A 57,671-nucleotide genomic window follows, 5' to 3' on the forward strand; every position below is an offset into this window, starting at 1 on the left:
AATTAGGGCTGGAGAGTTCACTGCTACCAAGCGCATGGTGATTGTCAAATAACGATTTCTATGATGGTGCCCTAGATCTTCTCAAAGGCAAAGAAAAATTTTCTGGGGGATTCCATTTCGGTGGGAAAAAACGGAAATGTAATCCCACAAAAATGAAATCCTCCAGAAATCAGGTGGTCTGGCACTTATCCTTTTCGCAAAGAATTGCATACGCTCGGAAAAAGGGATGAGGTATTTTTGAAGCCTGTCAATTCTGAGCCCAAAGATTTGATCTTTTTTCCCCAAGTAAACTATTGGCGCCGCGCCTTTAAATCCTGCTCGATCTTCATCATCATCTTATTGCTTAATGGATAGAAAATCATGAGCGCGGCACCGATGAAAGCTGCGATCGCTGGATAGATGCTCATCACTAAGCGAATGCCCAGCAAACTGGTCGCTGATTGCGCTACATTGGCTTGAAATCCATAAGCCGCAAGGATCCAGGCCAATAGTGCTCCACCGAGAGCAATCCCCAATTTCAATGCGAAAAGTGAGGCGGACATCACCAGTCCTGTCGCCCTCCGTCCCGTCCTCCATTCGGAATAATCAGCAGTATCCGTGTACATCGCCCATTGCAATACAGAGACCGGTCCCATGGCGAACGATGTGAAGAGCTGAAGGATAAACATTGGAATGAGATCATGTGGTTTTAGCGCATAAAATAAGGCGGTGGTGATTCCTGCGAGCGTCAGACAACCATAATAGCAGCGCGACTTCCCAACGTTTTTGCTCAACCAGTTCGCTAAAATCGCACCGATGATGGTGACAATTGTACCGAAGAGCATAAAGGTCGAGGCCAGCGATCCAAAGGAAAAATTATATGTTGTTCCAAACAAGGTCAATTGCTGATCTTGAACAAAATATTTGAAATAATACATGATGCTGCCATTGCGAATGACGATGTAGATCAACTGAAAAATGGTGGCACCGCCGATGAGTAGCCAGGGGACGTTATGAAAAAGATCGACCAAGTCCTGTTTCAGCGGGTTCTTCTTTTGTTGGAGCGGCTTGACCCGCTCCTTGGTCGTTGCGAACGTGGTGAGGAACAAGATTACGGCCAAACCAGATAGGACAGCCATAGCCCATTGCCAGCCCAGTGCTTCGTTTGGCCCACCGAAAAATTTTACCAACCTGAGAATCGAAAATTGAACGATAAACTGTCCCACGAAAGCCGCGACGAAACGGAACGAAGAAACGACCGTGCGTTCTTGAGAATTGGGCGTGATGACGCCCATCAGGGCGGAATATGGAACGTTGATCACAGTATAGATCATCATCATTAAATTGTAGGTGACAAATGCGTAAATCACCTTGCCTGTGGCACTGAAATGGGGGGTAACAAACATTAGTGCTCCTAAAACACCAAAGGGCACAGCGAACCACAATAAATAGGGCCGAAATTTTCCCATCCGCGTGTCGGTTCGATCTGCGATCATGCCCATCATCGGATCGTTCACCGCGTCCCAAATGCGGCCAACCAGAAATATTGTTGCAACTGCGCTCGCAGAGATCCCGAATACATCTGTATAAAAATAAGTCAAGAATAAAATGAATGTCTGGAAAAAAAGATTAGAAGCAGTATCGCCCAGACTATAACCGATTTTCTCTTTGATCGAAAGCTTGTCTGAATTGATTAGCACGATGTACTCCTGTCGCTTGATTTCTTTAAATTGGCTTTTGCCAGAATTTAAGACGAAATTGAAAAAATACTAAAAACATCATAAACCGGGATCAAAGCTGAAGTGAACCGATTTGGATGCGAATTCTCGCTCTTTTTCGATAATTAAATCTCTTTGGCGCTATTGAAATCGCAGAATTGCAGTATTTTTGGGTTCGATGAGACCAATGGCAACCATATTTAGCGTAGAACTAACAAGGCCAATTATGCATTTGGAGTCGAACCAGGCAATGTTTCTTGTCTTACTTCTCCTGAAAATACACCTCCAATTTGTCTCGCAAATCCAGCGCAACTGACAAAGCGATCGGATCTGGAAAATTATAAGGTTGCAGCTCAATCAATCACATGCAAAATTACGCGGTTCAAATCCTCGTCTCGTGACGAATTTCCGACCATGATTTCAAATTCACCTGGCTCGACCTTGAATTCCATGTCGATATTGGTGAACGCCAGATGCTCAGGAGTGATGGGAATCGAGACGGTTCGTGATTCGCCAGGTTGTAGGAATATTTTTTGGAAACCCTTCAGCTCTTTAATTGGACGAGTGACCGAGCTGATGAGATCACGAATGTACATCTGGACTACTTCCTGACCGGCGCGCTGACCAACGTTTTTTACCTCGACCAATACATGGGTCGATTCATTCCAATGGATCGTCTCCTTTTCCAGCCGCAGATTGCTGAATTGAAATTGCGTATAGCTTAATCCATATCCAAAAGGATAAAGCGGGGAGATTTCGCTATCCAAATAGCCACGCCGTGCTGATGGCTTGTAATTATAATAACAGGGGAGATGCCCCGCTGATCGAGGAATGGAGATCGGCAGTTTGCCACCAGGGTTGTATTCGCCGAACAACACATCAGCCACAGCGATCCCTGTTTCCTGACCAAGATACCAGCATTCAAGTATTGCAGGCACATGCTGTTGGATATAATTGATTGAATTGGGTCGGCCGTGCAACAGCACCACGACCACCGGTTTTCCGGTTTCAACGATCGCTTTTGTCAGATCGTTTTGCATCCCGAATAGCTCAAGACAAGATCGGTCACCCAGATGATTTCGGTTCCAGGCCTCGCGCGATGTTTGTTCATTCCCGCCCAGGGCCAATATAACGATATCCGACTGACGAGCCACCTCAGCCGCCGTTTTGATCAATTGTAAGTTCTCCGCAGGATCGGGAAGAATGACAGCATCCTGATCCCAGGAACCACCAACAGTGATTTTACATCCTTCACTATATAGGATCCGAGACGTTTGCCCGATCCTTTGCCGAATGCCTTCAAGCACCGATGTATAGTGCCTGGGTTTGCCGCTATAACCTCCCAATAGCACGCGATCGGCATTGGGCCCGATCACAGCAATGGTGCGTTTGGCGTTTGGATCTATTGGTAATAACCCTTGTTCATTCTTTAGCAATATGATCGTTTCTCTTGCAGCCTGAAGTGCCAGCGAACGATCGCACTCCAGTTTTTGCTCAAGCTGAATAGCGTCAGGATCAACATAGGGATCATCGAATAGGCCTAATATAAATTTGCATTTGAGGATCGGCGCGACTAAGGCATCGATAGTTGACATTGCTAATTTCCCCTGTTGGACCAATTCAACCAACAACGGGTAGCAATCTGGGTCGGGGAGCTCAATATTCACCCCAGCTAACGCAGCTAAAAGCGCCGCCTCGCTTTTATTCTTCGCCACTCCATGGCTGGTCGCCTCCGCCCGACAGTTCAATTCGGTAATGGCATAATAGTCGGACACAACAAGCCCCTGAAAGCCCCATTCCTGGCGCAGGATATTTGTTAGCAGCCAGCGATTGGCATGAGATGGTACGCCATCGATTTCGTTATAAGAAGCCATAACGCTTAGCGCATTGGCTCTTTCGATAGCTTGTTTGAATGGGTAGAGGAAAATATCCCGCAGCAACCGTTCCGAGACATTGGTTGGCGCGCAGTTGGTACCCGATTCCGGCTGACCATGGGCAGCGAAATGTTTCAATGTGGCGATGACATGGTCCTTATTTTTGAAACTCGCATCGCCCTGGAAACCTCTGACTGCAGCAATACCCATTTGCGCTACCAGATAGGGGTCCTCCCCAAAAGTTTCTTCCACTCTCCCCCATCGCGGATCGCGTGCCACATCCAGCACCGGGGTTAACGCCTGATGCGCACCGCGACTTCGTGCATCCTTGGCAATAGCGGAGTAAATGGCTTCGACCAATATAGGGTTGAAGGAGGAAGCCAGTCCGATCGGCTGAGGATAGCTCGTGGCATCTCTGGCAGCCAGACCATGGAGGCATTCTTCATGAAAGATCACTGGGATCCCCAATCGTGTTTCTTCAATCAGAAACTGCTGGATCGCATTGGCTAATTTAGCCATTTCCACAGCGCTCAATCCTGAACCGCAATCGCTTAATCGAGCAATCTGACCAATACCATGTTTGAGATGCTGGCGCATTCGATCGAAACTCAACTGGCCATTGTCATCAAATAGCATGGTTTTCTTTTGCCCCCAAATGCAGAGCATCTGAGCAACCTTTTCTTCGAGGGTCATTCGCGCTAACAGATCAGCGAGTCGTTCGTCAATTGATAAGGACGCATTTTTATAAGCAGGAAGATCAGTGGCAGGGTGGCGCTCATGAGGCTTGGGTTCTTTCGTCATGATCCGATATCCTGAAAGGGAGTTGTCTCAATATTATTTAATTGATTAAATAATTATTGAACCGTTTCAAATATATAAATTATTTTCAAAAAGTCAAGCGAAATTTTTCACCAACAAAAGATTTTCGGCTCTCTCCAATATTGAGCACCACAGATGATACCACTGGCATGGGAGAAGGATGGATCTTTTCCTTTCAAAAGGATGATTTCATGCATGAAAAATTTTCAACGCCTATCAATTGCCGCTTATTTGATATAGAATGAGAATAATGATTTTCATTTAAAGCTTCATAGGAAATCGAGCAATGGCTGGCTTAGTTCGAATGAATGAAATGGTCTAAATTCGGATCAGTACATCATGAATGAGCTTTAAAAACTGAAATCATCCGAAAAAAATTAGTGCACGCTTTTCAAGCGTAAAGATCAGATTTCAGCTCGTTTCATTTGCGGTACGAGCAAATTAAAAATCACCCATGCAAGGAGATAGGCAGATCCACAGATCAAGAACATGACATAATAGCCAGTCTCGATAGTGCCCAGCGCTTTGTAATAATCTAAAATCAGCCCTGCAAATTTGGAGATCAACATTCCTGTCAAACAACCTGCCATGGTTCCGATACCGACGACCGATGCCACGGTTTTTTTAGGAAACATATCCGATACTGTGGTAAAAAGATTAGCAGCCCATGCTTGGTGCCCAGCGGTAGCGATTCCGACGATCAGAACGGCATACCAATAGCTGTATTGTCCCAGCGCTTGCGCGGCAACTACTGGAAGGGCAAATAGAGCAAACACCAGCATGGCGATGCGACGGGCTCGATAAGCTGGCCAGCCGCTCTTAATGAAGAATCCCGATAGCCAGCCTCCAAAAATACTGCCGATCGTTGTGATGGAGTACACAACCGCAATTGGCAGTGCCAGTTCGGTTCTGGTCAGGCCATATTGCTTATTTAAAAATGAAGGTAGCCAAAATAGATAAAACCACCAAACAGGGTCGGTCAATAATTTGCCGATCAAAAATGCCCAGGTTTGGCGAAAGGTCAATAATTGAATCCAGCTCTGTTTGGAGGATTTTGTTTCATTGAAAATCGCTTCGTCTTTATCGCTATGAATATATTCGAACTCAACTTTGTTCAATCGAGGATGCTTTTGGGGGATTTCATACAAAGCAAACCAAAAGATGAGCCAGACCAACCCGAGCGCACCTGTTAAAATAAAAGCCCATTGCCATCCCAAATGCATGGCAATCAACGGTACAGCAAGGGGCGCCACAATCGCACCGATATTGGTACCAGAATTGAAGATGCCCGTTGCTAATGCGCGCTCCTTTTGGGGAAACCATTCGGCTACTGTTTTCACTGCGGCTGGAAAATTGCCCGCCTCGCTGAGCCCCAGAATCCCACGCGCCATTATAAAACCAAATGTGCTGCGGGCCATGGCATGGCCCATCGCCGCTAAGCTCCAAACAGCCAGCGAAATCGCGTAGCCCAATTTTGTGCCGACTTGATCGATGAACCAGCCCATGCCCAGCATTCCAATCGCATAAGCTAATTGGAAAGCAATCACAATATCGGCATAATCGGATTCGCTCCACTGAAAAATCTTTTCGAGATAATCATCCTTTAATAAGCTGATCACCTGACGATCGAGATAGTTGATTGTGGTTGCAAAGAAAATGAGCGAAAGGATGAGCCAGCGGAATTTGCCAATGGCAATAGCTCGATTAGTGCCCTGGGTTTTCAGAAGGATTTTTGGGTTGAACATCTATTGCTCCTGTTCCTAAATAACGATTGGAGGATTTTGGTCGATTTATGAGAGATCTGGGATTGTCTCGGGACTGAAAAACAGTTTTGAGAGTTTTTCATTTTGATCGGCAAAAACAAATTTTATCCAGCAACAGAACGCGTCGTTAATTTGTCAAGTGGTGTTTCACAGCGTGGATGAAAGCCCGTAGGTTCTCACTGCTCACCCCTGGCGGCATCCCTCCCCCACAAGATAAAATCGTTCGTGATTTATCTTCCAGAGAATCTAATAATTCGTTGACCGCGTTGCTCACATCTGCTGGGCTTCCATTGGCCAAAACATCTCTGGGAGGGATATTGCCGAGCAATGTTACCTGATAATCGGTCAGTCGCTTCAGCTCATTAAGTGAAACATCGAAGCCCATATTGAACAAATTTACGCCCATTTCTGCGAGATATGGAGCGGAGACTCGGCAAGCGGCGTCATTGTGCAAAAACCGAATGGCGACCGGCGCGTGAAATAATTCCTTGAAATACGGCAATGCAAATTGGAGAAATTCAGCTTCACCGATGAATCCGATAATATCATCTAACAAGAGTATGCCATCGATCGTCGGGAAAGTCTCGATTTGCAGTTCTAACCAATCCTTGAGAAAATCCGTTATCTTTTTTATGAGCAATGTCGCTTTTTCTGGGAGGCGCATCATCGTGGTGAGAAATTCGGTCGTTCCCATGAGAAAACTGGCGATATTCAATGGCCCTCGCGCAACGGCGAATCGGATCTTATGCCCTGCTGCTTCGATTTTTGGTTTGGCTAATTTCAAACGGTTTAATACGAACGGCAATAACCCATCTGTCTTCGGATTTGGCCGAGGGAGCGATTCGATGTCATCCATCGTACGGATGATTTTATGGGCATGTGGAAATTCATTCGCTGGAAAACTACAGCGCGATCCAAATGCCGAAGGCTCGGTGCACATCCCAAATTCAGACCAAAAGCCCGGTAAAAACATGACTTCAGGAAATTCCTGGATCGCTTTCCAATTGGCCTGAAACCATAATTCATCATTGCTGAAATAATCGAGAATCTGGATGCCGTACCAATTTGGTAGCCAAGGGCTATCGATGATGAAACCGACAGGCAATGGTTTTAGAATTTCTCCGGTTATGATTTTTTGAAGCATTTCCCATTGTTGGTCTGTCATTTTGAATATCCTTTATTTTAAATTTGCATGATGACGTTCATCGGTCACTTCGAGTGAGCAATCAATTACAGCAGACAAAGTTTTTCTGAGGACGGATTAAAACCTTTACAAGGGTAGTCTCGTTTACTCGGATTTTAGAACTTTATTCTTCCTGAGAAATTCTCTGATCGCAGCATAGCTTTCTACTAACGCTTGTCGATTAAAACCTCCGTGTCCAGCTCCTTTAATCGTTACCAGTTGATTCGGAACGCCTGCTTGGTCCAATGCTGCATGCAATCGTTTGGCGTGACTATATGGCACAATGATGTCTTGATCGCCATGGATGGTGATCATTGCCGGCAGACCTGGCCTGACATGGTGGATGGGGGATAGCTGGCGTGCCAATTCCTCTCGATTGCTCATGCTGCCGAACCATTCGATCGCATAATGCTTGGCATTTGGGCCATCAAGCAAATCCGCGACATCCGTAATGCCGAACCAGTTGACAATCGCCGCAACTTTTACTTCGGGAACCATCCCAGATCGCCAGCGAACGCTATCCGGTGTGGGGCAGGCACGATCAAAAATTGAATTAGATGGTAACATGCCAGTGATCAACGCCAAATGACCGCCAGCCGAAGTGCCAGTCAAAACAAATCTTGAAGGATCCAGATTGTACTGCTCGGCATGATAGAATGCCCATCGAAGCGCACAGCGACAATCCTCCACTGCTGCTGGTGCCAATGAGTTTGGTGCTGTCCGATATTCCACATTGATGGCAGCCCATCCCATGGACAAGTAAGGCAATAGGTATAAGATGTTCCGCTCCTTCTGTCCTGCGACCCAGCCGCCACCATGAAATAAAATGAGCGTTGGATGCGGCTGGCTTTTATCTTTTGGCAAATAGAGATCGAGCTTCAGTTCGGTATTGTTGGCAATGGCATAAGTAATGTTTGGCAGAATGTCGTAATCGCCAGAAGCGTAATCGACCCAATTATCAGCACCTGGAATTTGCGGTGAGCAGTAACTCGGAGTCCAAACAATCAGCAGGATTATCAAGGCGAAGATGATATAATATCTTCGGATCATAGTACCTCCATGAATATGCAAAAAACCAATGAAAAATAATTAGCGCCCATAATAAATGGCAAGTGGTCATTCACAGCGAAGCGAAGAATCACTGAATTTTTTAGATCTCTTACTCCAGTACCTGCCGGTTAGAATGACAAACCTAAATTTGGATCAGTTTCAATAAAATTGAATTAAATGGCGCGATGAACGATTGAAGTTAATATTTCAGCAATCAAGAACTCCAATATTCCAATCCCCACTTCTACCAATAATGATGCACCAATTTCCGAATGTGGTTATTGTAAATTTCCCGTACATGATTCATTGTTTCCACAGCGATCGGTGGCAAATCGGCAGCGCTGACATTTTCTTCGACCTGTGACGGGCGTCTTGCCCCAGGAATCGCGCAGGTAACGGCATCGAACATCAAAATCCAGCGTAGCGCAAATTGGGTCATGGTCATTCCGGGGGGACAAATCTTCTTTAGCTTTTCTACTACCTCGAGTCCCACATCATAATCCACACCCGAAAAGGTCTCACCGCGATCAAACGCCTCCCCATGGCGATTGAATTGTCGATGATCATCGGTGGCAAATGTAGAATTTTTTGTCAGCTTGCCAGTGAGCATCCCAGAAGCCAAAGGAACTCGAGCAATGATGCCAACTTTTCGTTGTTTCGCTTGTTCGAAGAACAACTCCGCTGGTCGATGCCGAAACATATTGAAGATGACTTGCACTGATTGTACATTAGGATATCCGATGGCTTTGAGCGCCTCCTCCACCCGCTCGACGCTCACGCCATAATACCGAATTTTACCCGCTTGGACCAAATTGTCAAGTATATCGAACACCTCAGGCATATAATAGACATCGGTCGGTGGGCAATGAAGTTGAAGCAGATCGATGGCCTCTGTGCCCAGATTTTTTAGGCTGCGGTCGACAAATGCGGTCAGATTTTCTCGGTTATACCCTGCGGCAGTGTGTGGAGTGAGCCGACGTCCTGCTTTGGTAGCGATATAAATGGTTTCTTTATGCTCTCGTCGCAGTTGTCTGAGCAGTCGTTCGCTGTGACCATCGCCATAGACATCGGCGGTATCGAAGAAATTGACGCCACGCTCAACTGCTCGGTGCAAAGCGGCGAGTGATTCATTGTCATCAACTGGTCCCCAAGTGCCGCCAATTGCCCAGGCACCGAAGCTAATCGTAGATATTTTCCAGCCAGTGCGGCCAAATTCTCGGTATTGCATTGATCTTCCTCTGTCAAAAAAAGCTCGTTAGAGCTCGATGTAGTCACGTTGGAAGTGGACCACATCTTTGCTCAATAGATTTAATCCCATTTTGAAATAGACTACATCTTTATGCTCTCTGGGGGGCCTAAATAACTCGGCTTAATTTCACCAGTCTCCACAACCAGTTTTTGTAACACCACCCCTGGATCAACCATCCAAAATTTCAAAACGTGCCGACCTGATTCGTTAATGACATGTTGAGAAATCTCCACGGTGATATTGTTGCGCACCGATTCTTCCCAATCTTGAAAAGTCTTATTCTCGTGGATATTGATGACTTGAATGGGGTCGTCATCGAACGAAATCCCGTAGCGCAATCCTTGGGTGTTATGGAAATTTAGCGTCGGAGATAGATAAGCTTTGACCTTCACCTCTCCTTGGCTGAACAGATAAGTATCAAATTCCAATCGCGGTCCAGTAGCGCTTGCCGGCTGAGATGGTGCAGTAACTGGAAATATCGTCATGCCCGATAGCGTCCGCCCCAAATCGGGGATGCGTTGCCAATTAAGGGGTGGATTTGCAACAGCGCGCGAATAGTGCTCAGCCTCTATTGAAACATAATTATTGCATTCAATAAAGCAACCTTGCAGCTCAGACTGGGGGATAGCTGGATTCAAAATTTTTGCATGAACCACTATGCGGCGGCGGTGAGGCCCAGCGACCAGGATTTGCCCATTCTGCTCTCCTTCTGGTACTTTTTGCCAATCTATTTTCACCCATAGCCGCTGCTCGGTCCGAATTTCGCCAGATGTGGGATCGACTTTGATCCAAGGCTTGTCTGTTTTAATGGAATATTTAAAAGGTTTTTTGCCCCGGTTGAATAGCTCGATATAGTAGCTTTGTTGATGATATCGATCGAAGGTCGGCAAAATTGCCATGCCAGGCGCGTTGGGCCACCAGCAATCGGAACCCTCAACAGCAACTCCCATTTCCGCCGTCTCTGGAATTGATATTTCTTTGACCTCTGGCATGACATTGGTCTCCGGTTGCTGCCAATAGGTGTAACCAATATGGGTTTGATCCATCATGTGGTTCCATTTGCCGTTGGCCATAATTTTATTGTAGTAATTGGTGATTTCTGCGTCCCGAGCGAATAATTGCTTCGCCTTTTCTGCCAAGCTGTTGGTCGCTGCTCGTCCCTGTTTAGCATAAAGCCGATTTTTTCCCACGGTGACATAAAGCTCATTCAAATTGGCACAGGCTTCCACTGGATGAAGCACCAGTTGATAAAAGGCATCTTGATATTCAGCAGGAAGAGCGTCATAAACCGTTCGGGCTTGTTCTTCTAATTTTTTATAATCGGATACAACTGTCTCAGCTTCTCGGTAGTTGACCAGACTATATGTGTCTGGGGAAAGCAATTCAGGCTTTCGGCGGGAATTGAATTTGGTATAGCTGGTTAAGATGTGAGCGATCTCTTTTGCGTACCGTAAGCCGAATTGTTTTTCCGACCAAAGTCTGGTATACTCGGGCAAATATTCAGCGGGAAAAATTTCTGGATTCCAGGCATAATCCAGAAAAAAGCTAATGGGAAATTCCATTGGTTTAATATCCCCCACATTGACGATCCAGATTTGCCTCGCGTCATATTCATACGCCAGATGCATTTGCTCCCACACCCGAGAAATTTGGTTGGTATTGAGCCATTTAAAATTCCTCGGTCCGCCTACATAATCGTAATGATAATATATGCCGTAGCCACCAGCACGCGGTGGATCGTCCAACTTGGGCAGTTTGCGGATATTGCCCCAATTATCATCGCACAGCAGCAAAGTCACATCATCGGGAACGCGCATCCCTTTGTCGTAATATTCCTGCACCTCTTTATAGAGTGCCCAAACTTGGGGAATGGTGGTGATGTCTTTGCCAGTCACCTCTTTTAAAATTTCTCGTTGATCTTTAACGATCCTCTGAAGCAACTCGATATTCGCCTCTTCACTCATGGGCTCATCGCCGTCGCCGCGCATGGCCAGGGTCACGATGCTTTCGTAATTGCCCATCCGGCGAATTCCTTCGGTCCAAAATTGGCGCAACTTGGCTTCATTCTTTTCATAATTCCAAGGCCCAGAGCCATATCGGCGCCATTCATCATGCGCCCGCATCATCGGCTCATGATGCGAAGTGCCGATTACTACACCGTATTCATCCGCCAATCGAGGATTTTCAGGGTCATCGTCATAAAAGGCCCTCCCCCACATGGCTGGCCAGAGAAAGTTCCCTTTCAATCTCAAGATCAGCTCAAACACATGCTCATAAAATTTGGCATTAAACCCTCCGAACTTCTCATAAGCCCAGCCAGAAAGTGCAGGCGCTTCATCGTTAATAAAAATACCTCGATATTTTACTTTCGGTGGGCCAAGGATGTGTCGACCTGGTAGAATATAAATATCAGTCTTTTTCTTTGGCGGAACATCTGCCCACCAATACCAGGGCGAAACACCGATCTTCTCAGAAAGATCAAACATCCCGAAGATTGTGCCGCGTTTATCGCTCCCAACAATGACCAGCGCTGACGTTCCTATTGAGAATGGGTGTTCTATGACCTGGATGAGCGATGCTTCCCATCGACCTACAATGTCAGAGACATCGAGCTTGTTATCAGAAACCAACTTGTCGATCAACTGGCTTTTGCCCAAGGTGCCGATGATGACTATTTCATTGGCTTCAGGAATGTCATCAAACGAGATCGCTGGTTTCGTCCCAGTCACCCGCTCGATATCGGCCTGAAAGTGCCTGAGAACGCGAAGCACACCCGGATAGTCCTGGGAGCTCGCGCACAATACGGCTGGTTTGCCGGCATCAGAAAGAGCAAATGCGCCGGCGAGCTTTTCCGTGGAAAAAAAAGTTTCAGGGTCCTTTGCTGATGCAGGTTTTGGCCGGATCAATGCAATACCCAATAGCAGTGAGACAAGAAGGATGGTTAGCCAGAGTTGAATTGTCGATGGCAAAAGTTTTTTGTTGTTCCTATGGGTCATGGGAATCACCTAATTTTAAAATGAAGTCATTCAGCCACTAGGCAAATGGGCTGTTTTTGAATTATCGGATCATTCAAAAATTCGAAAATTGCCACTGACCTGAAGCAGTGCCAGGAGATACAACATGCCATCATAATAGCGGTAGGTGCCGCTTGGAATCGGTGTGTTCCAAAACGCTGCTATAAAGTCTTTTCGCATATTATCTGAAGCAGCCAGGGCTGCAACGGCATTCATGGCTACCAAGCCAGCGCTATGATCATCACCTAATTTTTTGCCATCAATTGTGAATTGATTGCCGTAATTGGCTATGCCCTGACGATAAAAGAATTCGAGCAGGCGATTGGACTGCACCACGGCCCAATCATCTCGCGCAAACCAAAGATAATCGATGGCAACGTTCATTGCAACGCGCCAAGCATCGAAACGAAAGTCGTGGTGACCGCCACCCCAGGGAGGATCCAAAGGCTTTCCTTCAAAAGTCGCATAATCTGGTGCCAATCCAGTAATCGGATGGACTGCCCGCTTGAGGAATTCTCGACTTGCTTTCGCTGCTGCTTGCCAAAATCGATTATTCTTGTTTGCCCACCGCGCCCATAATTCATAGAAATGGGGGACATGATAGGATGGGTCAGTAAAATCATCGACATGACCGGCTGGCACAAACACTACCAATTTGTTTTTGGGATTGAACATATTGGTGACAACATCGGCACGATCTGAGTGAGGGCTTTTGCCAAGCATCGCATCCAAAATTTGCTGCGCTTCCGCCCTGTATCGAAAAATGCCTTCGCCTTCTCCCCATCGATTTGCAGCAAATAGAAGCGACATGACGATCCACTCTTCACCATCTGAAGCCGGATTTGTATCGATCTTCGTCCCATCGGTGCGACAATGCCAAGCAAAATAATGTCGCAGCGGCCCGGTCTGATGCTGCATGTAAGTTTTGGCCCAGTTCCAAAGCCGATCGAATTCAGCTTTTTTATCGAGCTGAACAGCGATCATCATGCCATAGGACATGCCCTCAGTGCGAACATCCTGATTGAAAATATCCTCTATATAGGCCATATCTGGCTCGACCGGATAGTAAATCCGTTGCGTTTCATCATCCCCATAGAACAGTTGCTGGAAGGTGCTGTCGATTCTGGCCTGGACCTGGGCTTCTGAACAGCCGAGGAGCTCAACAAAGAGATTGGGATAATGATGACTATTATACGCGCCAGAGTTGGCTTTTTTTTGAGATTGACATTGGGCAAGGATTGAATAGAGCGGAAAAGCATAACAAAGGAAGAATAGCAGCAAAACAGGATGAAGCGTCTTTCGAGCGATCACGGTCAACCTCGAAATTGGACAGAAAAGTTAAATTGAAATTGAAACGTTTCAAATATATCAAAGTGATGATAAAAAGTCAAGCAAAAAATTGTCAAATATGCATCTTCCTTATGGCTCAAGAAAAATGGAGGTTGATCAGGGGCATGAAAAAGCATATGAAAAGAGAAATAGTTTCGATTCAAAGCATCCAAGCTGTCGTAGCAACAGAAAAGTTTCGACATTGAGGTTATTAGCATGTTAAAATGGAACCGCAATTAAAATGTTGATCCGAACGATTCACGATCATGGTGCATAATTATGATTGAAGCGGCAAATCTGGTCGATCATTGCTAAAATTTCTATTGATTTTATCAATAAAAGCCATTATATTTTATCAAAAAAATTAAAACGTTTCAATAAAAGCATAGTTGCGAAGAGGCATCGGAGCAGTTCATGAAGAAAATAACGATCGAGGATGTAGCAAAGCGCGCTGGTGTTTCTAAAGGCACTGTCTCGGCAGTTATCAACGCAAAAAATACCGTAAAGCCCGATACCCGAGAGCGTATTTTAGAAGTGATGAAAGAGCTAAATTTTCGGCCTCGCGGGATGGCAAGAAATTTAAAAAATGGTAATCAGGATAAATGTATTGGGATCATTATTAAAGACCTGAGTTATCCCTTTTATACGACGATTGCACTTGGTGCGCGCGAATACGCTCATAATAAAGGATATTCCTTTATCGTTGCCAGTTCAGAAAACGATCATGAGTGTGAGAAAAAATTTACCCATTTATTTTCGACTAAAGACATCAAAGGAGCGATCATTGCCCCATTGGTCGAAGGTGATGCGGAGATTGAGCATTTGTTCAAGTTGAAGATGATCAATTACCCATTTGTGCTCCTGGAGGACGTAAAGGGCATTCAGGCGAATGTGGTGGCGATCGACAATTTGAAGGCAATTAAGAAGGCAGTCAAATATTTGATTGATAGTGGCCATACGAAAATTGTTCACTTTGCGGGCCCGCCGCAGTCGTCTCATACTCAGGAGAGAATCGAGGGCTTTCGCGATGCATTCAGCGAAAGCCCATTGGTGTTCAATAAAGATATGATTGTCTCCATTGGTTCGCGGCATGAGGAAAGCTATGGAAATACGCTGAATTATTTTAAAAATCTCAGACGAGAAGATTATCCCACAGCCATCGTGTGTTTCAATGATCAGCAAGCCCTGGCAGTCATGACCGCACTGAAGGATTTAAACATCCGCGTCCCCGACGATATCTCCATCGTAGGTAATGACGACATATACTATGCCAAGATTTATCCAGTGCCATTGACAACCATTCGGGCACCCCAATATGAGATCGGCAGAAAAGCAGCCGAGATACTCATTCGTAATATCGAAACGCCAGGTCAGTTGCCACCCGAGCGCGTGGTTTTGGAAACCGATTTCATCATCCGGGAATCCACTCGGGTTTTGAATGTCTGAGACGGCGGACTCAAGGATGAGCACTTCTAATTTGAGCAATCCAAGTAAATGAAAGTCGAACGCTGGAATGATAACAGCGATGGAATTTTGAATCATTATTCCAGTGTTCTGACCTTGGAAACTGGCGTTGCTAACTTTTAACCTTTCTGATCATAGATGCAACCAGGCGACCCATCCTCCGCCTGGTGCCAGATGAACCTTGAGTTGCTCGCCCTTGTGAACGGTCATCACCTGCTTTTTGAAATCCATCGCATTGCGATCGGCGTTGATGCCATCCTGGAATAACTCAATCGTATATTTTTTATCCCCGAGAAAAGAAAAATCGATCATGAGGTCTCTGGCGGTCCAATCGGTCATGGCACCAATGAACCAGTCATTGCCATGACGCCGAGCGATGACAATGAAATCGGCCATTTGAGCAGCCAAAACACGAGTCTCATCCCAGGTCGTTGGCACTCGAGCCAGAAATTCCATGCATTCAGCTTCTCTCAGATAATTGGATGGGCTATCGCATAGCATCTGGAGCGGGCTCTCAAAAACCACATACATGGCCAATTGATGACAGCGAGTCCCTTGGCTCATGGGGCGCTGGAATACAGGCCGAAATTGCTCTTTTGTGGCGTTGATCATCGCGCCCGGCGTGTAATCCATTGGACCGGCCAGCATCCGCGTGAACGGCAGGGTGACATTGTGCTCTGGGTTGGGATCCTCGGTTGACCATTTACTCCATTCAAGACCTCGAACGCCCTCACTGGTGAGCACGTTTGGATAGGTGCGAATCAAACCCGTCGGTTTATAGGCACCATGGAAATCGACGAGCAACTGGCGTTTCGCCGCTTCCTGAGCAACTTTGTAATAATAATTGACCATCGGTTGATCATCCCGCTGCATGAAATCGACTTTAATGCCCTTTATCCCCCATCGGACAAACTGCTCCAATGCTGGTTCCAATTGGTCATCCAGCGTCTTCCAGCTCATCCAAAGAATAATGCCGACATTTTTCTCGCGGCCGTACGCCACTAATTGAGGTATATCGATTTCTGGGACTACCTCTAACAAATTGCCCAAACGATACCATCCTTCATCCAGGATCACATATTCGATCCCGAACCGCGAGGCAAAATCAATATAATACTGATAGGTCTTGGTGTTGATCCCAGCACGAAAATCCACGCCGTAAATATTGTTCCAATTCCACCAGTCCCAGGCCACTTTCCCCGGCCTAATCCAGGACGGATTGGCAATTTGGCAGTCTTTGGCCAATTTATAGACCATCTGGCTTTCGACCAATTCAGCATCCCTTTCGGCGATGATCAGTACCCGCCATGGAAATACGCGCTGACCCCGAGTCTTCACCAGAAAATCTGCCCGTCGAGTGACCATCACATCTCGATCACTGCGCTGTTCAAACTCCAGGGGAAAATAGGGGAATTTCGCCAAAAGTGCTGTTGGCGAGTGCAGCGAGCCAGTGAGGTACATGCCAGGGTAATCCTCAAGATCAGCTTCAAGGATGGCGACTTTCGGCCCAGAAGGAATATCGATCACTGCTGGCAAGTAACCCATGCGATCGGCAGTTACTTCGCTGAGCAACATTCGCTGATATAACCGTTCCGAATGGGTATAGAAGCTCTCTTCTTGGGCAAAATAGAGTGGATGATCAGAACCAAATTCAAATGTAGCCAGTTCCTCGAACACCTCGATGTCCTTTTTGAAATTGGTGAACCAGCGATAGGCGAAGCCATCATTATAGGCGCGAAGGATCAGCCCGTAATCCCCTTTGATTTGAATCATGAGCTGATTGCAATGATTCTCGATATTGGCGTTTTTCACTTTGATCACTGGTTGTAATGTCTCCCGAATCGTTGTGCGCTGGACGCCATGAATCGAAATATCTTTCCCCAACCATCTCCCCTCATCTAATCGCATCCCAATGGCGGATGGCTTTATTATCTGTTGATTTTTGAACCAAACAGAAAAGGACACTTGATCTGATACGAACAGTTGCACTTTAATTTTCTGATCCGGCGAAGCAAGCTGATATTGGCGAGCATTTGAGTTGGATAAAGACAAAAGGCAGGTAAATGCAAACAACAAAAGAAATCGTCTTCGCATCGCAGTGCTCCTTTCAGTTAGATAAGATCAAGTTCTTCAAAATGCATGTGGAATGTCCCTCCTCCAGATGGGGAAGTCCCTTTTGCGCGACGAAGCATCAAATAGAGAGGCTTCTCCGCTGTCTGGCAGACGGCATGACCCGAATATTCCAAATCATTTTGATTTTTCAGAGATCAATAACTCTGTCAGATTGGAAAATGACCGAAAATAGAACAGCTCATCCATTCTGAATTTTAACAATCGGCTTTCATTTAAGGAAATCCATGCTGAATCGAAGCCAGCGGCAGAGCAGCTTCCGATCTGCTCCCTCATGTCCATCCGAAGCCGAACTGTCGAAAGGCAATGACTCGCTCAAATGTACAAGCTTTCAACAATTCAGTTACCAGAAATCGATCGCTCGTTTGAACAAACGGTATCTGTTAGAGCTCTTTTTGAAACGAACCAGATTTGATTTCATTTACAGTAATAAGCTTGGAAACTAAAATTGATTGGGCCAACAATCTGCTTGATTGTTTTGTCAAAAATTCTTATGTTTGGGATAATCAGCTTAACAGGAAATTGAGACCATCAAAATTATGCCGATACGAAAAATTTCTCACTTCGATTTGCTGGATCAGACGCCTTCGTTGGAAATGGTTCAACAGCGGCCGCGCCGTCCGATTTCGGTTTTGTTGGATCATGTCCGAAGCTTGTACAACGTGGGATCGATCTTTCGGACGTCAGATGCTGTTGGAGTTGAAAAGCTCTATCTTTGTGGTCTCACTGGCTATCCGCCCCGAGCTGAGATCCATAAAGCCGCGTTGGGAGCTGAGAAAACGGTACCGTGGGAGCACTGTCCCGATCCAGTAGCGGCGATCCATCAGCTCAAGTCACGTGGCTATCGAATTGTCGTTCTGGAACATACCGATCAATCCCAGCTCTATCATCAGGCTCACTACGAGTTCCCGCTTTGCCTGGTAGTGGGTCATGAGATCACCGGCGTTTCCGATGAAGTGGTGGCGCTGGCCGATCAGGCGATTGAGATCCCCATGGCAGGGATAAAGCAATCGCTCAATGTGGCCGTTGCCTATGGTGTAGCCATTTATGAAATCATTAAGCATTGCCCTGATCCTTTTCAAGCAACACATTAACAAGCGTCATGACTGACTCACGGCTGAGCACCCGATAGGCTGGTCGGTGGGCTTGTCGATACCCATGAGAATGATGAACAGCTGGGTAGTTTCTCGCGTTCATTTGTTCATCGAAACGAAGCAATGCCTTTTTATCAAAATTCAGTAGCCCCGTTACAACCGCCTCCTGAAATTGTCCCCATAACGACAGGAACCCTTCTCTTGAACCGCGGATTTGTTGGCCTGTCCAAATCATTGCCTGAAAAAGCCCACTCGCCTCTCCCTCGAGCAATTTGTATGGCCTCAAATTCAATCGTACCACGTCGCCTGAAACAGAGATTATTTCAATGAGTGGCTCATCCGAATCGGCACGGATTGCATTCAGCTCCTGGTTCAAGCGTTGTCTTGTACCTTCCAAATCCACCAACAGATGTTCAATACCAAACACACTCTGGTAGATCAATTTGTAAGCATCTTGAATATCGAATTGCCTTTTTTGCTGTTGATTTTGTCGAATGATTTCGACGAGGGATGTGGGTATACTCTGACCAAATATCGAATTCATCGGAATTCCATTTTTAACGTTTGGTGATCGCTGTTATTGGGCTGTGGCTGTCATCATATTGGTCATGAAAAATTTAATGGGGATCCTGGCCAATTGGATTTTACCACCGCTGAGGTTCAGCGGGATCAACCGGGTCCAGAGTTTGCCCTTGACCAAATGGATCGTTGGGTAGAGATTGCCATGTTTGATCTCGAATGAGATCAGTCTGGGGCGATATCCCCAGTTCAGCAATCGTCGAGTATCCTGGATGCTTTTATCGGTTCCACGAGGATCGAGCGAGCGCAACACATTATCTGTGAATTGCGGGCCAATACGAGTGACGTAAAAATTTCCTTGGATGTCCATTTTGCGCGCAGGATCGAGTCCAACGCCTGATAATTCCATGGTCAAATTCAGCTCCGAGCCCTTGCGGCGCAATCGCCTCGTCGGCAAAAGCTTGGCCGAGTTCAACTGCGAGACATTTGCTTTTATTCGCCACTCGATCTGATCGAGCGTCCCTTGATGAAGATTGGCTGAAATTAGTCCTGCTACATTGCCATCGTAAGCCTTGAGTGTGAAGCGCGGGACATTAATCCGTTCATTATCGAATAACAGATCGATATGGATGTCTCGGGCCTGATAATCTCCCGCTCGGATGCGACGAATTTCAATAGCGGAGAATTGCGGATGTCGCTGCCGATAATTAGGACGCAATAGATCATAATAGTAGCTGCCTTCAGAGCTTAGGAACGGCCATCCTGCTCCACTTTCAATCAATACCTCCCGCTCAATATCATATCGTAGCGCAAATTGTATCGCGCCCTCGATGGTATCCAATTTGGCGATGCTGCTGTATGCCAGATGGGGCAGACCAATGTTTACCTGACCAGAAATATCTGCCAGATCACCTACCATAAACACATGTACATTCCCATTAATTTTTCCAGCAAATCTCATGTCGTTCAAGGCGGGAATTGTGTCCTGCTGCGTATCCAACGTCACATTGATATCGAACCATGAGGGCATGTTGCCAGATAAACTGTCGAGTTGACCATTCAATCGGACTGTTGCCCTGAGTTGTTGCACAAGCAATTCCGCGCTATCCAGCTTCAGCGTCTCAAAGTCTGGCATATGGACTTTTGCCCAGAGCGGCATATTTCGGATCGGATCATCTCGAACCCCTTGAATAATTAGGCTATCTAACATACCAGTCAGAGCGAACTGAGCGGTCTCGGCATCCGAAGTAAAGTTGAGGATACCTGTAACGTGCTTCAAAGAGAGAAACAGATCAGGATATTCGACATTAGCGTTTATTAAGACTTTGCCTCGGACATCAATTTGGCTCTCTGTTTCACTGGGAATGATGGCTGTAATTGAAGCAGTGGCTGTTGAACGGCCACCGATGCTTAAAGTTTCATACCCTTCAAACCAAGAGGATGGCAAGTAGGCCATCAGCTTCGGATGGTCAACGATCAAATCGTCAGCCAGCAGTTCAAGGCGCGAGGGTTCAGATAGCTCCAACGTCCCAGAAATTTTCCCGGTAGCAAAATCGTTTGCTTTCAAAAGTAGCTGTTTTAACTCGAGGCGTTCAAAAGTTGCTGTGGTGGATAGCCATCCTTTTCCGAGCAAAGTGAGGGGATTGAAGATCAGCGGTCCAGTATCCGTTTCATAGATAATCTCATCGGATTTTGCAAGCATGGTGAGATCGATGCGGTCTAAAGTTTCTGCTTTCAAATTGGCAGAGAGATCAAGAAGCCCAGTTAGCGCGGAAGCAGGCAAATTGCTGAGCGGCAATCTTGGAATATTTAGGTCCGCACCAGCTCGAAAACGATCCAGCCCTAAAATTGATTTGAAATGAAAATTGAAATCTAAGGGGACCTCGAAGAAATTCCCGATCGAAACGATCGCACGAATCGAATCGGGCGATAGATCGGCCTGCAGTGCGGAGTTCAGATTGAATTGCAATTGCCCAAAACCAACATGGAGTGTATCGATCGTTAAAAACAAAGAATCCATCCTTGCATCGATCTGAATATCTGCCCCTTGAACGCCATGGCGGTTATGTCGCTCGGTAAAGCGGCTCCGAATGTTCAGATTGATCAATTTGGCATGCGGATCAACATAGGCGGCCGTGAAATTATCGAGCCTAAATAGCAAATTGACCATTAGAGCATCATCGGGATGAGCGCTGGTCGGATTACCAGAAATTGAACTCCCTGCGAACGAAGCCAACCCATCGATAGAAATCTGCTTGCGGCGCTGCTGGATGGAATCGGGCAATAACGGGAGTAGCAGATTGATGAGATTTTTCAATTTGATTTCGCTCTCCGTGATGGATAATTGAAAATTTGGGCTCGATGGGAAATCCGTCACGGTACCTTCCACTTTAAAAATGGTCTCGTCGGCGATTTTGGCAGTTAACTCATTCAAGGCAAGGCGGCTTAGCGCTCCATCAAACTTAACATCGTAGCGGATAGAAGCGACTTTGGGGAAAAATAAGCTATCCATCTGGACTTGGACCGGCGTTATTGCTCCAGAAGTTAAAGTCAAACTATTGATGCCAATTTGCCCATCACTTTGAATGAAATCGTGGCCCAGAAGCTGAATCCTCAGATCCATATCAAGCCGCGAACTGGCATATTTCATCTGGGTTTTATTGCCATGAGTCATGGAAAAACGCCATAGTTGTTCATCAGAGACCAATCGAAGGCTGAGCTTGGGCTCGCTTTGCGTCTCCGATTTGGATATTCGCGGCCAAAACAGGTTTTCAATGAAAACCGATAGCCCTCCAGAGGCGAGGGTATAAATTGTGTCAGATTGATTGATGAACAAATTTGCGGTCAAACGGTTCAGGGCAAATCGCCTGAGATCGATGGATATCGGAAGGCCTAAAACGGCAGAGGTGTCCTGAGTGCGAGCTGCTGCTGTATCAGCAGCGATCAGATCCGCAAAATTCCATGAGCCATTTCGATCGCGCCGTAAGTTGATCACTAGATCATCGATTAAAATCGTTTTGATCTCAAATTTTCGTTTGAACAGCGCAGAGAAGCGATAGCGGAGATGGAATTTTTTGGCAGAAAAAAAGCGAGCAGTGTCACTGATGCAATTATCCCCAATAGCGCGCTCTGAAACGCAGATATCATTCAACGTGACCCCTCGGAACGGATTGAACCAGACCGTCCCAACCGATATATTTCGCCCAATGGTGGAGGCAACGTTTGAAATAATCATTTGTTTGATCTTATATGGTGGGAACCCGATGCGCAGCACCACCAAAAAGATGCCCACCAACATGATTAGGCTGAGACAGATCCATAGCCCCAATTTTAGCATTTTTTTCAGGGCCGATATCAGGCGAAATTTTGGCATTAATGCGACCTCGAGAACGCTTTGAGATCATTGACTGGCAGAGATTCGATGAAAAGCTGGCGATGCGGAAATGGGATTTCGATCCCTGCCTTATCCAGTGCCATTTTAATTTTCTGTCGCAATTCGTAGGTCAGTGCCATCTCCTGCCGAGAATCCTTGATCCATACCAACAATCTCAGATTGATACTGGAATCAGCGATCTCATCAACGACGACCGTCGGCGGAGGCTGCGTGAGAAACCGATCATCGTTTTTCACCAATTCCAACAGCACGCGTTGTGCTTCTGGAATCGACTCTTTGTAGGCGATTCCCACGCTCACCCCAATGCGGATATTTTCGTTATAGGTATGATTGATGATCTTGGACTCGACAATCTTCTGGTTTGGGATATCGACAAGAATATTGTTCAAAGTTAAGATCGAAGTCGATCGCAGCGAGATCTCTTTCACCCGGCCAAAGGTGTCCTCCAATTCGACCATATCGCCCTCTCGAAACGGCTTGCTGACCAGAATGATGATCCCTGAGATGAAATTGGCCAGCGTCTGCTGCGCTGCCAGACCCAGAGCAATTCCAGCCACGCCCAGCGTCGAAATCAGCGCAATAATTCGAATACCGATCTGATCGGCGACCAAAATGATCGCCAATCCCAATAGCGAAAATCGCACCACTTTGATGATAAGGTGCGCCACCGAATCCGATATCTCTGCTTTTCGAAATTTGCGCAATAGAAAGTATCGGATAACCCGATAGAAGCCGTAAAATACGAACAAAATGATGCAACCCGCTATCAATTTGGGCAGATAAAGAATGATCTGAACCACTAGGGCCCTGATATCGATAAACTCTTTCAGCTCATCTAAGATTTCTCTGAAAGGGATCATGATTTTCTGAAACATCATCGGTTCCATACCCATTCGCCTTTCTCATAATCATCGTTAAAAAAATAGGCATTTCATATCCCGAATCAAGACATCGACAATCGATTCTGATAAAACTTTATCGGAGAAGGACTGGGTCAAGATAAATTGGTCAATCGGAACAGTGACACCGTTGGCAGATTTAGCCGAGAAAGATTCGCTCGTTCAGCCGACCCTAATTCATTTTGCAAACAAGCGCTTTGCTAATTCCAATTGCGATGGAGTGCCAATATCCAGCCAAAGATCGTTTGGCCCATCATAACGATGGGTGTATAGTGGAATTTTTTGGCAGAGCCAGCTAATAAAATCGCCTACTTTGTCTGGAGAGTGGCCTTCCTCGATATATTGGCGCAACAGTTGAATCACCTCGCGATGAAACAGATAGATGCCAATTGAGCTGAGTGTGCTAGAAGGATTTTCTGGCTTCTCGATCAAATGCGTGATAACTCCCTCGGAGTTAAGCGTCGGAATCCCCATCTTTTTCGCTTCTTCGATGGTCTGCACGTCATAAAGGGCAACGATATTTCTTCCCTCGAAAAATGGCCCCAGCATCGGGGTTAGATCAAAGTTGAAGAGATTGTCGGCGCTGATCAAAAGGAAATCGTCATCAAATTGCGTCTGCTCGATGACGAAAAGGACATCTCCCATCGAGCCGAGCCGATCTTCATTGCTCATGGTCTGATCGTTGAGGACCATGATCGGGAGCTTTGGCTTCAACTGGTCGCGCCAAGCCACAAAATTCTGATAAAATTTATTATTGGTCACCAAATAGATTTGATCGATATGCTCCATTGGCAGTTTTTCGATGACATAATCCAGAATAGCTTTTTCGCCGACTTTTAATAAATGCTTCGGCGTGTTCAGAGTCAGCGGATACAATCGAGTCGCATAACCAGCGCAGAGAAGAATGCATTTCATGTTGTAGCTCCTTCGATAAACAGTGCAGGTTGAATTATTCTATTCCAGCCATCATTTATTCCGATTTTAGCAGATGATCTCGGCTTATCTCGCTTGGGAAATTTTTAATCTCATTGTATTGTTTGGTACGAAGATTAAGCTTGAATATAATGCTTTTTTTTAAGAATTTCAACAGAAAGTTTCCACATTCTTGATGCCGCTAACACAAATTTGGAATGAGGAGTAACACGCCAGACACATCAATTTTATTGGTTCAATTGAAAAAGGCTATTGACAGTTGCAAAAAATATAACTAAATTGGAGATGAAAATGATCAGACAAACCGATCCAAAACGCGCATCTTTTCTGTCTTGGCAGAAAGCTATTAAATTGAATTAGAGGGCAGATGATACAGATTAAATTCACAACATTGATAACATGCTGTTATCTAGCTGGATTTTGACTTCAATGGAAGAATGACAACCTCTCCCAGTTGAGTCGTTTAAATTGAAGCCCGTGCCTGGCTGAGCGATGAGTATCACTTCATGTGTAATTTATCAGAATAAAAAAAGGTGGCGCATCCGCAGGAGTGATATTTTGATAATCACAAATTGCTCATTCTGTAGGGCGCTAAAAGTGAAATATAATGGAGGATGAAACCATGATGGATTTGTTGAAAAAAGGTTTTTTTCTTGGGCTTGGCCTATTTGAAGAGGGTAAAGAGAAGATTGAGGAATTTGTGGATGATTTAATCAGCGCTGGGGCTGTGGCCAATGAAGAGCGCGCAGCGTTCGTGGACAAATATCTGGCAAGACTGAAGGAACAGGAACAAAATATTATTGAAAAGATCAATGCTGAAGTCCAAAAAGCTGTGGCGAAGCTGGGTCTTCCGACTAAAGCTGATTTCGACCGATTATCCCAGCAGGTTGAGGAATTGAAGAAAAAGCTTGAGCAAAAGCAGTGAGCGAGATGATGTTTCCTCGTTTGCATAAAACCTATCGTCATCTCCAACGGTATCGGCAGATTTTTAGCGTGTTACTGCGCTATGGATTTCAGGACGTCGTCGAGCGTTTTCGGGTAGATGGCATCGTGCGGATGAGCCGAAAAATGCTCAGGCGGGCGCGAACTATCGAGCAGCTTGGCCATCTGACCTCAGCGCAGCGGCTTCGAATGGCGCTGGCCGAACTGGGGCCGACCTTTATCAAATTGGGGCAGGTGCTAAGTACCCGTCCCGATCTCGTGCCGCTGGATCTTGTGAAAGAGCTGGAGCAGCTTCAAGACCAAGTCCCTCCCTTCTCGGCAGAGGTCGCAAAACAAATTATTGTCGCTCAATTAGGTCAGCCGATCGATCAAATTTTTAGTTCTTTCAACGAGATTCCGATCGCTGCGGCTTCGATTGCCCAGGTGCATCGCGCCACGTTGCGCAATAACCAGACAGTCGCCCTGAAAATCCAACGCCCAGGGATCAAAGCTACCATTGAAACTGATATTAGCATCCTCCGCGATCTGGCGAACTGGGTTGAAAAATACATTCCTGAAAGCGAATTATATAATCCCACTGGGATTGTGAACGAATTTGCCAAGACTATTCGCGCCGAGCTGGACTTCGTCCGAGAGGGGCGTAATATCGATCGGTTTCGTACTTATTTCAAAAACGATCCCACAATCTATCTCCCAAAGGTGTACTGGGAATATACCACCTCCAGCATTTTGACCATGGAATTTGTCAATGGGGTCAAAGTTTCGGAGATCGATTTTGCCAGTCGGCCAGACCTTGATCCAAAAATTATCGCTCTGAATGGTGCTAAAGCCACTCTGAAAATGATCTTCGATCTGGGCTTTTTCCATGCTGATCCCCATCCTGGCAATATTTTCATTCTCCCCAATAACGTCCTGGCCCCATTGGATTTTGGTATGGTGGGAAGATTTGATGCGCAGACCAAAAGCCAGTTGCAGCACCTTTTGATTGCGATTGCTGAACGCGATATCGATCGCATTGTTAAGGTCTTTATCGAGGCCGATCTGATCGATGAGACCAAAGACACCCGTCTGCTCCGAATTGATTTGAACGATTTCATAGAGACCTATTATGGCATTCCGCTTCATCAAATTTCGATCGAGAAGCTTCTCAATGATTTGATCGAAATTCTCCGTCGGCATCGAATCCCTCTGCTCTCAGATCTTGTCCTAATGACCAAAGCGTTGGCGACCATCGAAAGCGTCGGGTTGAGCCTTGACCCAAATTTCAATATGATGACGCTTGTTGAACCCTACGCTTCGAGATTGATGGCCCAACCGCTCCATCCGAAAAAAAGGTTGAAAACTTTACAGCAGATAGCGACCGAAACGGAAGAGCTGGTCAAAATCTTGCCTGGTGACTTACGTTATATTTTGGGTAAGATTAAAAAAGGTCGTATGAACATGATCATGGAGCATCGGGGACTGGAGCAATTGATCGTTGAGATCGATCGTTCCAGCAATCGCCTGGCATTCAGTTTAATCATCGCGGCTTTAATTGTCGGCTCGTCTATTATAATCTTTTTTGATAAAGGCTGGCACCTGTTCGGGTTTTCAATATTCGGCCTCATCGGCTACGTGATAGCTGCAGTATTGGGATTATGGCTGGCTATTGCAATTTTGCGCTCTGGAAAACTTTGAGGCATGAAATTCCGGGGATCAATCGATCACTAACAGCTTGCGGTTTGTGCAGTGGTCGCCAATCCTTAGTTGATAAAAATAAATTCCAGGAGAGACCTTTTTCCCTGTATCATCGTGCCCATCCCAGACCACGTTTTGAGGTCCCGCTGATAGAATCTCATCAACCAGATGCCTGACCGGCTGACCCAGCAGATTATATACGACAAGCGTAGCAGCGCATTCAAGCGGGAGCGTAATCGGAATAGTGGTGCTGGCATTGAATGGATTGGGGTAATTTTGGCCCAATAAGGCAGGACCAAATTCGTTGTGCATACCGAGATCAGCGACCGCGGAGGGCTTACCGACCATTCGAGCGTCCATCCAGAGCATTCGGCTTTGGATCCAGAATTTCAAGTAGCGGATCTCGGCCTGATAATTTCCGCCGATAAATGGATTCGGCCAGATATAGACGCCGAGGATCGGCCAACGCTCAAAATTCCTTCGTTGCGCTTCATTCAAGTGGTTTACCAGCGAGTCGATGATGGCATAAATCCTTTCCAAAGAAAAGGTGGCCTGTCTGAGTTCGAACCATCGACGATTTATTTTATTGGTAAAATGGCTATCAGCCATTAATTTCTGCCACCAAAACGGATTCTGCCAGTAATCATCTGGCTCCTGAAAATCTACCTGCCAGCCAGAGAAAAACGAGCTACCGTAGTAATCGGCATTGCCAAAGGCCAAGTTGAAATCCCACACCGGTCCGATGAATAACTTGCCGTTTTTGCTATCGCGGTCCTTGTAGAAAAAGGTGCTGAGCCGATAGGCGTCTACGTTTTTGGACAGTTCAGAGAGCAGAAAATAGTCAATAAAAGAATCGACATCGATATAACGAGAATAACCGTTTTGGGGATCAGCGTAATCAGGGCGAAGCATGAGCGCTTCAAATGAAGCGATGAAATTTCGGATATAGTTTTTTTGTTGGGGCACGATGTCATCCTGATCTGGATAATGATATTGATAGAAGATGCGCTGCCAAGCGCCGGGGAACGGGGGATAGGCAGACTCCCAGCCATCGAGTTTTGCGCCGGCTGGCTTATCAATTTTGATGATATAGCCGCCAGTCACCGCATCTCCTGCAACATCGGTGGGCTCGATCCGTGTGATGTTGACCCTATTTTTATCGCGCTTGATCTTTTCCAACCAAACATAAACGCCCAGATATTCCCCATTCAGCACCAATTCGCAAAGTTTGGAGCGGCTGGCGTAACGCCCCATCTCATTGGCCAGACGATACGCCAGCACATTGCGAATCAGCGTTTTATCGGAATAGGGGCCATATAAAATCCAATCATTTTCTGCTGGCATACCCAAAAGTGGGACATTCAGGTTATTTCCCATCGCATCGCGAGTCTCTACTGCGTAGGATTTTTTATCAAATCCCTGAGCCGATGAACCGCGCAGTTCAATGCCGATCCAACCATCGTATTCATTAAATGGATCAGTGATGGAATTCCGAACTCCATCACCGTGATAGATAATGCCCATTCGAGCTGGAATTTTTGGCTCATCAGGGATCTCTCGGCCAAACGTATCAATCACTATAATCGGAAGATTGGAGGATATAAATTCGTTCCAGTCATTGATTAGGATAGTAGAAGAGGAACTAAGGGATGGCTCTGCCGATCTGGTTTTAGCAGAAGCGAGCAATGCGAGCCACATCAAGGGAAAGAACCAGAACAATTTATTGAATCGGATCATATTTGATTTGAATCAAGATGGCGTCTACTGGATTGGCTCAATTGATGATCAGTAATCCAGAAAAACGGATCAACTGCAATCTGATGGGTTGCTTAAAGAAATATCAAAAAATCCGTTGCCGATGGACGCGATCATTTTATTCGGCGATAAACCCGCACGTAATCGACGGTCATTTTCTGTGGAAAGATGGTCGAAAGATCTGGGTTTCCGGGCCAGTTGCCGCCGACAGCGACGTTCAGGATTAAATAAAAATATTGATCGAACGGGGCTGGATAAGGAGCGCCTTCGGTATACCACTTCTCCTGGCTTTGATAGAAAGTTCCATCCACGTACCAACGAATCTGAGTGCTGTCCCATTCCAGTGTGAAAAGATGGAAATCATCCGAAAAAGTCCCCTGAGGTAACGTATACGATTTGCCAGAGTGAACATTTTTAGGATATTGGCCGCCATAATGGAGGGTGCCATACACCTTATTGGGCTCATGCCCCAGCAACTCCATGATGTCGATCTCGCCACTGGCAGCCCAACCGCCATATTTGCTTTCCGTCGGCATCATCCAGATGGCGGGCCAAAGCCCCTTGCCGAACGGCAATTTCGCTCGGATATCAAATCGGCCGTATTTCCAATCCCCCTTGCGATAGGTTCGCATTCGAGCCGAGGTGAAGTCTCGCGTTCCCTCTGGGCCAGTATAACGCTCTTTTAAAGCCTGGATCACCAGACAACCATTCTCGATATAGGAGTTCTCTGGACGAGCGGTGTAATATTGCAGCTCGTTGTTCCCTCCGCCCTGAGCGTTGACTTCGTGGCTCCATTTATCGATATTAATGTTCGGACCATCGAACTCGTCGTTCCAAACCAGCTCCCATCCCTCTGGAACTAAGATTTGGTTATTATTTCCTTCGGTAGTCGGATTTTCCTTTTGGCAGCTAAGCAAAAGAACAAGTACCCCCATAAAAAGAATTAGCGAGAAAAAGATTGAACGCTTCATTTTCAAACCCAAAAGTTTCGCATATTCGATGGCTTATCTTTTAGAAGATAACAGTCTAAAGCAAGGCACAAGAGATGTTGTGATACAGATTTAATGGCTATTTCACCATTTTGCGACCGTAGTCTAAACGATTATCCGTGGTGAGCAACGGGAAACTTGGGACGACGATCGGAAATGGCACGTTTCGCTGCAATACGAACATATCGATTCGGGTCAGTTGGATTTGCTCGAATTTATCGGTATCGATCTGAATCTGGTCATGATATTTCGCCTGAAGGCTATCCACGTAGCTATTGAGATGATCGGTGATCAGGGCCATATAATCGGATTCGTCACTGACATTTCTGGTTTGCAAATAACGGTTCTTTTGATATTGGGCTAACAGAAAATCCCGCCACATGTTCTCGTTTTGAACCACCGATGCCACCCGATCATATCTCTTCTTATAGGCCTCACGGGTGAGGTACTTGTCGCGGATCATGTCGACGATAGCCAGTTTGAACTGCTCGGGAAATTGCTGATAACTGAACTTACGTTTTCTAAACACCAGCGGATGAATCAGCAATTCTGTAAGAAAATCATCGACGCTCCAAGTTTGACCATCGATGGTGAGAAGTGGTCTGTCTCGAATCGTGTCGATATCCGCACTGAGAGAATCGGGTAATACTTCGTCCTTCCAGAAGCGTCGTTTGAACGCCTCCCGTTTATCTTCCATGGATTTTAGATAGAAAGGGGCCATGATTTCGGCCAGCTTGAAAAACGTGTCTCGGGAAAACTCGACCTTCTTGCCTTTCATCACCCTGGCGATATACTGGGCGTAAATTCGATTGGCCTGCTGGGTCTTGAGGTGTTCTGAAACATCATTCCATCGCCGCTGGATGTCGGTATCGCTGATGGCGAGACGATCGGTCCAACCAGCCACTTGCATGAGCAAAAAATTCCCATCCTCAGTGGCGATCGGACCGACCAGCTCGCCCTTTGTCAGCTTGCGCGAAAACAGCGCCTCATGGATGGCAGGATCATTTTGATCGCTCCAGCTCACTTCGCGCTGCGGAACGGCCTCCAATCCCAAGTAACTCCGAAAAACAGAATCGCTCTTCTCTGGTGCTGAGAGCAATTCCCCCTTAAGCTGATGCAGTCGACTACTATCAGGCAGGGTACAATAATTGATGCGATAGGTTCGACCAGCCACCTGATAAATCTTGCTGATTTCCTGGCTATCTGGTCTGGCCCTTTGATAGGCGATCTTATAATAAAGCCACTGCCGCATCGCCTGTTCTTTGCGCCCTTTGAGATAGAGCTGAAATTGCGCGTTGCGGGTGAGTTCATTATCATCACCAGCTTCCAGTGCCAACAGCTTCTCAGCAATGAGCGAATTCAGCACGATTTTTCGATGAATATAATTGTCACCCTTGCAATATGGTGGACGAATGGTATATTCTGCTCGGCGAATGAATTCATCCACCGTAATGCTGCGATCGCCAATTTTGACCAATAATTGGACGTCCTGAGACTCTCGGTCTCTCTTGCTACAAAAACCGATGACTATCATGATGGCGCCGCACAGAAGGACAATCAATGTGAAATCGATCCATTTATTATTTTGATTGGAACAATTCATTTCGCTTCGTTTAATAAAGACAATTCAATTAAAGTGACACGGGTTTTTTGCATTTCTTGGGGTAAAATCGATCTAATAGCCAAAACTACAACAGGCCATTTCTATTTGATGTCAATTAAAGATGATCACATTGGCGCTCCTCTTGCGAAGTTTGGCCAATCAAGGGATTCGAATTGTCCCTGCAGTTCATCCTAAGATCAGTAGCTTTGCTCATCAAAATTCCAATAATGGGTCTTTTGAAAATAATTTGGACAAGAGCTGTTATCGGGTGATCATCATTTTCCTTGTCTGAGAAAAGGTCTCGCTCCGTAATCGATAAAGATAGGTTCCGCTGGGCAAATTATCCGCTTGAAATTCTAATTCATTTTTATCGGCTTGACCATAATCAGAAAACAATCTCACCCTTTGACCACAAAGATTAAAAATCTCGAGCGTGACTGGACCAGGATAATTGAGCCAGTATTGAATGGTGGTCGTACTACTGAAAGGATTGGGGTAGTTTTGGAACAAATTGAATTTGATCGGTTGAGGATCTGGTTGCGGCACCGATTGTGTGAGTGGTTGCTTGACATCGGTGATGATCACTTCCAGCGTACGAATATCCAGTGGACGGGCGCGATTGAACAACCAGTAATTGATATGGGTGCGAAGGTTGTTGGCACTTCTCGGAGTGCTTTTTCCCTTATAAGTCCATCGATGAATATAATAGTTTGGGCCAGGTGGTGCTCCAAGATAGTGGCCGTGCATGCTCGCAAAAATCACAGAATCGGGCTGCCAGTTGAAATAATGGGTGCTCTTCGCACTGTCGAGGTGGCAGATAAACTGCTCGACATTACCCGGCGTCTGATAGGGTTGAACCGTAAAACTGCCCACTTTGGCCAAATTGGGGTTGCCCCAACGCGAGAACTCGATATCGATTTCGCTTTCGTCACTGGAATAAACGAACAGGCCAAGCACAATATTTCGATCCAGCATGTCAATGCGACCTTCAACCAGGAAGCGATGCTCCCCATAGGTGGTGAACCGAGTGGTATAGACCTCAGCGCAATACCAGATCGTCCCCTCCTGCCGGATTCTGAGGTGCAATCGGCCCCTCGAATCGACCCAGACGCTGGAATCGCTATCGGAAAAATAGTTTGGGCCTGGGCCATAAAAGCCAGATTTCACGAACCAGTCACATCCGGCGAATCGAATGGTACGTGTTCCGTGGTGCAAAGCGCCATCAAAAGGTTCATCTATTGTGCTCTGACACCATAGATTTTGAGCGATGCTGAATATTAACAAAATCAGCATCGGCGATGAGAAATATATTTTCATGAAAAGTCCTATTAGCACATGATCGGACTTCACGGCTGGCGGTCCATACAGGAGCGACCGCCAGCTCGGCCGTCGATTAGAACAATATGCCAATGGAATAAGAATGAGTTTTTCCCAATATGCCTACGCCGCGATAAGCGTAATCGATTTTTAGCCCAATATTGTGCATCATATGCAACAAGACGCCGCCGCCGAATGACAGGCCATATTCAGAATCATCCAAAAACAGTGCCTTGTAGCCTGCGCGCAGGTAAAAATCGCCGGTCGTGGGCAGGTTGATTTGATATTGCGCTCCGATGTTGACCGATTCCATGTTGTTATTTGGATGGAGCGCATCAGCAGAGAGTGTTAGTCGATGTTGCCCCATCACCAGCGGATTCACTGATACTCCAATACGAAAGATCAACGGTAATTCCCACCCCTGCAGGCTAAATTTTCCTGGGACATCACGATAATTGCCTTGCTCGTAGGGCGCAATATCGATTGGATGCAACAGATCCATGCCATCATATTTCATCTTGGTGCCATAATTGGAGATGCTCATGCCGATGTTCATCCCGTCCTCGTTTTTGCCTGTGGGAGAGAAAAACCGGGTATTGACGATCACACCCAGGTCAACAGCAAAGGCATTGGCGCTGGTATGCCAGATGCGGGATGAGATATATTTCGCTGATGCACCGAAAGCGAACCAGTTCGCCAGTCTGCGACCAAAGGACAAACTGACGGCGAAATCATTGGCAGAAAATAGCTCTCCAGTTCCTTCCTGCATGGTGAGATTGGTCACCTCCATCTCACCAAAGTTGGCTTGGACAAGCGATAATGAAAATGTCCCCAGATTTTGCAGCACAAGCCCAACTGCAGTGAAGCTGGTAGTGATATCGGCGATCCATGGCTGATAAGTGAATAGTGCCTCATTCTGCTCCATGTAGGACAAACCGGCTGGGTTCCAATAGGCCGAGGAGAGATCTGTTGCCATGCTCACATAAGCATCGCCCATGGCTACTCCAGCGCTTCCGAAACCGATCGCCAAAAAATCCGCAGTGGTCGTTCCCACGCGATGGGGCTTTTGCGCATAACAGAAGGGGGATGCCCCCAACAACATTAGACCGATGACGATTGACCATATCGTAAATGCTTTCATTGTTCGTCGCCTCTCATTTGCTTAGTTGAATTAGAAGTTCGAACGTAACCTCAACTTGGTTATTTGATCACAGCGAATTTGCCAATTTTCTCAGCCCCGGTCCGCTTCGATTTCACATGGTAGATGTACATCCCAGCAGCGATCTCTAATCCTTCTTTCGAGAGCAAATCCCAGTGCACAATCCCTTGATCGGCTGGATTGTTGACTTCAATTTCATCTACTAACGCACCGCTAACGGTAAAAATTTTGATGGTGCATTCGGCCGGGATATGGGTAAACATGATGCGTCGTCGCTGATTAAGATAGAAATTTGCAACAGCCGGTTCCATTGCATTCGTCGCCACATACGGGTTTGGCACCACTTTAATCTGATCCATGTCGTTTTCAAGCTGAACCAGATCGAGCGTTTCGGTGGCCTGAACCTTGAAGGTCAATGAATCGGTGACAAAAAACGGTCGCTTGAATGTAACTCGGTAGACATCACCAGGTTTGGGGAGACGAGTACTATCCTGAACCGAAAAGAAATCGATAACGAAAGCGGTGCCGGCCCACTTGTTATCTTTGGTCACAGGGCCTACCAGCACGCGGTCACCAATGATATCAAATTTGCCGTTCTTTTTGGTGTCGTGGACCACCAGGTCCATCCGCTCGTACGAGCCAGTGGAATCGAGAAACATCTTGTTCACCACATAAAAGCTGAACGGCATATTGGTCAACACATCGGAACGGCTCAAACGGAGGTCATTCTCGTCGCGCATCGTCTTGGTGGATACCCGTCCCACATACGCAGAATCCTTGTTGGTAAACACAATGTCGTATTCCCATGGGAAGAAGCGGGATTCTTTTTGGGTCGGCGTGATGTGAATGGCCGAATTCCCTACTACCCAACCAGAATTGATCGGATCAAAGGCGGCAATTTCAACGGGGAGTTCGATCTTCAATCGCATTCCATCGAAAATATCAGTATTAACTGGTTGGTTGGTTTTAAAATGCCAATAGCTTTTCCATTCTTTGTATTCGGCAGTATCCCGACGGACTAAATTATCATAGGCATAATGCGCTGGCGTCTCTTCATAAACTAATGCATTTTCCAAATCCGTGTCATAAATATGGATGCCGCTGGTGGCGTAAACAAGTCCATGATCGTAGCCAGGGACGGTATAAACGGTATCAATCGAAAATTTGACTTTGTAAGTATGGCCAGGTTTTAGACTTTTATTTGCCAAAATTTCTGGCGTGACGGTCCCGCTGCCGAACAATTTTTGCTCCATCGGTGTTATTGTGGGCGGTTGATAGCCCGCTGCAGATTGATAAGGAGTTACGATTTGGACGTTTTTCCCGATGGCTCGGACCTCTTCGGACTCATCCAGTTCGATGACGATATTATTTTCCGATGGCGCAATGCCTGGACCGATGTTCGGAGCACCATAATCGTACGCAACGATCGCATAGTAATAAGTGCGACCGTTTTGTACGTTTTCGTCGATAAAATAATGCGTGATCCCGGTATCATATCCCAAATTGTATCCCACACCATTGATCAGGCCGAAGTTGGTAAAGCCCTTTCGGCCATCTTTCAAATCGCATTGGAAAATGGGCTTTTTCATGAACGGCGTCCCAAAACCATCGGTGATCACTTCAGCATCCTGCATCTTTTTATCCGTGGCGCGGAACAACTTGTATCCTTCAAAATCATTCACATTACCGACAAATGGATCTCGTGTTCTCGTATCAGCGATATCATCCCACGTGAGGATCACCTTGCCATCTGCTGGCGTCGCGGTCAGAGTCGGCATCTTGGGAGGCTGGGCAAACCGGTAATCCTTTTCATAGATAATTTGAACAATCCGTTTTACCTCGAACAAGGCGGGCGCGCTATGCTCCTTCGAGTTCAAACCCTCCAGCGGATCATACGCGTGCAGTTCCGACATCGAAATGCGTTCAGTCCGGCCCTGATAGAGCGGGAATGGCCCTGACGCAAAGGTCTCCACTAAATTGGACACCCACTCGATGGATTCAACCAATGTCTTTTGGCCGATCACTTCCCACATCGATTTATCATTTCGGAACCAGCGATAATATGGCGGTCGATGTGGTTGAATGGGGAACAATTGGAACGATGTAAGTCCGACCATGTCGGATTCGGAGACATCAGTTTCGGCGAAATTGGGTTCAGCAATCCCCTCAACGCGATCTGGTTTATGATTGCATTCCCCTTCATCTGGCCCAGTATAATTCAACTCTCCGGGACCCACGCCGTCCAGTCCCACGTCATCTCCAGCAAATTCTGATAACTGATACACTCCATCTCCATTCAGGTCCTCGCCGTCTTCCCAGTCTTGATCTTCATCCGCATCCCAATGCTCTCTCAGATCAGCTTCGGTGAGTTTATAGAAATCCAAGAATGCCTTCAGATTGGCATAGCCCTCTTTCGGTCCAATTTTCATCACAGCATCATTATCGCGCTTTTCATCGATGATCCCATCCTCATCATTATCGACGCCATCATAAGCAAGGCCGGGGCTTTCCAGATAAGCGAAACCCATGATTCCAGTGGGGAAGCCCCCTTGTCCAATACCATCGATATCCCAGGAGTAGGCCATATCCACCTTAGTGTCAAAATAGCCTAATTCGTCATCGTCTCCGGCACCAGCAATTGCATCCCCGATGGCGTTATCTACCCAATAGCCGAACGCCACGTCCAATAAATCGTAGTCAGAAATATTCGCAATGGTATACTCCCAGAAGATAGCATCGCGGGCCTGGGGGTTGTTCCATTGGAAGCCACGTTGCTCCACGCGTATACCGATGCCCCCCCAAGGTAAACCGTTCTGGATGGTAGCGGGTCGAATGTCACCGATCTTGCGGCCTGGCCGTGGATAATATTTCACCCGATCCTCTGGGCCCAAGTACTCCTGATCCTGAGCATCATTTGCCACAAAATACGTCTCTAAATCGGCATAAATCACCCCACGACCAAAGCGACCGTCCCATTCCCCTGGCCAATGCAGCAGATGATCCTTATATGGCCAACCCTCTGGAGGCCAAGAGGAGGGTCGGTTGCTCATCGCTGGATACTCGCTCAACTCATTGAAATAGCCAAATACAGGGTAAAGACCCCACTCCACCGTGCCAGTGGGATCGACATCCATCTCCTCGCGATAACTGGTTTGTAGGAAGTAGAGTGTGTCGATTTTCCCCTGGGCTGCTAATGATGTGATCAGAGCTCGGTCGGTTACTGGGGTGGTATTATTGGTGATATAAACACGGGCGCCGATCAGCAATCCGATCCCATCGAGCATTTTGACCCCATCGTAAGTATTGGGCCATTTCGAAACTTCTACCTTGGGCCAATCGGACAGTTCTGTGGTATTACGGAAATAAAGGAATACTCGATTGCCCGTCATATAGCCTTCTCTTTCCGCTGCAATATCCCCAGCGGGGTCATCCGGGCCCTCATATTTCTTGCCCTGGGCTAATACGCTGGTGACCAGGGACCATTGAAGAAACAAAAGTATGAAAATTAAAAGTGTGAATTTTTTCATATCTGAACCTCGCTCAGCTATTCTAAATTGATGTCACAAACTTATTCGGTATGAGACTAAAATACGATACCCATTCCCAATTTCACCATTCGCGGGGCCGAATACATCGCTGGATTATGGACCCGATCGATGTACTCATTAAAATTGCTGCGATGGCTTGCCAAATCGGTCGGCCGAATGATCGCTGTGTAAGCCCGGCCAGTCTGGGCATTCACCCATTCCTCGTTCAGCCGATCGAGCAAATTATAGACGGTCAGTGTTATCCTTGCCTTGAGATTTCGGATGATCGGGATATCATAAAAACCGTTTAAATCGACGCTGTATCGGCTTGGTCGGTACGAATTATTGGGGTAAAGATTGACGCGCGAGAGCATACTTTCAGCAATGGGGCTCCAGGTAAAAGGTGCGCCTGAGTTGAAATATGCAGTGAGGGTCGCGCCGTATTTGGGGGTATTGTATCCGACCGTCACGTTAAGCGTATGGCGCTGATCCCAGCTCATTGGAATCAGTCGGTTGATCGGGTCCATATTATTCCCAGCCCGATCAAACGTTTGTGTTGGATTATCGGCATTGCCACGCGTGTATTGCAACGTGTAATTTAAATACGTGGAGACGGGACCATAAACGAAGTCGTACTTGAGCTCGATTCCCTTGACGTTGCCGTAATCCTTGTTGCTATATAGCCCGTATTCGATCTGATTGAACGTGCTGATTACTTTGGCGCTGAGCAGATCGTAAATATCACGGTAAAATACGATCACCTCCAATCCCATCCCTTTCATGAGTTCCTGCCACAGGCCAACTTCATATTGCACTGTCTTTTGGGCCTTGATCTGAGGGTCGCCCATAGTGGTGGAATAGTCCGTCGGCGCCACCTGGAGCGAATGATTTTGATACATGGCATACATAGGTGGCATCTGGAAGAAATGCCCATAGCTGAAATGGAGCAATGCGGTCTTGCCCAATTGATAGGCCAAACCAAAGCGTGGGCTGATCTGATACTTGGGATCTGCCCAGAGCAGCGTGCTCATTTTTTCTGGATTATTCGGAAACTCGAGCTGATTGGCTGGATTTCTGCGCTGAGACGGATAATAGGTCTTAGGATGAAAATAATCGTATCGGATTCCGAAATTGATCACCATCTCATCAAATTCCATCTTATCCTGAATGTAGGCAGAATATTCGATGGGTTTGACTCGATAGATATCCGAATAGATGGAGGAATCAGGATAGATCACCGGAACATAATTTGGGAATACGATCTTGTTCCGCTCCGGGTCGAAATAGAACTCAGCTTCTGCTGGCGTACCTGAGTACAAATTTCGGATTTCCGACCAACGACGGTCCAAATCATGTGCGGTATAATCAAAGCCGCTTTTCAAAGAATGATTCTTATTTACCTGCCATGTGATATCGAATTTGGCATTTTTATCGATCATCGTATGCCGGCTATGAGATTTCTGCTGACCGCCAGTGTAAAATCCTGGGCCTGCGTTATTGTAATAGGCATCATGGACATATCTGGGGTCCAATGGGTTTTCGTAGACATACCAGCCGTTGTAATTGTCGATGTAAGACAGTTTGAGCTCATAAAATAGTTTCTGGGACAACATGTGGTTCATGTTGAACGAATACATGTGGGTCTTGCGATGAGATGAGCCCATTCCATCTGGATTATATTTAAACGCATGATCATAGTCCCGCCAATGATCTTTGTTGTAGGTATAAAGGAATGAAGTTTTGAGGGTTGAAAATGGTTTGATCGTGATTTTGCCCATGAATGAGAGATTTTCATCTCGATCCATTGGCACGTAGGCGCTATCGCCATTATGTTCAGAATAGTACATGGAGGGATCGTTGACCATGAAGTTGCTGAAGTCATCCACGCGAAAGCGCCGAACGCCGTTGAGGTAATTTTTGTTGTCTTGATAGCGGAAGTTGGTGAAGAAGGTGATCCGGTCCTTCCAGATTGGGCCGTCCAATTGCAGCTTGTAATCCTGGTTGCGGTTGAACTCGGTGTCTTTCAAGCCGATGAAGATATCCTTGTGCGGCGTGAAATAATTCGCGAAGCTGGCGGAAACAGAGCCATGGAACTTCGTGCCGCCGGCTTTGGTGACCGCATTGACGATACCGCTCATGGCGTCCCCGTACTCGGCGTTGAACGTCCCTGTGATCACTTCCAAATCCTGGATTGCCTCAGGTTCGAGATCAACCGTGCGGCCCTCGCCCCCGAACGCCTCAGTCACTTCGACCCCATCGATTAGATAAGCGACTTCGGAGGTTCGCCCACCGCGGAAATGGCCGTTCACGACTCCTGCCTGCAGATTGATCACCTGACCCATGCTTTCCACTGGCAAGATGTCAATTTGCTCCGAGGAGACATTGCGCACCGAGCTGGTTTGATCTTTTTTCAACGTTACTTTCTCGGCTTGAACGACTATCTCCTGCCCAGCGATGACCGTGGCCTTCATTTTTCCCTCAACATAGGAGGTTCGATTGACCGAGACCTGAAGCCCTTCGATCCGAACCGCTTCATAGCCGATCATCGTTATTTTCAGATTATAAATACCAGGAGGGACATTAATGATGAAAAAGCTACCATCGAGACCGGCGGCTGCGCCCATTGTAGTCCCCTCGATGACCACATTGGCGCCCACCAAAGGTTCTTTGGTGTCAATGTCATGAACCTTGCCCGCAATTTTCCCAGTTGTCTGAGCAAGCCCTCGGCTTATGATGCTGAACACCAAACATGGCACAAGGAGAAACCAGATAGTGAGGAATTTTTTGGTTTTCATAAGCATCATCCTCTAAATTAATTCTGAAGATTGGATCTTAATTTTCTATTCGAAAATGATCATATTCTGCCACCATGATTGACACTTTTCTGTGTCCCAGAAATATTTTATCGGATAGATTTTTCAGAGCATGTTATTGGAGATTGGTCCATTCATATCCAGAATAGGCTCTTCAAACCCCTCATGCCACATGTTTCTATCCGAAAATTAAAACTGAACCTGCATGGCTAAAAGCGATCATTTTGGCCGCGTCGTGACTCTTCGAAGGATAGTTCGCCTTAAATCGTAATGCTAAAAATCTTTGTTTGCGGATATTGGAACACTCTCGAGTGATCTCTCGATAGACCAAATCCAATTTTGATTTATCGAGAGATCACTTGAAAAAATTGCAGAAATTCAGCACATGATAAGATCGCCGTGCGATACTTAATTGAAGCGTATCGCACGGCGCGATCGAACTCCTCAGTTCGACCAAGAGTGAGTTGGCTCCGCGAGTCACATGTTGGTTCGAACTGAGTTGAAATAATTTACTTCATCAAGATCATTTTCATGGTGCGAGAGAATTTTCCCGCTTCCATTTTGTACAGGTAAATTCCCGAGGGTAGGTCGTCGGCTCGGATCTCAAGCGTGTAGCTGCCGGCTGCTTTGTATTCATCCAGCAGCGTTTTGATCTTCTGGCCCAGCGTGTTATAAATCGCTATCCTCACCTGTGCTGCCTCAGGTAGCGCGTAGACAATGGTGCTGGAAGCATTAAACGGGTTGGGATAATTCTGGGACAGAAAATAGTTGGTTATGACCGCTGGAGGATTATTCTGATCCACTGCGCTAACGACCTCCGTGGTATCGCCGATCCAGGTGAAGGTCCATTGCCGCGGATCCTGCCAACCGAGATCGAAATTGTTGATGGAGTACGCCAAATTGCCCTGCCAATCACCTGCGGTGGTCCCATCATTGTCATGGAAATAGAGGTCGAACGGGATCTTCATGCCGCGGGCAGGCTTAAACAATGCGTCGTCGCCGAAACGGATCAAAGAGAACGGCACTTTGGCTTCTGCCACATAATCTTTGCCACCCAGATGTTCGAAATGATAGTTCTCATGATCTGGGGTATAGATCGTGGCCGAGCTGTTATAGTCGTTCATCAGCTTGTCTAATAGCAACACCAATTTATAATCTGGTTCCGCGCCGCGCCTGATAGAATTGTGGCGTTCTGGTGTGCGCCAATCGTACAAGCCAATGAAGAACTCGAAGGCATCCCAGTTCCACCAGTTGCCCTCCGTGGCTGAATAAGCGAACACGTCGTCAATGACATCGATAGCGATATAAAGATTATCGGCATCCATGGCCAGATAGACCGTCGCGGTCAGGTCAGCCGCATCCTTTACTTCGCCGACTGCCACATGATCGGTTTCGGGCTTGATCACCCAGGGCTTAATTCCGCTCGCGTCCCATTCGCTCAAATCTCCATCCGCTTTGAAATTGGCTGGTGGATTTAAGGATATGGTCGGTACTCCCAATGCTTTGTTGGTAATGGCTCCTGAAGTCCCAGCCGGACCCACATTACCAGAGGCATCGGTACAGGTGACCGCATAGTAATAAGTCACGGATTTATCTTTTAAGGGATAATACAACCAGTGGACCGCGGTTTGAACGTTCTCCAAAACGCCAGAGGCAACCAGCTCGATCCCTGGGGCGGTCAAATCGGTGATTGGTTTGGTGCTGGCATAAACGGTGTAGGTCTCCCCGTTTTCACCGGCGACATCCTGCCAGAACACCAGATTGTAATACTGAGCTGGAAGCGCATTGACGCCAGTGACTTCAACAGGTGGGATCCAATCGAACGTCGGGTTGCCAGTCCAGATGTCGTCTAGATAGACCACTTTTCCTTCAAAGTTCTGACCAAAGCCGCCTACCGTAAACTGCTTGATCTTGGTAGAGTCGAATTCACCCGGGACCATCTTACCGAGATCATTGTCCCAGCATCCATTGAAACGGTTGAACTTGTTGAGGGGTATTTTGATGTGCTTCCACGTCCCGTCGAACCCGTACGTCGCAGCGGACAAGAGATAGGTGGCCTGGAATGGATAATCAACCTTTTCAGCACCATCCTCATCCACGTCATGGAAAGTTAGTAGCAGGTCTCCAATATCGGCAGGTGCTTTGATCTTCAGTTGCACAGAATCCTTGGACCAGTTATACAGCAGATTCTTGGGATTTTCGAACATGAAATTGACGCCATCCCAACCGCTGCCGCAGGTCCATTTAATGGAGTTGGTGCCGCCTGTGAAATCCTCTTCGCTGGTGATCTCAACGCTGCCGCTCCAGCCCACGAACATGCTGACGCCACCTGGGACTGCTTTGCCGTTGAACATCACCAGATTGATAGGCGCAACGCCTTGCAGCTCAAAATCATCGAGAATGATCACGCCAGCGACAGAATCGTCGGGTTGTTGATAGAGCGAATTATCCTGAGAAAATTCCAATCCCCAGCCTGCGATCTTATCCAGATCGAGCACACCGTTGCCAGCCACCCATTGGCCCCAACGCGGGTTCCAGAACTTCTTGCCCGCATCTGGCATCCAGGGAGCCACCAGGTCACCTCCGTCCTCCATCTTCACTAAGATTTGATGCCAGCCAGGCGCTTGATCCAGAATCAGATGATGCGAGATCCAAACTTCCCAGCCATCGGCCGCTGGGTCGGTGCCAGGACCAGCATCATAAAGGATGATTCGGAATTCGACTTTGCCGGGTTTGTTCTGCGGGACAGCATTGTAGTACCAGAGGCTGATGTCCGTGTAAGGAGAAAAATCATAAACGCCAAAATCGTCGGGATGGAAGTGGTTCATGCCGATCCAACCGCCCCATTGGTCGTAGCACTTGTTCTGCCAATCGACCCGAAGCGCACCCGTACCGCCATGAACAATGCCTGTCTCTAATGAGAGATAGACATGTGTCTCTGGCCAGGAGTCGTCGTTGCCGTAGACATTCAAATAGGGCGATGTCGGCAAGGTGTCGAAGTTGTTGATCACCAACTGGCCGCTGGCTAACATCGGGATGAGCCATAACATCGCAGCCAAAATTGTAGCTTTTCTCATACATACCCTCCTACATTTTTTGTTTGATTGGGAAATAGTTTTAAAGATGCACAACGAGATTGTGTTGAAGAATTAAAGCTATGGATCGAATGGATACACCTCCCTTCAACTTGGTTGGTAGATCAATTATACCTTGGGCCTATACTTTTCTCCCAGGTTCTTCTATTCATCAACCGATCTCTAAAATGCCATCATAGACTTCTCTGTTATTTACAACCAGTGATTTCTAATTTTTGCATTGATTGAAATATCCAGGTCTGGTTCAAAACAGTCGAAGCACGTGGATAATGACACCAAAATTTACCACCAAGTGATCAGACATAACTTGATCCATCAGCGCGGGTTCTCTTTGATATCGTCACATCATTGTGCCTTTTGCCAATCTTTTTGTTCGGCTGCAAATAGGCTCATAGAACGGTCATTTTATTCGCTTTCGGCGGCGGAAATCAACCAGCAAGTGAACCGCTATGCCAGCGACATGATATTCTAAAGGGTATGGCTTATCAATAATTTCAAATAACAATTTTGAACCGCATCAATATATACAAACATGACAAAATTGTCAAGCGATTTTTTATTAAGGTCCTTCGACTATCAAAATAGCAAGGCTATTTCATTAGTACCAGCTTTTTTGCTTTTGTCCATCGATCGACTGTAAGCCGATAAAGGTAAACTCCAGAAGCCAAACTATTACTATTCAGTTCAATTTGAGAATACCCTGCTGGCCGAGTCTCATCGACTAATGTCATAATCCTCTGTCCACATGTATTGTAGAGCTCCAGCTTGACATGACTGGTCTTGGGAAGCCCGTATTGGATAATTGTGGTTGTATTAAAAGGATTCGGGAAGTTTTGTGCCAAAAAATAATGGGTTGGTGGCGACTGGCGCTGGCTTTCAATGCGACCCTGACCAATCGGCTCGATCATCAGACCATTCAATAGCGAGAAATTCCAGAGATTCGTGAAATGGAGATCAATTATTTCATCTTCTATTTGCACACTATCAGCAATAATCTGGTATGCAATATGGGCCCCAACTTGTTGACAGAGGTCCAATTTGTTGGCGACCCGTTTTCCTTCCACTATTACATCGAAGTAGCGCCGGCCTGGCTCAGTGAATTCATTCTCTGCCATCATCACGGTCACTCTATAAACGCCATTGGGGACTCGAACGCGATAGGTCACTATCTCATGAAGCCCAGTGAGATAAACTGAATCGTCCTCCGTGCCTTGCACATCGAAACGGCCAAGCCAATTCTCTTCATAACCATCCTGATGACCATATTCCAGCTCAGGCCGCCAGACCTGGTCGGGGAGATAATCTCGGTACGCCTTCCCCCCGACGTTGATTTTGATCGGAAACGATAATGGCTGTGTTAATGAAAAATTGACAACTTGGCCAGTCAGTAGATTATGCGCTGGCGAATTGTCTTTCACACCCAGCACGATCAATTGATAGGATTGGTCTGACTTTAAAGGGGAAGTGACCAATTGCACCGTTCGGTTGTCGGATAACAGCCGCGCATCCGAAACGGTAACACCAGAAATGACATAATTGCTCTTTTTTTGTGCGCTGGTGATCTCTAAATCCTCAGAGAAACCGAGCAGGATTTTTTCCTCCTGGGCGCGAACCCATTGAACAGCCGGTGGGCTGAGGTCGATATAGCCCAGTGGCGCTTCTTTGGTCAAACAGAGAATCAGATACCCATCTTTAAACACTACGTTTTCGGGCACGAAATCACAGTTATTCCCGCCAAATGTATGCGTGGCCTTCTCCCAGCGATTTTGGTCCCAGAAGTCAAAATCATCCTTCCAGAGCAAGGTGAAATTATTATCCGTGCCCGTGTTGCCTGAACCGGGTGTATAGCTGGCATAACTCACCCAATCGTAATAGGCAAACACTGGTAGACATCGATCATCCAATTTCCCAGCCCAGGGCTCCCATGTCGGTGGCCAAATGTTCATCATGATCTTCTGTTCAAACTTAAAATCGGCAATATGAGCTTGATCCTGACGATAGATCTCTTGTCCATCGACAAACCAGGCGATATAATCCGGTGTCCACTCAAAGGCATAGTTGTGGAAATCTTCATGGGTGTTGAACGGCACCCACTGATGACTATTGCGAATCTTCTGGCCCGGGCCGATGGATGTCACCTGAACATCGTGGTCGTATCGCCCCAAGATCTCAAAATCGATCTCGTTCCAATTTGTAGTAGAGGTAATTTCATGATAAGTGAAAAACGAGGCAAGGAAGCCATCTCCTTTCGGTGGCTTATATCGGGCTTCGAAGCGGCCATAGATAAAAGCGTCCTTGGTGCGATATTCAGCGCCCTTATAAGGTTTCGTGAAGCCCATGCTAATAGGAATGAGCCCTAGAATTAAAATCTTCGAACAAATCTTAATCATACAATTCCTCATGATTTTCTTTTTTTTAAACGATGACTTCGGTTTCTCAGATAGTTTGACAATTGCTCTCCTTCATTTTAATAAGATCATTTTCCGGATGCTAAAGAAGTCTTCACCCTCCAATTTGCAGAAATATATTCCGCTGCCGATTGTCTGTTCAGAATCAATTTGACCATTCCAATAAATTTGGTAATTGCCTGGATTTTGAAACGCGTTAACCAATTCGGTTATTTTACGTCCCAAAATGTCGAATATCGAAATGTTGACTTGTTGTGGTCGATGGAGAGAGTAATGAAATGCCACGCATGAATTAAAAGGATTAGGATAGATCTTCAATAGATTGAAATCCTTTGGCTTTTTTAACGGCAGGCTGCAGTTAACATCCGTGCTCCAGCCCATTTTTGCTTGAATAAAATCCGCCAAATTTTTTCCCATGACCTGATGATGCCGCACCCGCGGATGTTTGACCCAATGCGGGTCAAATGGGAAAAAGAAAGTATCGATATTGGTATCATGATCCTGAGTCCGCAAGATTGCGACGGCTTGCTCAATATATCTTGGCCAGGGAGAGCCAGGTTTAGTCGCATCCATGCTACCTAAAGCACAAATGATAAATGCATTGGGATGGTGACCACGGATCTCACGGACAAAATTGACATACGCATCGATGATTTGAGTGGAATCTGGCTCTGGGTTCAGCTTATGAATCAACCAGCTATCATTTTGAAAAAGGTTGATCACCACCACATCGGGGATATATTGGCTGAAATCCCAGTGACTATCTGGGTTGTCGGGATCGAGGCGATAGTAATATTGTGACATCACCATATCGAACCAACTGATCATGATGCCGATGCCGCTTTTGGCAATGCACATATATTCGGCGTTTAGCAGACGAGAAGCCATAGCGCCATAGGCTAAGAAATTGTTCTCATGGGCCAGATCGTCATCCCCGCTATTATCGGGCGCCTCATTGCCCATGCCACAGGTGATGGAGTTGCCATAAAAGAGCAACTTGTGTTCAGGCCGAGGCCTCGGTGGGAGAAGGGTTTTGCCGTCGTTTAACTGGATGCCCAAAAATTTCGTCGGACCTGTGGAGGCTTCCGTGCGGCGAAAAATCAGCAGGCTATGGATTGTATCAGATAGGGTCGCGGAAATGGGATATATATTGCTTCCAGCCCTGCAATCGATGATCCGAGGATGGTCGAAATCTTCATCGATGAAGACATTATAAAATGATTGGCCAGTCTTATCATCCAGCAGGATGACCAGTACTGAGCCCTCAAAGCTGGCTTTGATATAAGTGCCAAGCCAATAAAGGACCGGTTTCTCGGGCACTGAAAAATCTATCCTGCCAGTGTATTGGAAATAAGGATGGTTTGCTTTAATTGTGACGATTCCAAAAAGATCTGAAAATGAATAACCGCAAATTAGGAGAGTCGGTAGCCAGGTGTTGAAGCTTTTTTTGATCATCTCATTATCCTGTGGCTATCTTTCAAAGCTGCTTTCACGTTAAAAATTGCCTTTTATCATGCATCTATCTGGGATGACTGACACAATCGGTTTGATTTGTGCTTTAAAAGCGAACCTCAGCTATTTCCTCACCAGCGAAGCCAATTGTATAAAGAGCTTCCCAATTTCTGATGGTCTATTGAGCTTGCTTCATCTGGCCATTTCGATTAAGCCTTCACACCTTTATCAAATTTGGTTCGGAGTAATCAAATAAGCCAGTCGCTCGATATCGCTGATCTTTCAATCGCAAATATTGAATGCATGACTGAATCGGACAAATTCGATTGAGCTTTAAAAGGCGACCGCCATCTAAAGCGAATTTGGATGGCGATCGCCTAATGAGGTGTGCTAACAGAATATTTGGCGGAAATATGCCATCAGCTTAAAAGAAGCTGGGCTACTTGAACAAGAGCATCTTTCGCGTCTGTGTGAAATTGGGTGTGCTCAATTTGTAAAAATAGATGCCGGAGGTCAATTTCGTACCATCCACCTGCACCTGATAAGTACCGGCTGGCTGAAGCGCATTCACCAGCGTTTCAATTTTTTGGCCCATTGTGTTGTAGATTTCTAAAGTTACTCGTTCCGTTTTCGGAATCGTATAGCTGATGGTGGTAACTGGGTTGAATGGATTGGGATAGTTCTGCTCCAGCCGATATTCCTTGGCGGTCACTGGCAGTTCCACTGGTTTAACACTTGTGACCTTGTTAGTGTCACCAATCCAAGTATAGCCCCAGAATTGCGGTCCTTGCCAGGAGTTATCCTGGGCAATTTCCGAGAAGGACAGGATGCCATCGCGGACATTTTTGGAGTCAGAGTCATGGATATTGATATCCATTGTGATCTTCATGCCATTTTGAGGAATGAACCGCTTATCACCTGCAGCGCTGCCTGTTAATAGCGATTCAAACGGAATTTTAAACTCAACCGCCCAATCAGAGCCACCGAAATTTACGAACTCATAGTTCGGGTTGTCTAATGTGTAAACAGTTCGATAATCCGGATCACTGATCAATTGAGTCGATAGGATGATGAATTTATAATCTGGTTCTGCGCCTCGTTTAAAGCCAACATGCGTCTTGGTGGTGTTGTAGAGGCCGATGTAGAATTCGATCACGTCATCTTCCCAGAAGTTACCATCAGGATCATAACTATAAACGTTGTCAATCACATCTGCTGCAAAATACAAATTATCCTGATCCATGGCAATGTAACAGGTAGCGTTAAGGTCATTGTCGTCGCTGAAATTTCCCAGGCTCCAATGGCTTTCGGATGGCTTGAGGATGAACGGTTTGATGCCAGTGGCCTCCCATTCGCTGATATCTCCATCGGCAACAAAATTAGCTGGCGGAGTCAATGAAATTGTAGGAATGCCTTTCGCTGTGTTGGAAACGGCAGCTGAAATACCAGCGGGACCGACATTACCAGCCGCATCCTTGCATGTGACCGCGTAATAATATTGGACCACTTTATCCTTCAGCGGATAATAAATGAAATGTGCTACCGACTGCTGACCCTCCATGACGTTGGAGGCGACCAGTTGGACCTCAGGTGCGTCGATGTCAGTAATCGGGAATTCACTGGCATAGACGTTATAAGCTTCGTTGGCTTCGCCAGGCACATCCTGCCAGATCACTAGATTATAATATTGGCCAGGCACACCCGCAACACCAGTAGGTGCGGCTGGCGCCACCACATCGATCACTGGGTTGCCTGTCCACCAATCTGTGATGTATATTACCTTGCCTGCGATCCCGCTGGCCTCGGCCATCAAACCCAAAACCTGGACATGAGAGGGATCAAAATTCGTTGTGTTGTCCTGATACACCATTTCACTCAATTTGAACGCATAATTGTGCCACTCATTGTCCGCAATGGGATTAAATACTTGTCCCACTTTGCCTGGTCCACCTTCAAGCTGAACGCGCAAGGCACCGACCCCGGGTTCAGCTTTTAATTTGAATTTTAACGTATCCGTCGGCCATTCAAATTCCATATTGTACGCTGGACTAATGGTAAACCCAATTCCAGTCCAACCATTGCCCCATTCGTTGCCCTGCACCCATTTTAAGGCATTGGTGCCAGGAATTGGACCTGCGCCTTTAACAACTTCTATGGTAGATTGACCCCATGCCCACGAAGTTAATGCCGTGGGAAGATCCCGACCATTGAAGAACACAAAATCTCGATGCTTTCGCCCTACCAATTGCAATTGATCAAGAATAATTGTCCCTGAGCTATAATCTCCTTCGCCGCCACCGCTAATTGAGAACTCAATGGAAAAGCCCTTGATCTTGTCCAGGTCGATTTGACCATTTCCATAGATCCCAGCCCAACCGGTCATATTGAACGCCTCTCCGTTCCAGGCATTGGTATTGTTGATGAACGGCATCTGAATTTTGTGCCAACCAGGCTCCGAATCTAAAACGCGATGAAACGAATAGTAATATTCGGCATCGCCAACGCTATAAGTCTTATTGCCCGTAGCGGAATGGCTTACGTCGTGTAGACAGAAACGCAGCTCCACGCGGCCAGCCAGCGTCTGCTTGGACACATTATAGTACCAAAACGCCACTGAATCGTAGCCTGACCAGTCGTATACCATATTTGAATCGGGATGCCAATGCTCCAATTTCGTGTAGCCGCCCCAGCTCTCAGTATTGTGGACGCTGTAATCCAATTTCATCGCCCCAGCTCCCTCATGGACCGGATTTGGGACATAGCTCACAATAATCCAACCCTTGTCTGAGGCAGCATTGGTATTCGTTTGGTAATGTTTCCCACCGTGATTATCAAAAAACGCCCAATAATTGGTATCGGCTGGAGCTTGATCAAAGGAATTGATCATCTGCTGCCCAAAAGCGAAAGTAACAACAGCTAAAATTAATACAACTGGTAACAATACTTTTTTCATAGCTTCCTCCTACTAAATAGTTTGGTTAATAGACTCAGTTTCTCCTCAGAAAATTTCCTCTAAAAAGTGATGTCATTGAAGATCTGGTTTTTCAGTGGAATTCTGCCCGGGCTCACAGAATTATCCCACGGAGCACCATCCACTGTCTCAATTGCCCACGCTAGTACAATAAAACTGGTTGTGAATTCGATGATTCGTCAGTAAAAATCAGTAGGCTATCTTAGACCGGTCGACCACCTTCTTTCGATTTAGTTCATTTATTAGATGCCCGATAAAGCTGATAGTTGCAAAAACGGGGTTCCATATTGATGAATGGGTTCAAATTTCATTGTTTCGAAATTTTTTATCCAACGAGTAGCGAACTATATTGATCAGCCTGAATACAGCTAATTTTAATTTCCAATAAAAAAAAATAAGGTAATATTCTTAGGTTTTTTTGGTGATTTCCAGTAATAAGCTGTGTTTTCTTTCATGACATATTAAGAAATAGACTTCAATTTGCAGATAAAACTTTGCAATGGCATCTTTATTCGCAAGCAATTTTCATGATGAGCATCTTTATCTCGAATGTCGCTTCAGAAACATTCGCTTGGTAAGTGAAACATTAGCCCTGTGGGGCTTTGTTGATAAGGCAAGGTCTTTTGAAATAAACAGAAGTGTTGGGCCAAATAGAGAAGAAAAAATCTATGGGAATTTATATTTAAATAACAGCATGATCTAGAGGCATACGATAGGAATCGCTACAATTGCAAACATGACAGTTTTAAAATTTTTTCATTTCGGCTGTTCAAAATTTTTGATATGATTAAATGCCTTATTTAGTGCTTGAATGAAAAGTATCAAATTTGGATGATAAATGCCATTCCGAACGAAGTGAGGAATCTAGTTACATTTAAATCGCTAGACTTACAGATTTCTCCCCGCCAACTGGCGGGTCGAAATCACAAGAAGCTGAGTTTTTGTTCAAGCACTTCAAGCACTATTTACCTGGCAATAAAACGATCAAATGCCGATTTTAGCGACTGCCAAGTTTCAGCCAGACCTTCAGAGACAACTTTTGTGTGGCAACAAATGGGCATATAATTGGTGTCCCCATTCCACCGGGGTACAATATGAAAATGCAAATGATCTTTGACGCCAGCTCCAGCAACCTGCCCCAAGTTCATGCCAATATTGAAGCCGTGTGGCGACATCGTTTCCAGCAAAGCTTGTTGAGACAATGCCAACAAATCCATCAATTCTAAGCGCTCTTCAGATACCAGGTCTGTCAATTCTGAAATATGGCGGAAAGGAACGACCATCAAATGACCATTGTTGTAAGGGTAATAATTCATGATCACGAAGGCAGTTTTGCCTCGATGGACAATGAAATTTTGGAAATCTTGTTGCTCGGCGGGTTTGGTGCAAAAAATGCATCCTGAGGGTTTTGTCTGCTTGATGTACTCGATGCGCCAGGGTGCCCAAAGTATCTTCATGGTGTCCCTCGTTTCAATGCAAAAATTACAATTCCCAAATAAGGATTCAATGCGAAGCGAGAACCGCTATGATCGCCTTGCTCCCGCTTCGCAAGATCAATCTGCAATTTTCTTGAAGGATGAATCAATACGATGTTCTTTCGGTCAACGAAGATTCGTTGCCCGATGCAGGCATGACCAGATGGCTGATGGTGAAGCATACGTACGATGCTTCCGAGCTATTCTTCCTCTTCGCCCTTGTATTGAGCGATGATCTTTTCGGCGTTTTCCTTTGGAACTTCTTCGTAATGAGAGAATTTCATACGGTGCGCCCCACGACCCTGGGTTAAAGAGCGAAGCGTTGTGGAATATTTATAAAGCTCTGCCAAAGGAATTTTCGCTTTGATAATCTGGAATGGTGCCTTGGATTCCATTCCCTGAATTTTTCCACGACGACTGGAGATATCGCCCATCACATCGCCCATGTATTCCTCTGGGATCTGTACCTCAACATCATAAATGGGCTCTAATAGCACTGGCTTAGCTTCTTTAAAAACCTTCTTGAAGCACATGGAACCGGCGATCTTGAAGGCCATATCTGAAGAATCCACACTGTGATAGCTGCCATAAAATAGGGTGACCTTGACATCGACCACTGGGTAGCCAGCGATAACTCCATTGGCCATCGCTTCTTTTATGCCTTTTTCGACAGCAGGGATGTATTTTCCTGGGATGACACCGCCGACGATCGCATCCACGAATTCATAGCCTTGGCCTCTCGGCAATGGCTCGATCCTGAGTGACACATCACCATATTGGCCACGACCACCAGATTGCTTTTTATGTTTATGAGATCCTTCGGCTTTCCCTTTGATGGTCTCCCGATAGGGAATTTTTGGTTCGACGATGTCGACATCCACGCCGTATTTCTCTTTCAACCGCTTGATGATGATATCCAGATGTAGCTCGCCCTGACCATGGACGATGATCTGCTTCAGTTCTGGATTGACTTCAACCTGGAATGTCGGATCCGTATCCTGAATGGTGTGAAGTCCAGATGAGATCTTTTCCTCATCGCCCTTGGCTTTGGGCACCACTGCAACTCGAATGACTGGCTCTGGGAATTGAATTGGAGGCAGAAGAATCGGATTGTTTTTATCACAAAGTGTATCTCCCGTTGAGGTCTCTTTTAATTTGACAATGGCACCAAAATCTCCGACCGATACCACACCGATTTCTTTGCGGGTTTTGCCATTCATGAAATAGATCTGGCCGATTTTTTCGATCACTCCTTTGGTAGAGTTTAGGACTTCGTTGCCAGTTCGGATTGAGCCAGAAAAAACGCGGAAAAAGGAAAGTTCTCCAACATGCGGCTCGGAGACGGTTTTGAACACCAGGGCAGTCAGAGGTGCGTCAGGGCTGGGATCGCGCGTGATCTTCTCTTCAGTTTTCGGTTTAGTACCCTCAATTTTCGGGCGGTCCAAAGGCGATGGGAAACTACTAACGATTAAATCCAACATGGGCGCCACACCGATATTCAACGTCGCGGCTCCGGCGATCACAGGAAACACATTTCCTTTAATAATCTCATTGCGCAACCCAGTCTTGAGCTGCTCCTCAGTCAATTCTCCAACGTCACAGAATATATTCAATAGCTCTTCATCATTTTCCGAAATCGTCTCCATCAGCGCGCTGCGCATTTGTGCCGCTTTGTCAGCCAGATGGCTGGGGATCGCTTCTTCGGTATATTTGCCGCTCTTGTTTTTCTCAAATCGCAACAGCTTCATTTTCACAATATCAACGATGCTATCAAAGCCCTCTCCAGGATTGGCGGGAAACTGCAACGCCACTACGCCGTTGCCAAATCGCTTTTTGAGCATATCGACTACTTTCTCAAAATCGGCGTGCTCTTTATCCAAACGATTGACAAAAAATAGCCGAGGAAGTTTTTTTTCAGCGACCAATTGAAAAACCGTCTCGGTTCCCACCTCAATACCTGCCACAGCATTCACTAAAATGGCTGCTGCATCACAAACTTGCACTGCGCTAATCACTTCACCAATAAAATCTGAATAACCCGGAGTATCCAATACATTGATCTTGTGGTTTTTCCATTGGAGATGAAGCATGGACAAACTAATAGAGATCTTGCGTTCAATCTCGTCGGAACTGTAATCGGAAATGGTTGTGCCATCTTCAATCGTTCCCAATCGATTGGTTTCACCAGCGGAAAACAGCATGGCTTCCGCCAATGATGTTTTGCCAACACCTCCATGCGAAAATAATCCTAGATTCCTGATCTTATCCACGGTATACTCTTTCACTGAGAGCCTCCTTGTGACATGTAATGATTTATCTGTATTGTATCATTAGTTCTAAATCTGATGCTAACTCACCACCAGCTTAGGGATCAATGGCTGGTTGATCAACCCCAGTTGGTACTCATGGTGTTTTTTAATGCCGACTATGGTTCGAGAGCTCCCTCAATTTGCGCTTGAAAATCCGTCCCATCTTGGTGCGAGGAAGCACTGGAAAAAAACGAACGATTGTAGGACATTTATACACTGGCATATGGTTCCGACAGTATTCAATGATCTCTTCGGCTGTCGCAACCTCATTGTCTTTCAATGCAATAAATGCCTGTACATCTTCTTTGTGATTCGGATGAGGGATTGGCAGCACGACCGCTTCTTTTACCTTTGGATTTTGGAGCAGCAATTGCTCAATTTCGGTGGTGTAAATTGGAAAACCACTCTTGATGATCACATCTGCCTTCTTGCAGACCAAATAGATATTCCCTTGCTCATCGAGCTGCCCCAAGTCCCCTGTGTAATACCAGCCATTTTTAATAGTTGATTGATTGTTTTCAGCCGCGTTCCAATAGCCTTTCATTACCACCTTCCCCTGGATGGCTATTTCGCCAACTTGATTAGGATCTAGTGGTTCGCCTGATTCGTCGTGCACTTGAATATCGATGTCGGGCAGTCGGAGTCCCAAAGAACCCGGTTTGCGATCTAATGATGGATGATTCCCAGCTACCAGGCCGCTGGTTTCCGTAATTGAATAACAGTTAAGCAACGGGACGCCAAAGCGTTGTTGAAATCGTTCGTCCAGTTCCGCTGGAAGTGGGTGCCACGATGAAAGGCAATATTTCAGCGAGCGGCCGCTCATTGAATCCGGGGCAGATTTGAGCAATAAATCGTAAAATTGCGGTGAACCAGCCAGCACCGAAACATGGTGCTCATCAATCGATTGGGCGATCTGAGCGTAATCGATCTTGGGATGGAGAACCACTGTGCAGCCTCGGGAGAGCGCACTGTTCAACAGAAAGTTCTGGCTGAAAATGAAAAACAGCGGGAGAGCTGCTGCAACGACATCATTTTCATTGAATCGAAATAATTGCGTCGTCCCAGAGACGCTGGCAAGCAAGTTCTCGTGGCTTAATTCTACACCTTTGGGCGGATCTGTAACCCCTGAAGTAAATTGAATGATCGCGGTTTCGCTCGGCTCTTGAGAAATCGCCTCCCAATCGGAATTGAAACTAGCAATGAGTTCCAATAAATTGAAACCAGCGAATTCGTGAGCCTCTCCCAGAGAAATCAGAATCGGCTTTGGCTCCGCTTTGGCGAGATAGCTCGTTAAATGCTTTTTGAAACCAGCCCAGTAGATGATCGCCCGGGGCGCGACAACCTTCAAGGCCTCCTCAAATTCATTATCTTCCATCATATAATTGATAGGCACAACAATCGCACCCCCGCGCATGATGGCATAATAACTAAACACAAAATGAGGTAAATTGGGCATCAACAATGCCACACGATCGCCCTTTTGTACCCCAGCGCGCCTTAACCCATTAGCTAACTGATGGATGATCTGATCTAATTGGCCGTACCGAATGTGATGTTCATTAAATATGATCGCAGTCTTATCTGAAAATGCCTTCGCAGTCTCACAAATTTTATCAACAATCATAACCTTTTATCGATTAATCATCGCTCTCACGTTCTTCCCATACACTATCAACTGGTTGAAACTTATCTCGGCAACCCCAAATATCAAACTTTTGTCGAATTGTTTTGTAATATAATTCAAATAAGGCTCATGATAATAAAAAAAAAAATTATCAAAATCAAGTTTTTTTTCTCTTGCAGCCTTTCGCGTGGCATGCTGTTGCTCAATATTTTTAACACCCAAAAAACTACTTGCTTCTTAATAAAATTATTTTAAATTGCTCTCAGGACGATCCTCTTCGCTGAGAATTGTCATTGCGGAGGGTTACAGCGATCATTCCTGTTTTCTTCAAGAATTGAACTTGTTGATCCATATCGGTGCTTTTAAATTTGGAAATATCCATCTATGATATTGAACAAAATTACTGCTGGACCTCTTGGCGTCAATTGCTATATTATCGGCTGTGAAGCGACAGGTGCGGGCGCAGTTATCGATCCAGGAGATGAGGCGCCAGTGATTCTCGAGCACATTAAGCAACAGCGAATTGATGTAAAATTTATCTTGTTGACTCATGGTCATGTCGATCATCTTGCTCACTTGTCCCGCATCAAAAGAGAACTTGGGGCCGAGTTTCTCATGCATCAAGATGATGTATTTCTTCTCAAGGGACTATTTGCCCAGGCGCTGATGTTTGGTCTCCCAAACCCCGGTAATCCAAAACCAGATCGCTTCATCTCCGATGGAGATGAGATTGCTTTGGGCAAGCTCAAGATTAAGGTTCTGCACACCCCTGGGCATTCTCCAGGAAGCGTATCCTATTTTGTGGACAATAAACTTTTTGTGGGGGATTTGATTTTTGCTGGCTCGATCGGCCGCACTGATCTGCCTGGTGGGGATTATCAAAAACTGATTCGTTCGGTCGAAAGCAAAATTTTTACGTTGCCAGATGATACGATCATTTACCCCGGCCATGGTCCTGAGACCACCGTGGGTCAGGAGAAAGCGACCAATCCATTTTTTTGATGACGAATTATTTATCCGCTCAAAACTGTGAAGGGATAAAAAATATGTTTCGGAGTATCAAGCCATATTCAAATGGGAAGTCAATAAATTTGACCTGATAAGCATGATCAGATCTAAACAAAAATTTGATCGCTTCATCTGCGGCCTCATGGTCTTCATGTTCGCTATTCTGATGAAATCCGCTTTCATTTCGGCATATGTTTCTCGAGACAAACATGCCTCCCAAAAAATAATTCCCCATTTCTCCAATGTTTCCATCCAGGCAAAGGTCGCCCACACGGGCAAAAGCGTCAATGCCATCTGGTTGGATGACAACGACGACGGCTGGCTCGATCTGTTCCTCTGCAATGGCTATAATCAGCCCAATGTGCTATATCGAAATTTGAAAAATGGCGCTTTTGAAGATATTACAGCTCAGGTCGGCCTGGTGGATCTTCGCTGGAGCCACAGCGCCCATTGGCTCGATTTCGATAATGATGGGCTTTTCGAGCTGTGCGTGGAAAACAAGCTCGGTAATCAAATCTTCAAAAAGACCGAGCGGGATAGCTTCATCAATTTCACCCGAAACTACCATTTTTTGACCACACCAGGAATGGCCTGGGCCGATTTCAATAACGATGGTCTGATAGACGTTTACGTTTATCGAGCGGATGAAAATGCGGCCCGAGCAGGCAGTCCGCCCAATTGGCTATTCAAAAATTTGGGCCATGGCCAATTCAAAGAAATGGCGGCAGCGGCAGGCGTGGCAGGCGAAAGCGATACCAATGGCGCCAATTGGATCGATGTCAATAACGATGGCTGGCTGGATCTGTATGTTATCAATGGCAATCACCAGCCCAATCATTTTTATCTGAACAATGGAAACGAGACGTTCTCTGATATTGCCCCTCAAACAGGCATTGTGGAACATGATGGCAGCGCCTGGTGGGCCGATTTCAACCATGACGGCTGGATCGATGTGATGGTGGCTGATGAACTATCGGCCCGATTGTACAAAAATAATGGCGACGGGACATTCACCGACATCACAGCGACGTCTGGCATCATTTTTCCGACGAATGCGGCCCTCCAAGCCAATTGGATTGACTTCGACAACGACGGCCAACTCGATCTTTTCTTCTTCTCCTCGCTTGATCTTTATA

35 protein-coding genes (2 of these 35 cut by a window edge) are annotated in these 57,671 nt (G+C 46.2%); 7 read left to right on the forward strand and 28 right to left on the reverse strand.

Features of this window, described 5'->3' with window-relative positions:
* Positions 1-52: the end of an endo-1,4-beta-xylanase gene (locus ONB37_11670; GenBank protein MDZ7400815.1), read on the forward strand. Its footprint begins 1,574 nt before the window's first position; 52 of the gene's 1,626 nt are visible here — the last part of the coding sequence; the start codon falls outside the window, past its left edge; the stop codon is at positions 50-52.
* A 238-nt stretch (positions 53-290) separates the two neighbouring features.
* Here the strand turns inward: ONB37_11670 and ONB37_11675 are convergent, their stop codons facing one another.
* The 8 genes from ONB37_11675 to ONB37_11710 form a co-directional block, all read right to left on the reverse strand.
* Entirely contained in the window at positions 291-1,679 is a 1,389-nt protein-coding gene (locus ONB37_11675) for an MFS transporter (GenBank protein ID MDZ7400816.1), read from the reverse strand.
* A 371-nt stretch (positions 1,680-2,050) separates the two neighbouring features.
* On the reverse strand, positions 2,051-4,372 hold the full coding sequence (locus tag ONB37_11680; protein ID MDZ7400817.1) for a glycoside hydrolase family 3 C-terminal domain-containing protein: 2,322 nt from the start codon (positions 4,370-4,372) through the stop codon (positions 2,051-2,053).
* Positions 4,373-4,794: 422 nt separating this feature from the next.
* On the reverse strand, positions 4,795-6,135 hold the full coding sequence (locus ONB37_11685) for an MFS transporter (protein ID MDZ7400818.1): 1,341 nt from the start codon (positions 6,133-6,135) through the stop codon (positions 4,795-4,797).
* A 145-nt stretch (positions 6,136-6,280) separates the two neighbouring features.
* Positions 6,281-7,318 carry a uroporphyrinogen decarboxylase gene (locus ONB37_11690; GenBank protein MDZ7400819.1) on the reverse strand — a complete coding sequence of 346 codons (1,038 nt, stop codon included), beginning with the start codon at positions 7,316-7,318 and terminating at the stop codon, positions 6,281-6,283.
* Positions 7,319-7,441: 123 nt separating this feature from the next.
* Positions 7,442-8,386 (reverse strand): alpha/beta hydrolase, encoded by a 945-nt coding sequence (locus tag ONB37_11695; protein MDZ7400820.1) that lies wholly within the window; start codon positions 8,384-8,386, stop codon positions 7,442-7,444.
* Between the two features lie 244 nt (positions 8,387-8,630).
* Complete coding sequence (locus tag ONB37_11700; protein ID MDZ7400821.1) at positions 8,631-9,614, reverse strand: aldo/keto reductase; 984 nt, start codon at positions 9,612-9,614, stop codon at positions 8,631-8,633.
* 101 nt (positions 9,615-9,715) lie between these two features.
* On the reverse strand, positions 9,716-12,631 hold the full coding sequence (locus ONB37_11705) for a glycosyl hydrolase 115 family protein (protein MDZ7400822.1): 2,916 nt from the start codon (positions 12,629-12,631) through the stop codon (positions 9,716-9,718).
* A 69-nt stretch (positions 12,632-12,700) separates the two neighbouring features.
* A complete protein-coding gene (locus tag ONB37_11710) occupies positions 12,701-13,960 on the reverse strand; it encodes a glycosyl hydrolase family 8 (protein ID MDZ7400823.1) in 1,260 nt (419 codons plus the stop codon).
* Between the two features lie 432 nt (positions 13,961-14,392).
* Here ONB37_11710 and ONB37_11715 point away from each other — a divergent pair, with 432 nt between their 5' ends.
* Positions 14,393-15,424 (forward strand): LacI family transcriptional regulator, encoded by a 1,032-nt coding sequence (locus ONB37_11715; protein ID MDZ7400824.1) that lies wholly within the window; start codon positions 14,393-14,395, stop codon positions 15,422-15,424.
* 150 nt (positions 15,425-15,574) lie between these two features.
* Here ONB37_11715 and ONB37_11720 read toward each other — a convergent pair whose 3' ends face one another.
* Positions 15,575-17,536 carry a glycoside hydrolase family 97 protein gene (locus ONB37_11720; protein ID MDZ7400825.1) on the reverse strand — a complete coding sequence of 654 codons (1,962 nt, stop codon included), beginning with the start codon at positions 17,534-17,536 and terminating at the stop codon, positions 15,575-15,577.
* A gap of 575 nt (positions 17,537-18,111) precedes the next feature.
* Between ONB37_11720 and ONB37_11725 the strand changes: the two genes are divergently transcribed.
* The gene (locus tag ONB37_11725; protein ID MDZ7400826.1) at positions 18,112-18,666 is read left to right on the forward strand and encodes an RNA methyltransferase; all 555 of its coding nucleotides are present in this window, start codon (positions 18,112-18,114) and stop codon (positions 18,664-18,666) included.
* Here the strand turns inward: ONB37_11725 and ONB37_11730 are convergent.
* The 4 genes from ONB37_11730 to ONB37_11745 all read right to left on the reverse strand — a co-directional run bounded on the left by ONB37_11730 (position 18,629) and on the right by ONB37_11745 (position 24,393).
* Positions 18,629-19,210 (reverse strand): hypothetical protein, encoded by a 582-nt coding sequence (locus ONB37_11730; GenBank protein ID MDZ7400827.1) that lies wholly within the window; start codon positions 19,208-19,210, stop codon positions 18,629-18,631. The two genes, ONB37_11725 and ONB37_11730, sit on opposite strands and share 38 nt — an antisense overlap.
* A gap of 33 nt (positions 19,211-19,243) precedes the next feature.
* Positions 19,244-22,558, reverse strand: a complete 3,315-nt coding sequence (locus tag ONB37_11735; GenBank protein MDZ7400828.1) for an AsmA family protein — start codon at positions 22,556-22,558, stop codon at positions 19,244-19,246.
* Positions 22,558-23,466, reverse strand: coding sequence for a mechanosensitive ion channel family protein (locus ONB37_11740; protein MDZ7400829.1), 909 nt, complete (start codon positions 23,464-23,466; stop codon positions 22,558-22,560). Before ONB37_11740 ends, ONB37_11735 begins: the two co-directional genes overlap by 1 nt.
* Positions 23,467-23,655: 189 nt before the next feature.
* Positions 23,656-24,393 carry a nucleotidyltransferase family protein gene (locus ONB37_11745; GenBank protein ID MDZ7400830.1) on the reverse strand — a complete coding sequence of 246 codons (738 nt, stop codon included), beginning with the start codon at positions 24,391-24,393 and terminating at the stop codon, positions 23,656-23,658.
* 640 nt (positions 24,394-25,033) lie between these two features.
* Between ONB37_11745 and ONB37_11750 the strand changes: the two genes are divergently transcribed.
* The gene (locus ONB37_11750) at positions 25,034-25,336 is read left to right on the forward strand and encodes a phasin family protein (GenBank protein ID MDZ7400831.1); all 303 of its coding nucleotides are present in this window, start codon (positions 25,034-25,036) and stop codon (positions 25,334-25,336) included.
* A 5-nt stretch (positions 25,337-25,341) separates the two neighbouring features.
* Positions 25,342-27,030, forward strand: coding sequence for an AarF/UbiB family protein (locus ONB37_11755; GenBank protein MDZ7400832.1), 1,689 nt, complete (start codon positions 25,342-25,344; stop codon positions 27,028-27,030).
* 18 nt (positions 27,031-27,048) lie between these two features.
* On the opposite strand, the gene ONB37_11760 is transcribed toward ONB37_11755, so the two are convergent.
* The 15 genes from ONB37_11760 to ONB37_11830 form a co-directional block, all read right to left on the reverse strand.
* Complete coding sequence (locus tag ONB37_11760; GenBank protein MDZ7400833.1) at positions 27,049-28,608, reverse strand: CotH kinase family protein; 1,560 nt, start codon at positions 28,606-28,608, stop codon at positions 27,049-27,051.
* 290 nt (positions 28,609-28,898) lie between these two features.
* On the reverse strand, positions 28,899-29,756 hold the full coding sequence (locus ONB37_11765) for a glycoside hydrolase family 16 protein (GenBank protein ID MDZ7400834.1): 858 nt from the start codon (positions 29,754-29,756) through the stop codon (positions 28,899-28,901).
* A 97-nt stretch (positions 29,757-29,853) separates the two neighbouring features.
* Positions 29,854-31,377 (reverse strand): hypothetical protein, encoded by a 1,524-nt coding sequence (locus tag ONB37_11770; GenBank protein ID MDZ7400835.1) that lies wholly within the window; start codon positions 31,375-31,377, stop codon positions 29,854-29,856.
* 261 nt (positions 31,378-31,638) lie between these two features.
* Complete coding sequence (locus ONB37_11775) at positions 31,639-32,694, reverse strand: T9SS type A sorting domain-containing protein (protein MDZ7400836.1); 1,056 nt, start codon at positions 32,692-32,694, stop codon at positions 31,639-31,641.
* A 76-nt stretch (positions 32,695-32,770) separates the two neighbouring features.
* Entirely contained in the window at positions 32,771-33,835 is a 1,065-nt protein-coding gene (locus ONB37_11780) for a PorV/PorQ family protein (GenBank protein ID MDZ7400837.1), read from the reverse strand.
* 59 nt (positions 33,836-33,894) lie between these two features.
* Complete coding sequence (locus ONB37_11785; GenBank protein MDZ7400838.1) at positions 33,895-37,380, reverse strand: hypothetical protein; 3,486 nt, start codon at positions 37,378-37,380, stop codon at positions 33,895-33,897.
* A gap of 56 nt (positions 37,381-37,436) precedes the next feature.
* On the reverse strand, positions 37,437-40,175 hold the full coding sequence (locus ONB37_11790) for a TonB-dependent receptor (GenBank protein ID MDZ7400839.1): 2,739 nt from the start codon (positions 40,173-40,175) through the stop codon (positions 37,437-37,439).
* A gap of 527 nt (positions 40,176-40,702) precedes the next feature.
* The gene (locus ONB37_11795) at positions 40,703-43,270 is read right to left on the reverse strand and encodes a T9SS type A sorting domain-containing protein (GenBank protein ID MDZ7400840.1); all 2,568 of its coding nucleotides are present in this window, start codon (positions 43,268-43,270) and stop codon (positions 40,703-40,705) included.
* A gap of 608 nt (positions 43,271-43,878) precedes the next feature.
* On the reverse strand, positions 43,879-45,678 hold the full coding sequence (locus ONB37_11800) for a family 16 glycosylhydrolase (protein ID MDZ7400841.1): 1,800 nt from the start codon (positions 45,676-45,678) through the stop codon (positions 43,879-43,881).
* 72 nt (positions 45,679-45,750) lie between these two features.
* Complete coding sequence (locus tag ONB37_11805; GenBank protein ID MDZ7400842.1) at positions 45,751-47,151, reverse strand: T9SS type A sorting domain-containing protein; 1,401 nt, start codon at positions 47,149-47,151, stop codon at positions 45,751-45,753.
* Positions 47,152-47,587: 436 nt separating this feature from the next.
* Positions 47,588-50,101: a T9SS type A sorting domain-containing protein gene (locus ONB37_11810; GenBank protein ID MDZ7400843.1), complete on the reverse strand. Its 2,514-nt coding sequence runs from the start codon at positions 50,099-50,101 to the stop codon at positions 47,588-47,590.
* Positions 50,102-51,084: 983 nt separating this feature from the next.
* Positions 51,085-51,576 (reverse strand): HIT domain-containing protein, encoded by a 492-nt coding sequence (locus ONB37_11815; protein ID MDZ7400844.1) that lies wholly within the window; start codon positions 51,574-51,576, stop codon positions 51,085-51,087.
* Positions 51,573-51,776 carry a hypothetical protein gene (locus ONB37_11820; protein MDZ7400845.1) on the reverse strand — a complete coding sequence of 68 codons (204 nt, stop codon included), beginning with the start codon at positions 51,774-51,776 and terminating at the stop codon, positions 51,573-51,575. The genes ONB37_11815 and ONB37_11820 overlap by 4 nt, the downstream gene beginning before the upstream one ends.
* A gap of 18 nt (positions 51,777-51,794) precedes the next feature.
* Positions 51,795-53,879 carry an elongation factor G gene (gene fusA / locus ONB37_11825; GenBank protein MDZ7400846.1) on the reverse strand — a complete coding sequence of 695 codons (2,085 nt, stop codon included), beginning with the start codon at positions 53,877-53,879 and terminating at the stop codon, positions 51,795-51,797.
* 130 nt (positions 53,880-54,009) lie between these two features.
* Complete coding sequence (locus ONB37_11830) at positions 54,010-55,527, reverse strand: AMP-binding protein (protein MDZ7400847.1); 1,518 nt, start codon at positions 55,525-55,527, stop codon at positions 54,010-54,012.
* Positions 55,528-55,911: 384 nt separating this feature from the next.
* Here ONB37_11830 and ONB37_11835 point away from each other — a divergent pair, with 384 nt between their 5' ends.
* Together ONB37_11835 and ONB37_11840 are read left to right on the forward strand one after the other, a co-directional pair.
* Complete coding sequence (locus ONB37_11835) at positions 55,912-56,529, forward strand: MBL fold metallo-hydrolase (protein ID MDZ7400848.1); 618 nt, start codon at positions 55,912-55,914, stop codon at positions 56,527-56,529.
* A gap of 103 nt (positions 56,530-56,632) precedes the next feature.
* On the forward strand, positions 56,633-57,671 hold part of the coding region annotated (locus tag ONB37_11840) for a VCBS repeat-containing protein (protein ID MDZ7400849.1) (this coding region is incomplete at its 3' end). The annotated region continues 259 nt past the right edge of the window; 1,039 of 1,298 annotated nt are visible.

Source organism: candidate division KSB1 bacterium, from assembly GCA_034506395.1.
Taxonomy (GTDB): Bacteria; Zhuqueibacterota; Zhuqueibacteria; order Thermofontimicrobiales; family Thermofontimicrobiaceae; genus Thermofontimicrobium.

Bases quoted from the DNA above. Each gene is read 5' to 3' on its own strand.
- ONB37_11680 (MDZ7400817.1), bottom strand. From the start codon at position 4,372: ATGACGAAAGAACCCAAGCCTCATGAGCGCCACCCTGCCACTGATCTT.
- ONB37_11685 (MDZ7400818.1), bottom strand. From the start codon at position 6,135: ATGTTCAACCCAAAAATCCTTCTGAAAACCCAGGGCACTAATCGAGCT.
- ONB37_11690 (MDZ7400819.1), bottom strand. From the start codon at position 7,318: ATGACAGACCAACAATGGGAAATGCTTCAAAAAATCATAACCGGAGAA.
- ONB37_11695 (MDZ7400820.1), bottom strand. From the start codon at position 8,386: ATGATCCGAAGATATTATATCATCTTCGCCTTGATAATCCTGCTGATT.
- ONB37_11700 (MDZ7400821.1), bottom strand. From the start codon at position 9,614: ATGCAATACCGAGAATTTGGCCGCACTGGCTGGAAAATATCTACGATT.
- ONB37_11705 (MDZ7400822.1), bottom strand. From the start codon at position 12,631: ATGACCCATAGGAACAACAAAAAACTTTTGCCATCGACAATTCAACTC.
- ONB37_11715 (MDZ7400824.1), top strand. From the start codon at position 14,393: ATGAAGAAAATAACGATCGAGGATGTAGCAAAGCGCGCTGGTGTTTCT.
- ONB37_11720 (MDZ7400825.1), bottom strand. From the start codon at position 17,536: ATGCGAAGACGATTTCTTTTGTTGTTTGCATTTACCTGCCTTTTGTCT.
- ONB37_11725 (MDZ7400826.1), top strand. From the start codon at position 18,112: ATGCCGATACGAAAAATTTCTCACTTCGATTTGCTGGATCAGACGCCT.
- ONB37_11730 (MDZ7400827.1), bottom strand. From the start codon at position 19,210: ATGAATTCGATATTTGGTCAGAGTATACCCACATCCCTCGTCGAAATC.
- ONB37_11735 (MDZ7400828.1), bottom strand. From the start codon at position 22,558: ATGCCAAAATTTCGCCTGATATCGGCCCTGAAAAAAATGCTAAAATTG.
- ONB37_11740 (MDZ7400829.1), bottom strand. From the start codon at position 23,466: ATGGAACCGATGATGTTTCAGAAAATCATGATCCCTTTCAGAGAAATC.
- ONB37_11745 (MDZ7400830.1), bottom strand. From the start codon at position 24,393: ATGAAATGCATTCTTCTCTGCGCTGGTTATGCGACTCGATTGTATCCG.
- ONB37_11750 (MDZ7400831.1), top strand. From the start codon at position 25,034: ATGATGGATTTGTTGAAAAAAGGTTTTTTTCTTGGGCTTGGCCTATTT.
- ONB37_11755 (MDZ7400832.1), top strand. From the start codon at position 25,342: ATGATGTTTCCTCGTTTGCATAAAACCTATCGTCATCTCCAACGGTAT.
- ONB37_11765 (MDZ7400834.1), bottom strand. From the start codon at position 29,756: ATGAAGCGTTCAATCTTTTTCTCGCTAATTCTTTTTATGGGGGTACTT.
- ONB37_11770 (MDZ7400835.1), bottom strand. From the start codon at position 31,377: ATGAATTGTTCCAATCAAAATAATAAATGGATCGATTTCACATTGATT.
- ONB37_11775 (MDZ7400836.1), bottom strand. From the start codon at position 32,694: ATGAAAATATATTTCTCATCGCCGATGCTGATTTTGTTAATATTCAGC.
- ONB37_11780 (MDZ7400837.1), bottom strand. From the start codon at position 33,835: ATGAAAGCATTTACGATATGGTCAATCGTCATCGGTCTAATGTTGTTG.
- ONB37_11785 (MDZ7400838.1), bottom strand. From the start codon at position 37,380: ATGAAAAAATTCACACTTTTAATTTTCATACTTTTGTTTCTTCAATGG.
- ONB37_11790 (MDZ7400839.1), bottom strand. From the start codon at position 40,175: ATGAAAACCAAAAAATTCCTCACTATCTGGTTTCTCCTTGTGCCATGT.
- ONB37_11795 (MDZ7400840.1), bottom strand. From the start codon at position 43,270: ATGAGAAAAGCTACAATTTTGGCTGCGATGTTATGGCTCATCCCGATG.
- ONB37_11800 (MDZ7400841.1), bottom strand. From the start codon at position 45,678: ATGATTAAGATTTGTTCGAAGATTTTAATTCTAGGGCTCATTCCTATT.
- ONB37_11805 (MDZ7400842.1), bottom strand. From the start codon at position 47,151: ATGATCAAAAAAAGCTTCAACACCTGGCTACCGACTCTCCTAATTTGC.
- ONB37_11810 (MDZ7400843.1), bottom strand. From the start codon at position 50,101: ATGAAAAAAGTATTGTTACCAGTTGTATTAATTTTAGCTGTTGTTACT.
- ONB37_11815 (MDZ7400844.1), bottom strand. From the start codon at position 51,576: ATGAAGATACTTTGGGCACCCTGGCGCATCGAGTACATCAAGCAGACA.
- ONB37_11820 (MDZ7400845.1), bottom strand. From the start codon at position 51,776: ATGCTTCACCATCAGCCATCTGGTCATGCCTGCATCGGGCAACGAATC.
- ONB37_11830 (MDZ7400847.1), bottom strand. From the start codon at position 55,527: ATGATTGTTGATAAAATTTGTGAGACTGCGAAGGCATTTTCAGATAAG.
- ONB37_11835 (MDZ7400848.1), top strand. From the start codon at position 55,912: ATGATATTGAACAAAATTACTGCTGGACCTCTTGGCGTCAATTGCTAT.